Below are 57671 nucleotides of genomic sequence, written 5' to 3'. Positions count from 1 at the left end.
GAGTAATGTAGATACTAAGGTCATCATGATAGGACGCAAACGGATCACCGCAGCTTCTTCAACGGCTTGTCTTACTGACCGTCCTTTATCACGTAACTGATCTGCGAACTCAACTAATAAAATGGCATTTTTAGCAATTAAGCCAATCAACATCACTAAGCCAATTTGCGAATATATGTTTAGCGAAGTTCCAGTAAGATACAGCGCCAATATGGCGGAGGTGATCCCAAACGGAACTGTGATCATAACTACAACGGCACTATTTACACTTTCAAATTGTGCAGCAAGTACGAGCAACACAATCAAAAACGCCAGCACGTAGGTAAGTAACACTTCGTTGGCCGTTTCTTCAAAGGTTAACGCTTCCCCTTTAAACGCCAGCGTCACGCTGTCAGGTAAACTCTGATCTGCCAGCGTTCGTAATTTTTCAACCACTTCTGCCATAGGCATGTCTTCGGGCTGTTTCATATCCAGCTCGATACTACGACGCTGAGCATGGCGTTCAAGCTCAGCAGCTACGCCCTCTTCTACAATAACGGCAAGGCTACTTAGCGGAACCAATGCACCAGAGCGGCTGCCAACATAAAGGTTAGCCAAATCACTTGGATCTCTGATGGTATGGTTTTGAGCCTGCAGCATAATTGGTATGGATTGGTCGCCAACATTCAAATCAGCAACATCATCGCCATTAATGGCCGCCCTAAGTGTCGTTGAGATATCACTCAAACTAACGCCAAGCTCTTCTGCTCTTCGACGGTCAATGTTTACGCGGAGCTGAGGTTGCGAGGGTTGATAAGAGATTTGCACTGGAGCTACGTCTGGCATTTCTTTTTCAACCAAAGCCGCAAATTGTTGCGCTGCTTTAAAAATCTCTAAATAGTCGTTACCAAGTAGCGCAAGCTCGATACCACCACCTTGGCCTCTAAGATTTAAACTGTTTGCACCAAAGGCACGAGCAGGTGCACCGGGTATATTACCAAGCGGTCCTCTGATCTTATCGATAATTTCCTGTTGCGAGAAATGACGCTCATCCCAATGCTTTAGCGGCACAGTAATGAACACGATATTGGGATCCCACTGACCAACAACCGTATAGATAGACTCTATTTCTCCACTTTCCACAAAAGGTAATAAAATATCTTCCATTTGTTTGGCTTGTCTATCCATAAAGTTAAGACCAACACCGTCAGGCCCTCTTGCGAAAATGCGAATTTTACCTCTGTCTTCAGATGGCAAAAGCTCATTATCCAATTGCGAATAGAGCGCACCAGACAAGCTCGCAATAACCACAAATACACCAAAGGTTAGCCATGCATGGTCAAGTACCCAGTGGATCGTACCGCGATACATTTCTGCGAGCTTCACACCAACACTTGAAAACAGGTGCTTTTTGCTATCTTGCTTTACTTTTAACTTAGATGTTAATGCTGGCACCAATGACAGTGCCACAAATGAAGAAATAATCACGGCACCAGCTAACACGCCACCAAACTCCCTGAACAGTCGGCCCGCAGTCGAGGGTAAAAAGGCAATCGGTACGAATACCGCAGCAAGTACTGCGGTTGTCGCAACTACAGCAAAGAAGACTTCTCTTGTCCCAAGTACCGCCGCAGCGCGACGACCTATCCCTTCGCCACGACGACGCTGAATATTCTCACTAACAACAATCGCATCATCTACGATAAGTCCAGTGGCCAACACCAGTGCTAGCAAGGTTAAAATATTAACAGAGAAGCCAAGCGCCCAGATCAGCGCCAAAGAGCCGATAAGCGCGACTGGGATCGCAAAAGCAGGAATAAGTGTCGCACGCCACGAGCCAATAAATACCCACAGTGTGAATACCACCAGCAATATGGTTATCACCAAAGAGCTCAAGACTTCATCTACGGATGAGCGAATAAACTGTGCATCATCGGAGGTGACGAATAGCTCCAGATCTGGAAAGCGTACTTTTATCTTATCAACGAGTTGCAGCACTTCATCTGAGATTTCAATGGTATTGGACTGTGCTTGGCGAATGATCTCAAGCCCAATTACAGGCTCTCCATCAAGCCTCACCATAGAGCGAGGATCAGCCGGTCCAAAATACACAGAGGCAATATCCCCCACCCGAGTCTCACCACGAATGATGATATCACTCACCTGCTCAGCGGTTACAGAGGTGGCATCGGCACGGACAATCAGCTGTTGGTCGTCCGACTTTAAACTGCCTGCGGGTACATCAAACGGTGCTTGTCTAAGCGCCGCAGCAACATCCGGAACGGTTAGATTAAAGCTTGTCAGTTTTAAGGGATCAAGTCTTACTCGCAGCACTCGCTCTCTATCGCCGTTCAGGCGCACATCGGCAACGCCTGGAATAGTCAAAAACTGCGGCGCTAAGTCTTTTTCTACTCGCTCGGTCAATCCTTCTAGTGTTAAAGAGGCACTACTTACAGTTAAAGACACCACGGCTTCTGCGTCATTATCCGCTTTAATAATGGACACCCGCTCGACTTCTTCAGGTAGCTCTCTCTGTACTCGAGAAACAGATTCGCGTGTTTCGTTTGCTGCATCATCTAAGTTAATGCCCGGACGAAATTCAACAACAATCCTCGCATTATTTTCTTCACTTTGTGCACGAATGCTTTTTACACCACTGACACGCGCGACAGCCCCTTCTAACTTACTCGTTACTTCGGTGTCGACAGTCTCAGGCGAGCCGCCAGGAAACGATGCGGACACCGTTAAACGCGGCCTATCTACATCGGGCAGTTCACGAACTTCAACGCCGGCAAGAGCTGCAATACCTGCAATAATAATCAATAAATTTAATACAACGATTAATACCGGACGACGAATGGCCATCGACGGTAAATCTTGTAACTGTGGTAACTCCGGTTTAGTCACGATTTATTCCTTCGCCAGTGCATTCGTCACCGCAATTTCTTGCCCAGGACGAAGACGTTGCACCCCTTCTACAACTAATAACTCTCTTGCAGCCAAATCGCCTGATACCAGCAATTTACCCGGCAAACGCTGTTGGATTTTCACATCAATACGCTTAGCTTTGCCATCTACTTCTTTCCATACATAAGGACCTGTTGCGCCCCAAAGCAGTGCGGCTTCAGGAATAACGGCAAACTCTTCACCTAATACCGTTAGCGATACTCTAAAGCTCATTCCAGGTAAAAAACGGTCATTGCGGTTTTCAAAGATGGCTTTGATTTTTAATGTGCGGGCTGTTGGATCTATTCTAGAGTCCATTTGCGCTATCTTTGCGTCTATCCGTGTTGAATTATCATTCCAAGGTGTCAGCAGCACGCTATCGGTCGATTTAAGCATGCCATACGCCGATTCCGGTGCCGCAAATTGAACATACAACTTATCAAAATTATCGATACTCGCAATCGCGGTTTGGGTGGTAATGCGATCTCCAACCTCAACGTCGGTGAGTCCCATTACGCCAGAAAAAGGGGCGATCACTTGGCGGTCTTCTAATTCATTCTCAGCTTGGATCAAGGCGACCTTTGCTAAGTCTCTGTCCGTTACCGCTTTATCTAATTCATTAATTGGGACGGCACCGCGCTTTTGACTATCAGTTAGGCGGTCGACGGTGCGCTGCGCATCTGCAAGACGAATTTTAGCTTCTTCAAGCGCCGCTTTTTGGCGGCGTGAGTCTAGCTCCAATAGCAAAGTACCCGCTTTAACCTGATCGCCCGGTTTAAAATGTACCGCAGTCACCCTATCACCAATCGCGGGATACAAAATAACCGATTGAATAGCTTCAGCATTACCTACAGCCTGAATTTGCTGGCTACTGCTTTCAAATTGAATAGGCTCTGCAATCACTTGCGAAGGTTTCGCCAAAGCGGCATTGGTTATCAGCATAGTGGCCGTAAAAACCACCAAGCGCGTTACTTTACACATATTAACCTTAATAATTTCCATTGTTCTTAGCTATATTTGAGTGTAACAGTTAATCACTCACATCAAGATAAACTATTCGATAACACACAGTATAAGTGCGATGAGATGCAGTATGCCTTGCAGCGTTTCAAAGGCAAGATAAGCCCATGTAAAGTAAGGTAAAGTTATGTAAAGATTGAGGGGAAGTGAGGCGCGATAGACTACCGCGCCAAATCATGACTATTGTGCGGCCGCGCGCATTAGTCTGTCGTTAACATCGCGCCACTCGGGCGCCGTTGGTGGTGCTTCCAACAAAATCTCGGTTGCACTTGATTGGTCCAATTGATGTAACCCGTGATAAAGGCCCTGCGCATATTTGGCTTTGTCAGCACCAAGTTTAAGATCCACCAGCTCGTTGTTTGCTGAATTCTCAGAGATCATTCGCTCAATTTGTGATGAATAATACAACACACCGGTATTCGCTTCGCACTGGCCGCATAGGCGAGCAGCTAACTCTTCCGTTGACAACAGGGTAAGTGGCTTGCTTGGTTGGTAATGGGCTTTTACGTTACCAGGGACGGCTACAGTGTGTACATCAGGCTCATCCACTTCAATATTGAGCACCGCTTCAAGTGCAGCTTTAGTAATAGGGCCTGCTCGCAAGATCCTCGGTGTGGCTGAAGATATATCGACAATAGTAGACTCAAGTCCCACTTCACATGGGCCGCCGTCTAACACAGCTGCTATTTTTCCCGACAATCCAAACAATACTTGTTCGGCGGTGGTTGGACTAATTTTTTTATAAGGATTAGCAGAAGGCGCAGCAAGCCCGGAGTTAATGTGCTGTAATAATGCTAGCATTGCAGGGTGATTTGGCACACGTATACCCACGGTTGGGTGGCCGCCTGTGACTACATCGCTCACATGTGCTTGCTTTTTGGCAACGATCGTCAGTGGTCCTGGCCAAAAAGCATCTGCTAAAGCGTCAAAATAGTCTGGCAATGTTTCCACCCACTCAGTGACCAAAGACTTGTCTGCGAGATGTACGATTAGCGGGTGATCAGCTGGGCGTCCTTTTGCTGCAAAGATTTTTTTTACCGCATCGGGTTGCCTTGCATCTGCTGCTAAGCCGTAAACGGTTTCTGTAGGAACCGCAACAAGGTGACCATCACGTGCAAGTTCAGCCGCTTGCGCCACAGCGCTCGGATCAGTTGCCAATAAATGTAAGGTAGTTAAGCTTGCTTCGCCCACGTGTCTTTCTCGCTGTAAAAAATGGACGCGAATTATAACCAATTTAAAATGCAAAGAGCCAGTATTACTGGCTCCAGCGTAAAAGCTAACATCAGGAGCGGTTAGCGTTATTCAGCGCTTGCGACCATCACGGTTTTCACGTTAACAAACTCTTTGATCCCAAAGCCACCATGCTCTCTACCATAACCACTGTCTTTAACACCACCAAACGGCAAATTTGGTTGTGCCAACGAATAGCCATTAATATTCACCATGCCAGTATCAAACTCCTTAATAGCAAGCTCTGTTGCACGTTGTGTGTCTTCAGAAAAAATGCCACCACCTAAACCATAGCGTGAATCATTGGCTACCATCATCGCCTCAGCCTCATCATGCACACGAATTAGCGACGCCACAGGGCCAAATAGTTCATCATCATAAGCCGGCATACCGGGTTTAACGTCTTCCAAAATGGTGACTGGATAATAAAACCCCTGTTGCTTTGGAATTTCTCCTCCAAGTGGACAAGTCGCTCCCGCCTTAACGGACGCTTCAACTTGTTGGTGTAATTCATCACGTAAATCTTTACGCGCCATAGGACCTAAGTCGGTGTCTGCTGCGGTTGGGTCTCCCACCTTAAGCTGCTTAAAGCCAGCCACAAAAGCCTCTCTAAATTGATCATAAATCTCATCAACGATAATAAAGCGCTTTGCTGCAACGCAGGTTTCACCATTGTTGACAATACGACCTTGAATACACGCGGACACCGCTTTATTAATATCAGCGTCTGCCAGCACCACAAAGGCATCGTTACTGCCAAGTTCTAGGACGGTTTTCTTAGAAAGCTCAGCCGCCTGCTTTGCAACTTGTTTACCTACTTTATCGCTTCCGGTAAACGTAACACCGCGAATATATGGATTCTTTATCAACTCGCTTGCTGTCTCACCATCAATTAATAGTGATTGGTAGCAACCTTTTGGAAAACCCGCCTCTAAATATAATTCTTCAATTAATTTAGCCATGCCAAATACATTTGAGGCATGTTTCATTACCGTGGTATTACCCGCCATCACGTTCGAAACACTGTATCTGATAACCTGATAAAGCGGAAAGTTCCAAGGTTGTATTCCTAAGATCACGCCTATTGGTTGATAAGTAATAATGGCGTGTCCCTGCTCAAATACCCGATGTTCATCCTGTAATTCTTTTTCGCCATGCTCAGCGGTATATCGGCAAATTTCAGCACACAAGGAGACTTCCTGCTCGCCCTGCTCCGTCACTTTGCCCATTTCCTCGGTCATCAGTGAGACTAACTTGGATTTATTTTGCTCAATTAAGTCAGCAAGTCTGTTTAGCTTTTGTGCTCGTTGTGTAAATGTGGTTTTCTTCCAAAATGAATAACAGTCATTGGCTAAATCCACCGACTTTTGCGCCTCGTCCAAGCTCATTAACGTATATTCATTAACGGGTTGCTCTGTCGCAGGATTAATTGTGGTTACCGTATTTGACATCATAAAGCTCCTTCAAAAATTTAACGGCGAAAATCAATTTTTAGATTTACAGCGATAACCTTTGAATAAGCAAGGAAGACACCAATCTAAAAATAAAAAGATATCCCATTGATTATTATGAATTAATTTAATTTCAGGGTTAGATTTCGAAGATTTTGAAAACGGGAATTAGAAAAGGCTACACACCTAACATGAAAAGTTTGCAGAGCGAATGGCGCTTGCACAAATAGCTGGCAGTGAAAGGTTTAGCAGAGAAAAGGGACCAACTAGTCCCTTTGTTATGTATTCTTAGTACATTGCATCTTTAGCGCTTTTGACGTTGCGCTTCTTTTTGCGCTAGCTTTTCTTCTTTACGCTTACGAATAGCATCCTGTGCTTCATGGCCGATATGACCTTCGCCGCGTAGCTTCGCCAGTTCAATTTGCTTTTGACGCTCAGCAAATCGTGCAACTTGCTCTTCTGTTAAGTCTTTGTGGCAGTGGTGACAAGACACCCCTTCCATATATTCTTCGAGTTGTTTCTCTGCTTCCGTGATTGGCATACGACAAGCATGGCATTGATCATAAGACCCTTTGTTTAAATCATGATCGACCGCAACACGGTTATCAAACACAAAGCACTCGCCTTCCCACATGGTTTCTTCTTTTGGCACGTCTTCTAAGTATTTAAGAATACCGCCTTCCAAGTGATAAACTTCTTCGAAGCCTTGCTCTTTCATATACGCTGTCGATTTTTCACAGCGGATCCCGCCAGTACAGAACATCGCCACTTTTTTGTGTTTTTCTGGGTTTAAGTTATTTTGTGCCCACTCAGGGAATTCACGGAAAGTCTTGGTTTTAGGATCGATGGCATTTTTAAACGTACCGATCTCGATTTCATAGTCGTTACGCGTATCAACGAGCACAACGTCAGGATCTGAAATCAGTGCGTTCCAATCTTGTGGTTTTACGTACGTACCAACCACTTCTTTAGGGTTGATACCTTGCACACCCATGGTCACGATTTCTTTCTTAAGCTTTACTTTAGTGCGGTAGAAAGGGCACGTTTCATCGAACGACTCTTTATAAACGATGTTATCAAGGCCCGGTTGTTTGTCTAACCATGTAAGTAGCGCATCAATACCTTCACGTTTACCAGCAACGGTACCGTTAATGCCTTCTTCGGCAAGTAATAACGTACCGCGAACTTCATTCGCTTCCATCACATCGTGAAGTGGCTGCCTGATCTCTTGGTAGTTAGGTAAAGAGACAAACTTGTACATAGCACAAACAACGTATTGTTCTGACATTGTATTTTCCTAGATTTAAGCTTTGATTAGCTTACACATTAAGCATGACGATGTGTAAAGCACGAAAACCGAGTCGCAAACCCGGCGCTGAGGCGCGTATTTTACGGATTTTTGATTAAAATGCAAAAAACACAAATTCTATATCCGATAGCGTCTATGCTTTGGTATAATCGCGTGTTTTTAAAATTCAAGACTTGGAGAAATTGACTTGAGATTCACTGAACTTGGGATAGATACGCGCCTAGAACAACAACTGGCTCACCAAGGGATCACGGAACCGACCGAGATCCAAGCGCATGCCATCCCAACGGCTCTAGCTGGCCACGATGTTTTTGCGCAGTCTAAAACAGGCTCTGGCAAAACCCTAGCCTTCTTGCTGCCTGCCGTACAGCGTGTAATGAAACAAAAAGCGCTGAGCAAACGCGATCCTCGCGTTGTTATCGTAGCCCCAACTCGTGAACTCGCGACTCAAGTGTTCTCTGAGTGTCGTGCACTGTGTGCTGGCACTAATATTCAAGTCTGTAAGATTTTGGGTGGTGAAAACTACAATGATCAGGTAAAAGCGCTACGCCGCGACCCGCATTTTGTGGTGGGTACTCCTGGTCGTATTGCCGATCACGTTGAAAATCGCTCATTATTTTTAGGCGGTCTTGAACTGCTTATTTTTGATGAAGCAGATCGTATGTTTGACCTTGGCTTTGAAAAACAGTTAGACGTCATTAATGACTCTGCAGATCACCGCCAAAGACAAACGCTGCTATTTTCAGCCACACTAGACCATACCCAAGTTGAAGCATCGTCACGTCAATTACTTAAATCGCCAAAGCGTATTATGTTGAGCAATGCCCACCAGCAGCATGAAGACATAAAGCAAGCGCTCTACTTTGCCGATCATTTAGATCATAAAGAAGCACTGCTTAAGCACTTCATCACACAAGATGACGTAGGACAGTGCATTATCTTTACCGCAACCCGTGGCGACACAGACCGATTAAGCAAACTGCTAAATGAGATGTCGATTAAAGCGGTATCGTTGTCGGGCGATATGCCACAAAATAAGCGGTTAGACATCATGGAAAGCTTCAGCCGTGGGATCTATAAAGTGCTGGTTACCACAGACGTTGCCTCTCGTGGTCTCGATTTGCTCTCTGTTACTCATGTTATGAATTTTGACTTGCCTAAGCAGGCAGAAGAATATGTCCACCGTATCGGTCGTACAGGGCGTGCTGGGTTTAAAGGCACTGCTGTTTCATTTGTTGGTCCTAAAGATTGGGATAGCTATGTGGCAATCAAAAACTATCTTGATGAACCACTACGTTTTGAAGAAGTCCCTGGTCTTGTTGGTAAATTCAAAGGACTTAAGCAAAAACCGCAGCAGAGTAAAAATCGCTCTGCAGAGTCTGCGCCAAAGCAAACAAGTAAACCTAAGAAAAAGCCGGTGAAAAAGTCACAACCGAGAAAAGTGGTCCCGCCACCAATTGATATTGACGGTACTATGCCGATGCGTCGCAAACCAAAACCACAAACTGACGAGGAATAATCATGTTAGGTCAAATCAAAATGTTAACCATTGAAGAGCTTACCGCGGAAGGTGCTTATTTAAACGGTGGTGAGCTTGGCGATGTGTTTCTTCCTCGAGCAGAAGTGCCAAAGCACACCGAAGAGGGTGACTCTGTTGAAGTATTTATCTATTTAGATAACTTGGGACACGCAACGGCAACAACCAAAAAGCCACTTGCACAAGTCGGTGAGTTTGCCCTGCTTCGCGTAAAAGAGATCAATAAGGTTGGTGCTTTTATGGATTTGGGTATTGAAAAAGACGTGTTAGCGCCTTTCAATGAACAAAAGCCGAAAATGCGCGACGGCTATAGCTATTTGGTTAGGCTTTACCTAGACAACGCCAGTAAGCGTATTTGTGCGTCTAGTGCGCTGGGTAAGTTTTTAAGTAAATCAAAAGCCGAGTACGAGAAATTCGAAGAAGTAGATCTAATCGTCGCTGCAAAAACCGATCTTGGCTATAAAGTGATCGTCAATGAAAAACACTTTGGATTGGTCTTTTTCAATGATGTATTTAAGCGTATGTATATTGGTCAGCGCATGAAGGGCTTTGTAAAAGCGGTTCATGACGAAGATAAGATTGATATCGTGTTAGAAAAGCCAGGTATTGGTAAGGTTAAAGACCTTGCGGAAATTATTTATAGCAAGCTTGAGGAAAGTGGCGGTTATTTACCGCTGGGCGATAAGTCAGATCCTGACGCTATCAAGCGCACTTTCTCTACCTCTAAAGCTAACTTTAAAAAAGCCATCGGTGGTTTATTTAAAGATGGCCGAATTGATATCGAAGCGACTTCTATTTCAATTCGCAAGTCTTAAACGCACACAATACTTAGCAAGTCTCAACCTGAGGCTTGCTAGTTACATTACACTTACTTCAAGCATATCACGCCATTTATCTACCGCTTTTAATCCAAGTTCAAACCCCAGTTTATAATCAGACTTTAAGGTCTCAGGGCTTGAGCCTAAAATCATAGATTCCAGTGGTCTATTGGGCGCTATTTGAATGACGTTAACATCTTCTGGTGGTGAATTCATAAAGTTAACCGCATCGGCATAACGACTTTGATAGTGATGATACATTTCAAACATTCGAGGAGATTGATTAACCCGCCGCATGATTGGCTTTAAACGCTCAAGCACTGGCATTTTGCCATCGTCATGTGCCTCAATGGTTCTGATCACCCAAATCGTCTTTGCCCCTTGGCTGTGTGCCCAGCGCACGGGTAAAGGATCGGCCACGCCGCCATCCATCATGCCGTGACCCGCAACTTTAACGCCTGGTCGATATAAAAAAGGGATTGCACTAGAAGCCTTTAAATGGGTAAACATGTTATCGTGCCACGTATGCAAATAATGTGGCTCAAGCGAGTCTAAGTGACTTGCAACCGCATAAAAGTTACTTTCCGGCGTGAGGTGATTGGGCTCAGTTGGAAACCGTACTTTTCCGCTGTGCTCTACTTGTTGAAAATACCAATCCAAGTCAATGACATTACCACCGGTAAAAAATCGCGCGGGACGGAAAAACTGCTGCTCCGTTGTAAGTGATTCGATAGCGGTTTGCGCATATTGACTGGCGCGAGCGCAATAAGCTGCGAGGTTTTGTGCGCCCGCTGAGACACCCACTTTTAAATCAAAAGGCGTAAATTTTTTCTCAAGAAAAGCATCAAGCACGCCCGCTGTAAAAATGCCTTTTTGACCTCCGCCCTCAGCGATAATTGCAGAGCGTATGTTAGTTGTCATGTTGTGCTCTTTTTATTATATAAACCTGTACGCATCTTATTTTACTGTGGGCAAAAACCGTTAAATTCAAGCTTTCATAACACTTAACAATAAAAATGCCCTGCTGAACGGAAAAGTTCAAGCAAGGCATTCGTAATATACACAGCGTGATTAATATATGGTTAGAGTTTGCTTACGGAACTCTCTACCGGCCGTTTTAAAAAGCTGACTAATAGCGCGGGTAAAATGGTGAGTGTGACGATAGTTGCCATAGCAATACCACAAAGCACTATCATGCCAACGCCTCGATAAAGCTCAGATCCTTCTCCTGGAATAAACACCAATGGCGCAAGACCGCATAGGGTTGTCATCGTTGACATCACAATCGGTTTTAATCGCGTTTGTAACGCTGAGATCACCGCCTCGTAAACACTCATCGCGGTACTCTCAAGGTTTCTGCGGCTTTGATCGACAATCAGAATAGGATTATTCACCACAGTCCCTAACAAAATTAAAAAGCCAAGCATAGTGATCATGTCAAAAGGCTGGTGGAAAGTGCCTGTTATGCTACCAATGCCATTAATAGCAATTAGTCCAAGTAAGCCCCCTGCCATGCCAAGCGGCACTGTTGCCATAATAAATAGCGGATAGCCCCAATGCTTGAAGATTGCGACAAGTAGTAGATAACACAGCGCTAAAGCAACGATAAAATTACTGCCCAGCGCTTCTTTGGTTTTGTCTAGTTGATCGGCAGCACCACCGATACTCACATTGACACCAGGAAGCAGATCGCCCTGCCTCTGAAGCTGCGGTAATAATTCCGTTCTTACTAATTCCTGCGCTTCCTCTAGCGCAACATTTCTTGGCGGAATAATATATACAGTCACGGTTCTGCGACCATCAACTCGACGCAAACTATCACTGTCTGCTTTTTCTCGTAGATCGGCCAAAGCGCTCAGCGGGATCAGTCCTGCTTTGGTCACAACCGGAGATTGCGCTAATTGCGAAAGACTTTGCTGATTACCCGACTCAGAAAATAAAAAGACGTCTACTTTGTCATCGTCTAAGATCAACTCGTCAACATAGGCGCCGTCACTCAAGGCTGCGACCGTATAGCCGAGTTCGTCAGCACTCATACCCACTTCAGCTAACCGTTGCCATCTTGGTTGAATCTCTATTAGCGGTTGGTCGAGTGTCAGAGAAGATGGCGCAGAATCCACTTGTGGATTCTCAAAGACTTCCCCCGCTAACCGGTACACTGCATCTGCCGCCCGGTAGAGCGCCGTTTGATCTGTACCGCTAATATCCAAAGCCACCGCTCTTGAACCACCATCATTACTTGAGATAATCGAGCCTCTCGAAGAAAATGCGCGCATTCCTGGGTAGCTTCTAAACTTGGTCGTGATTGCCTCCATCATTTCATCGATGTATTCACGGTTGTATGGTTCACTCAATAGCCAAATGCTACCAACACCAACAGACATCGAATAATACTTTAAAGGTGGCAACGACGTTTTACCTGATACAAAATCGCTGTCATCGTTTTCCAAATGCTTGTTTAAATAAGGAAGTAGTTCATCACCAATTTTTTGCATATGGCTGAGGTTATAGCCCGGAGGCGCTATCATCATAGAGAACGCTTTTGGCTCCTCTCCCTCCGGCAAATATTCGGCTTTAGGCATAAATAACCACGCACCACCGAGTAACAACACACTACCGAATACAATACACACTATGCGAGCACGTGGACTTGATAACATCGCCGGAATAAACGTTGGCAGTTTAGGCGTAGACAACATGCCACTGGAGATCTCCTTACAGGCAAAATTTGCATTTGCCGCAGGCACCACAAACAAGGCCACCAACATAGAAGCGATGATTGCAGCAGAAATCGCAATTGCGACGTCGGAATAAAGCTGCCCGGCTTCTTGCTGAATAAACAAAATAGGTGCGAATACCAACACTGTGGTCAGGGTTGAAGCAAGCACCGCAGGCCATACCTCTTGAACACCGGTAATAGCAGCTTGAAGTTTGTCGAGACCTCGGCGTCTGGCTTGCTCTATGTTCTCAAGTACAACAATGGTGTTATCAACCGTCATGCCAATGGCGAACGCAACGCCGGCGAGGGAAATCACGTTGATCGTTCTGTCAAATAGCAACAGACCCAAAAATGCCGCGATGGTACAAATTGGCACGCCCATCACACCAATAAAGGTAGAGCGTGGGCTCTTTAAAAACCAAAACATCACCAGAGTCGCAAGCAACGCACCTAGCGCTAAATTCGTCCAAACATTTTCAACTGATCCTTTAACGTAACGAACATCATCGCTCAATAGCGTCAGTTGTAGTCCATTACCTGCGAGCATGTCACGGTTGATGCGAGCCACTACCTCCATCATTTCTTCTTTAATCGCCATCACGTTAGAACCGCTTTCCCGTCTCACCGAGAGCATTAAGGCTCGCTCGCCATTGTTATAGGCAATGTCGCGCACTTCATAATGATCAAGCTTTACCTGAGCGATGTCTTTGAGCTTAATTGTGGTGCCCTCACGGTGACTGACTACCAGCTCTTCTAGCGCTTTAGCTGACTCAAAGCGGCCGACCATACGCAGTAAATAACGGCGTTTACCACTGTCTATATCGCCGGCAGAGGCATCTTGGTTACGGCTGCGTATTGCATTTCTAACGTCAACTAAGCTAATTCCACGGCTCGCTAATTGTTCTTGATCTACCAAAATTTGTACTTGATAGAGTGCACCACCGCGCACACCAACCTGAGATACTCCACTGACTCTTTCCATTTCTGGACGAATAAAGTCTTCGGCATAATCGCGAAGCATATCAATATCAAGATTGAGTGGATTTCCCGGTTGCGGCTTTAGATTAAAAAACATAAAGGCATTGCTCGAAAACGCGCTGCTGTATAACACCGGCTGGTCAACGTTTTCAGGATAATTTGGCACCTGAGATAACGCATTACTCACGTTTATGAGCGCTTCGTTGACGTCGACACCAAATGGAAACTCAAGCTCTATCTCTGCCTCACCGGTATTGGCATAACTTGACATGCGAGTTAGATTCGCAAGTGAGCGAAGATACCTTTCTTGCTCTATAAGTATCTCTTTTTCAACATCTTGTGGCGTGGCACCGGGCCAATTGGTCACCACAGTGATGGTTCTTACTTCAAGATCTGGGATCATTTGCACTGGAATTTTAAACGCGGCAACAATACCCAATATCGAACAGATCAATACCGTTACTGCAACTAAAATGGCGTGATTTACACTGGCTCTTAACATCACCCGCTCCTATAAACCCGGTACAATGTTTAATGCCTGGCCTTCTTGCAATAACTCATTGCCTTCAACCACCACTTGTTGCCCTATCTCTAAGCCTGATAAAACTTCAATATGACCATTAATTCGCTCACCAATTTGAACGTTTAACCGCTTTGCTTGACCGTCAACGGCCACAAAGACACTGAACCCACCGTCGGGATGGCGCAAAATCGCATCGCTAGGAATAATCACGCTGTGGTCTTGTGTTCGGATTAGCGGCAGTTTTGCAGTAGCCGATGCGCCGACACGCAACTGCGCATCTGTTGGGATTGCCAATCTTAATAGAAACGAGCGACTGGTTTTGTCAACGACAGGAAGTTTTGCCAATACATGAGCTTGATGCTGCACGCTTGGCGCGCTTGCAACACTAAAATTAACGACGCGGCCAAGGTTAATAAGCTGAAAGTATTCTTGTGGCACTCGCAAATCGAGCCACAGAATATCGCTACTCACTAATTCAAACACCGTTTGTCCACGCGTCACCCACTCACCTAAATTAACCGTGCGCTTTGCTATCACCCCCGTAAAAGGCGCTTTTAATTGATGGCGGTTAACGAGCTCTCGCTGATAAGCTATCTTAGCTTGTGCTTCTAAAAGCGTGGCTTCTGATGCTTGTAACTTAGCCTCTCTGTCAGCAAGCTCAGTTTGCGCAAATAATTTTTGCTGCGACAGAGACTGTGCTTCTTTTACCAACCTTATCGCATTGTTGCGATCGACCTTGGCGCGCTCAAGTGCAGCTTCTACACTTTTCAGCTCAGCTTTTACTAAAGCGGCATCGAGACTCAGCAGTACAGTATTTGCTTCAACAATATCACCGGCTTCAGCTGAAATCTTAGTTATTACACCATCGGTTAAACTTGACACTTGTGCGTATTGTGCTGCACTAATTGAGCCCGTTAAAGACAATGTTCGTTCAAGCTGTTGTTGCTTTACATCAGTGACCACAACATTGACCGCTGCAGCATAAAGGTTAAAGGATAAAAGAGAGAGTATTAAGCAAACGCATTTCATGTAGTTTGTTCCAAAGTTAAAAACACTATTCCTTTCAGTAAACACTATGCAATAGCACCTACTGATCTCGACTAAGCATTGCAGCTGGCGAGTTTATGTCACTATAACGCCGACACACTAACACAAATAAAAATCATTACCATCCAAACTAGGTAAATGACCTCAAAAGTGTAGTTTGTGAAATAATGAATGAACAAAGAATATACAGGAATAACGCTTAGAATAAAGTAGACATAAACGTCGCTATGCCTACTTTAAGGAGGGTCAATTACACTGATTTAATTTAACAATACAAGTGAAGTAACATTACGAACACCGGGATGACTCATATAGTCATTTTTAATCCCTTCAACTCTCAGTGATTTACCAATCAAGCTCGGGTTAAGCTTGGGACTAAATGCATCGCGCTGAGCTGATTCCAACTTAATATATAGCTTGTTGCCAGCAACTGTTGGGTCGCTTAATTCAAGCGCATAGATATCGTTTACAGCAGCTGTGATTTTGCCACTGACTACCACTGCTGAGCCATTATTTAGCGCTAATACGTCAGCAACACTCATATCACTAGATGGCTCTGTCGTTGTACCAACGGTTTGTATCTCACTTACTTCTCGTATCCCCGGTGCACTCATATACAATGAGCGAACACCTTTGATAACTAAAGTAGAATCAAGAATGGATGGATTAAGCTGCGGACTAAATGCAGCACGCTGGTGACTTTCAAGTTTAACATTTATCGTATGAGTTGGATTTTGGCTGTCCTCAAGTACTAGAGCATAGATATCATTAAGGGCAGATTTAACACGCCCTATAAGCTCAATTTCATTGCCCTCGGCGGTTGCAAGCGCCTGCTCAACCGACAATGCCACTGGTGCAATCTGAATATCGCTTACATAACGAATACCAGCCTCACCCATATAACTGTCTCGAGTACCAGTCACTATGACTGATTGACCAAGGATCTCAGGATTGAGTTGCGGGTTAAAGTCACTGCGCTGAGCAGATTCAAGCTTTACGTTGATACTTAACGATGCGTTGGCAGTATCTGTGAGTAATAGGCCATAGATACCGTTTACTTCGGCTGTCACTTTACCTAACACAGTAAATTTAGACCCAGCTGAAGCAGCAAGTGCCTGTGCTACAGAAATCGCGCCATCAGGAGTTGGCTCTGGATCGGGATTAGGATCTGGGTTGGTTTGCCCTGAACCATAAGGCGCATTGAAAGAGTTATTTTTATAGCTATCTGTATTCCATGCATCAAAACCCGATGCAGGCGTCCCCCATGGTTGACCATTGTTTGGATCAGACATTTCTTGCGGCGCCATTGGCACTGGTGTTACTTCACCGCTTGCATGACCGTTAGTACCATCAAAGTACTGATACGACTCAGGCGTTGCTAGCCAATTGATGATGTTGACCGAAAGTACAGCCGCATTACCACTGTCTGTCCAGCCGGGGTACGTCTTTTTACTATTGCCATTATCCTGACGCTTGTACTTAGGCGTAGCGTCTTCAATTGGAGAAGAATCACCAATAAATGCGGCTTTGCCTAACCCTGCTTTTGAGATAGCAACATACGGGCCTTCATTTCTACCACCAAAGTAAAGTCCATCATCTTTAGCATGACGCCATTTAGCCGGTGTATCTGAAGGTGAAAAATAAACCAAGCCTTTCGCTTTTTGTTCATCTACAATCGCAAGTGTCGCGCCTGCGGCCATCAATACAGGAGTAACTCCAAGTGTGATCCCTTCTGTTTTGCTCGCAGACTCAATACCACTTACGCCTTGTTTGTAATCCGCGGCATTAAAGCGAAAGCGGATCCCAAAGTTTTCTGCAAGCCATCCCATGTCTGCTGATTTTGGATTACGCCAGTCACCGTACTCACCTCCTAGATTATACTTGGCCAGATCTGAGCGGTTGTAGCCGTTAAAGACTTCAGTGGCATCCCACGTATTTAGATTACGATCCGCGTCATAATGATCTGCAATAAAAAATATCCCTTTTCCATCCGCAACAAACTGCAATAACGCCGCTTGCTCTGATTGAGTGAAAGGACGGTTAGTTTCTGCCAATACAAAAACATCTGCATCTTTAATCGCATCGTAGCTGATAACCGCTTCATTTTGATTGCTTTGAGAGGTGCGGTCGTCAAAGAATCTAATCTTGCCGTCATTGTTTAAATCAACACCACGATATTCTTTTACGGTATATCCTTCATTAACTAATGCATCCGCAAAGTCTGAAAACGCACCATCAATAACCCAGTCGGCATTTCCCTCTACGCCACCGTGTGACACATCAAATAATACTGTCTTACCATTGTTGTTTGTACTTGGTGTTTTGACTGGAATGTGGTTATTCCAGTCATACGGCTGCGCTGCAAATACAGAGGTGGATATAGCTGCAGCCAAAACTACGCTGCAAAGCTTGAAGTTTACTTGTTTCATTCGTCAAATCCCGTTGAAAATTATAAAAAGAAGCAATAAAAAAGCCGCCAAAATATGGCGGCGTAGTGTATTAGTTCAGCGGTTGTGTTAAATCCAGCTGATAAAGTGCAAAACCTCTTTCGTCGGTTTTGCCGGTAGGTAGAATATGATTAAATTGCTGACTGTAAGTTTCAGCATCCGCACTGGTTGAGCTAAAGAATTCAATATTGGCGCCAACTACAGGTGCAAATGACCAGTTCATATCGGCGGACGGATCAAGTCCTGCAGCACCATTTTGGTCGCTAACAAAAGTAATATAGTCAGCAACGACCTGACGGTTCTCATTTGGCGAGTCGACAACGATTTTATCTCCCTTAATATTTGGGAAATTACCGCCACCAGATGCACGATAGTTATTCGTTGCAACCAAGAATACTTGGTCGTCCTTCACCACCTCACCTTGATACTTCAATGCCTTAATGCGGTTACCGTTTGATACCTTTTCACCGTTGGCCGCGTAGCGTGCAGGCTCAGTGACATCAATTTGATACGTCACACCATCTAGTACATCATAGTTATATGAAGGAAAGTCTGGATTGATCAGCGCTTGAACGCCTTCAGTATTTGGTGTGATTTGATTGAACTGTCCTGCAGACATTTCAAGCCATTCGCGCACTTCGCTGCCCTTGAGCTTCAACACCTTAAGTACGTTCGGGTAAATGTACATATCCGCAACGTTACGATAGGCGATATCACCTGCAGGTATTGCGGTAAAGTCATCTGGCCCGCCACGCCCTGCTCTAAAAGGCGCACCCGCAGACAGAATAGGTAATCCATCAAGCTCAGTACCTTGCACGATTTTTGCTGTATACCATGCTTGTGCGTCAGTCACGATTTGGATTGAGGGATCGTCATTCACTAACGCAAAATAGCTGTTCACTGTGTTGGTAATTTTAGCAAAAGGCTCATTCACCCATGCGCGAGTTTCAGCATGCTCACGATGTACCGCTGCTTCAATTGCCGCATCGCTTTCTACCAAAGATATGGTGTTACGATTTTCATCCGTTTCATAGATAGCTTTCAGCGTCGACTGTGAGTCAACCACCACCCATTTACCTGATTTAAATTGGATATCTAGGTCAATTACACCAAGATGATTGCCCCAAAAACCAGGCATTACAGCCGCAACGCCATTGATTGTGCCTTTATCATTATCAACACCATGTGCCGCTAAGTCTGCATAGCCCGAACCTGGGAAGTTTGCATGCGCGTGACCAAACATAATGGCGTCTATATCATCCACCTTGGACAAAGCATAAGATGCATTTTCAGCCATTGGCTTATCGGCTGACACGTCTAGGCCTGAGTGCGGAATAGCAACGACAATATCCGCGCCTTCAGCTTTCATCTTAGGTACGTAGTGTTTTGCCATTTTTACGATGTCTTTGGCGATCACTTTGCCTTCAAGATTGGCCTTATCCCATTGCATGATTTGCGGTGGAACAAACCCGATAAAGCCGACTTTAATCACCTGAAGCTTGTCATTCTCGTCAAAGAATTGTTTTTCTTGAATTAGGTAAGGCTTAAATAACGGCACATCATTTGTTTCATCTTCGTCACCATCAACCTTAAATACGTTTGCACTAATATAGGGAAAATTCGCATCGTCGATTGCTTCGTCTAAAAACGCTAAGCCAAAGTTAAACTCATGATTACCAATATTCGCGACATCGTACTCTAGTGTGTTCATGGCCTTATAAACAGGATGAACTTCTCCCTCTTTGAGGTTTTTGATTTTCGCCATATAGTCGCCAAGCGGACTACCTTGGATCAGATCGCCATTATCTACCAGCATGGAGTTTTTTACTTGGCTTCTCGCTTGATGGATTAACGCCGCAGTTTTCACTAGACCCACTTTGTCATCTTGCTTATCTGAAAAGTAGTTGTAGTTCAATACATTTGCATGCAAATCTGTGGTTTCTAGTAAACGCAAAGACACCGCAGTGCCCTCTTTTGGAATATCAGGTCCTTTCGGCACGTTTATATCAACATTGTTATCTGAATCTGAGCAACCAGTCATAATGCTTGTGGCACCGCACAGTAGTGCGATTGGAAGTAGTTTTGTTTTCATAAGTCCTTTCTTTACTTTGTTTGCATACCCGTGCGCATGCTTTTAGTTATTTCAGTAATACCAATTCACGTCTCTTCTTATTCCACTTCATAGAAGCTGAACCAAGAAGCACAGCGAGTCAGAATAAACCGTTGCGTTTTGCGTGGCGGGTGTCACTATACGAGGGAAAAAAGTCAAGAAAGCTAAGCTTTTATGGCAGTTAAGTGCTAGAAATATGACGGTACTAAGTCAGGAGAAGTGAATTAACTTTTAAGTGATAAATATACAAAAAATCCTCCATATTGGAGGCTTTAATTGCTTACTTAACATTTAGTAATACTTAGTCTTCGAGCTCTACTTTTTCTGCTTGAATATAAGTTTCACCATCCTCGGTTACTAAATAGCCCTCCACTTCAACGTTTTTACCCGTTGCAATATCAGACTGACTACCATCTTCAAACTGAGTTTGCTCAGACACTTTAATTTGCTGGTCAAGTACATAAAACATGGTTGCTGAATCAACTTGCGTGATTAACCCCTCAACTTCTACGTACTTTATTGCTTGAAACTTTAGCTCTTTAGCAACCACTTTCACGCCATCTGTGGTGTATCCTTCGACTTCCACTTCTAAACCATTATCTAGTTTTTCAAAATTACCATGCTTAAACTCTGTGTTTGCGGTAACTTGAACACGCTGCGCGCCGAGATTGAACTGATAATCAAACGGAGAGTCCTTAACTAAGTCTTCGATAACCCCCGCAATCTCTACTTCTTCGGCATCGTCATCATCAAATTCGACTTTCTTAGCCAATAGTACGTTATCTTGGGTTAACACCCCTTCGACTTCAACAGAGACGCCATTAGCTAAGTTTTCACTGCTTCCATCTTTAAACTCAGTATTGTTATCCGTGGTAATTGAAATGCCATTCACCATAAACTCAGACGCTGAGACGAAGTTGGTGACGTCACCTTCAACTTCAAGCTCAATGCCGTCTTCAGATTCGATTTCAATTTTAAGCGCAAAAACTGAGCCGTCGGCACGCTGAATCGCTTTGACTTCAACGAAGTCGTCATTAACAAATATGCCGTTTTTAAACTCGGTGTTTTCATCAAAAAACACGGTTTTACCATTGAGGCTAAAAGTTGCATCGACAGGGTTAAAGTCCGAAACTTTACCTGTTAATTCAAAAGTTAGGTCATCAAAGTCGTCGTCTTTGTCGTCAACCTCAACTTTCGTGGCGATAAGTGCATCACCTTGGATCACATAGTCAACTTCCGCGATATCACCTGCCGCCACTTGTTCAAAAAATACCGTTAGATCAACATCACTCTCAAGCTCAAGTTCGGTTGCTCCATTGATAGCAAAGACCAGTTTACCAACAGTGATTGTCTGCTCAGCTGCATTCACAGCAGTAACTTTTCCTTCAACTTCATGCTCTTGCTGATCATTAAAATCACTCGCAGAGATGCGCTCTAAGTCTCTCACGACATAAGCACCTTCAAAGCCAAAAGCTTCAATTTCAACGACATCGCCAATATTAAGCTTCTCGAGTTTTAACTCTTTGTCCTCAGCATCTGACTCATCTTCAAATTGGGTATAGTTATCTACAAAATAACTGCTACCAAATACCGTAAGTGTTTGTGCTTCAAGATCAATTGCGTCAATGACACCGGTTAATTCGATTTCAGAGTGCTTATCAAAGCGTACTTTTTTGGCGATTAAACCTTCTTCAGTTGCAACTGCAAGTACAAATACACGCATACCGACTTGTAAGTCGTCATCGTCACCTTTCTTAAAGTCAGTCTCATCGCTCAATGTAAAAGTATGGCCGCCAATTGCAAAAGCATCGTCACTGACTTGCGTTACTATTCCTTCGAATTTAGCCACCGCTCCCGAAGGCGCTGAATTGGCGCTTTCAACCTCGACGCTATCCGCAAGTAAAACGCCTTCTACAGGTAAGTTTGATGCTTCTACTTCTACTATTGCATCATTTTCTATTGTGCCTTCAACCGCTGTTGCTTGACTGTAGTCAACAATAAGCGCGCCTAATTTAAATGTCTTGGCATCAAGGTTTAGTTCAGAAACCTTGCCTTCAACCTCAAACTCGCCATTTTGTTCTTCAACATCAATACGGGTAGCGATGTATTGACCCTGCCCTTGATGCAGCGCACTGATCTCAACAAAGTCTCCCGTATTTAACTCAGTAAATGCGATAGTGAGCTTTGTGCGCTTATCGACACCAAATTCTTGACCTAAAACGGTAATTGTTTGATTTGCATAGTCTACTGCAGTCACTACACCTTTAGCGGTTGCGTCGTAGGTAATAGAGTCTGCAACCGCAAAGCCACCATCTGCTCCTTGTTTACCTTGTAAGTCAACCTGCATACCGACTTTAAGGTTTGCTTGTTGTTCCGGTGTCGTTTCATAGCGCACACCGTTCACATACACACTGCCAAATCCCGTTACTGTTCCCTCTGCATTGACTGATGTCCGGTAGGTGATGGTGATTGTTTCTTCTTCATTGCTGCTTAAATCAACGGTGATTGATTCTTCATTTGGTTGATACAGTGCCTGATTTACAGAACGAGACGTAGCGGTTAGCTTATATTCACCCGTAGCAAGCGCATTGAGTGTAGTGGTGGTAGAAATATCTTCGCTATAGCTTGAAGGACCTGTTAGCGTTAGGTCTGCCTCGGAACCTGCGGGTAAGCCCTGTACAATGACTTTTATTGAACCTTTGGCTCCGGTGTTATCGCCAGGTTGTGGATCGTCATCACTACCGCCCCCACATGCGACCAGAAGGCTACTTGATGCCAATAATGATGGTAATAACCATTTTCTATCCATTACATAATCTCCTAAATTTTTGGCTCATTTAGTACATGCAGCTGCTTTGCCACAAAAACTTAACATGCACTCTAGACGGCCAAAAATGAATACCCGCTTTATTACTGGTACCTTGGTATCCACCTAATTGGAGACTGATATTAAATTGGATTGCTTGTTGAAATAGCTATCATGCTGAGACCCGCGTATCTACAGATAAAAGTTTTTAGAATTCGTATCACCACACTTTCCAGCGGTTTACTTGGCAGTCATCAGCATCAAAGTACTTCTTCATCACCTCGGGAAATGGACCATTGCCGTGAGCATTTCTATTCTTCTTAAACGTATACTCCATAGCTTTATAGTAATATCGGTTGATTGGTTGAGTAATATCCATAAACCTATTCATTTGTGACCAATCGTGAGCATCGCCGCCCCCCGCGATGCCAATACGATTTCCAAACCAATAGTGCTCGGGGTATTTTCTACAACTTAAGTAACCCGTTTGCATCGATGCGCTACCTCGCATATTTTTTACTTCTGGACCGACTACATACTCTAAGTCTTCTATTGGGATATAAAATGGCTTTCTGAATAAGGTGTACGGTGTTCTTACCAATCCGGTATGGCGGTTAAATTCGATTGCATCCACAATACGAATTGCATTCCCTATTTTGTACATTATTAAAGGGAATGCAGTCAGTAAAAACAGCCCCAACCATGAATGCCAAGCTGGCATACTGTCGTCTGTCATACTTACCCCTAGCAGACAAATACCAATAATAGGGCCTAATACCAACCCATGTAGCCTAAGGGACCATAATCCCGGTGAGCGCGGTACGGAAACAACCCGACCATCGCATTGGCTAGGGTAACTCGAGCCGCTAAAGGCATCTCTCGGAGCAAAAGCATCTTTACAGGGTTTTGCGTCTTTAAACTTACAACCGTTTAGTTCTTCAGCCTTGGCTAAGCGTTCCTCATAGCTTAAGTTATGGAGATGATCTTTGGGTAGGTCTTCATAATAAGCTTCACTTAGGCAGTAACCTACTCGTCTATCACTGTATGCTTCTAGTTCTGCTTCCCGCTTCTCTTCTTCAGTAGCTCCTTTTTGGTAGAGCACTTGTCTTTCTTTAGCCCTCTTTGCTAAATAATTATGTATCTCCTCGTGAGTCATGTCCTTTATCTCTTTCACCATTAACTCCTTTTGATTAACTACTTAAAGCACTTGTAATGATTAACGCCCTACCACACCTTCCAACGGTTTATTTGGCAATCATCAGCATCAAAGTACTTTTTCATTACCTCTGGAAATGGGCCGTTAAAGTGGGCGTTCTTATCGAGCTTATAGTGATACTCCATAATTTCGTAGTAATATTCTTCTATCGGTTGGGTAGTATCCATAAACCGATTTATCTGAGCCCAATCGTTTAGGTTTCCACCATCTCCGAGTCCGATCGCGTGACCAAACCAAAATTTTTCAGGATATTTTCTGCAACTTAGATAACCCGTTTGGAACGAGCCGCCACCTCTTGCGCTTTTCACCTCAACACCCACCACATATTCAAGATCTTCTATTGGGATATAAAATGGTTTTCTAAACAGGGTGTAAGGTGTTCTCACCAACCCGGTGTGACGATTAAACTCTATGTTATCAATAAACCGTAAAGCGTCAGAAAATTTAAACAACAAGAAAGGTGTGACGAAAAGACCAGCCAAACTCAAGTATAAATAGTCTACCGGAAATGCATCAACCAGTGTCAGTACAATCAACATAAATCCAGCAATTGCGGACAATATGGTGATTACCATTCTAAAAAGTATTAGGCTTGGGTGACGAACTACCGCAACTTTTTCACCGTCACAATTCCAAGCGCCAAAAAGGCGTGTAGGGCCATCAAAATCGTCTCTCGGCGCAAACGCGTCTTTGCAGGGTTTTGCATCTTTAAACTTACAACCGTTTAATTCTTCAGCCTTGGCGAGTCGTTCCTTATAGCTTAGGTTATGGAGATAATCTTTCGTTTGTTCTTCATAAAAAACACCACTTCGACTATAACTTGCCTCTCTAGCCAAGTATGCCTCAATTTTTGCAAAGTCTTCTTTTTCTTCTTCAGTTGCTTCTTCTCGATAATACCGCTCTCTTTCCTTCGCTTTATTTGCCAAATAGCTATCTAGCTCTTCTTCAGTCATCTCATCAATCTTTTTCATCAACAACTCCTTTTAGTTGACTACCATAAAGCACTTGTAATGATTAATGCCCTACCACACTTCCATGCGATTTACTTGGCAGTCATCTGCATCAAAGTACTTTTTCATCACCTCGGGAAATGGGCCATTGCCATGAGCATTCCTATTCTTTTTAAACGTATACTCCATAGCTCTGTGATAGTACTCGTCAATTGGCTGAGTAATATCCATAAACCTATTCATTTGTGACCAATCGTGAGCATCGCCACCTCCCGCAATACCAATACGATTTCCAAACCAATAATGTTCTGGGTATTTTCTACAACTTAAGTAACCCGTTTGCATCGATGCGCTACCTCGCATATTTTTTACTTCTGGACCGACAACATACTCTAGGTCTTCTATGGGGATATAAAATGGCTTTCTGAATAAAGTGTACGGCGTTCTTACCAATCCGGTATGGCGGTTAAACTCGATTGCATCCACAATACGAATTGCATTCCCTATTTTGTACATTATTAAAGGGAATGCAGTCAGTAAAAACAGCCCCAACCATGAATGCCAAGCTGGCATACTGTCGTCTGTCATACTTACCCCTAGCAGACAAATCCCAATGATAGGGCCTAATACCAACCCATGTAGCCTAAGGGACCATAATCCCGGTGAGCGCGGTACCGAAACAACCCGACCATCGCATTGGCTAGGGTAACTTACACCACTAAAGTCGTCTCTCGGCGCAAATCTGTCTTTACAGGATTTTGCGTCTTTAAACTTACAACCATTTAGTTCTTCAGCCTTGGCTAAGCGTTCCTTATAGCTTAAGTTATGAAGATGATCTTTTGGTAGTTCCTCAAAATAAATACCACTAATAAGGTATTTGCTCTCTCTATCAACGTATTCACGTATTTCTTCTCTTACTTTTTTCTCTTCTTCTGTGGCTTCTTCTCGATAATACCGTTCTCTTTCCTTAGCTCTTTCCTTTAGATATTTATCTAACTCTGCTTGAGTCATATCTTCAATCTTTTTCATCAACAACTCCTTTTAGCTGACTACTATAAAGCACTTGTAATACTAACCCTCTACCACACTTTCCAGCGGTTTACTTGGCAGTCATCGGCATCAAAGTACTTTTTCATTACCTCTGGAAATGGGCCGTTAAAGTGAGCGTTCTTATCGAGCTTATAGTGATACTCCATGATTTCGTAGTAGTACCTATCTATCGGTTGGGTAGTGTCCATAAACCGATTTATCTGAGCCCAATCGTTTAGGTTCCCACCATCTCCAAGTCCAATCGCGTGACCAAACCAAAACTTTTCTGGATACTTTCTGCAACTTAGATAACCCGTTTGGAACGAGCCGCCTCCTCTTGCGCTTTTCACCTCAACGCCCACCACATATTCAAGGTCTTCTATTGGAATATAAAATGGTTTTCTAAACAGGGTGTAAGGTGTTCTCACTAACCCGGTATGACGATTAAACTCAATGTTATCAAGAAACCGTAAAGCGTCAGAAAATTTAAACAACAAGAAAGGCGTGATGAAAAGACCAGCCAAACACAAGTATAAATAGTCTATTAGAAATACATCAACCAGTGTCAGTACAATCAACATAAATCCCGCAATTGCGGACAATATGGTGATTACCATTCTAAAAAGTATTAGGCTTGGGTGACGAACTACCGCAACTTTTTCACCGTCACAATTCCAAGCACCAAAGAGGCGTTTAGGGCCATCAAAATCGTCTCTCGGCGCAAATGCGTCTTTACAGGGTTTTGCGTCTTTAAACTTACAACCGTTTAATTCTTCCGCCTTGGCAAGTCGTTCCTTATAGCTTAGGTTATGGAGATGGTCTTTTGTTTGTTCTTCATAAAAAATACCACTACGACGATAACTTGTCTCTCTAGCCAAGTATGCATCTCTTTGTGCTTTCCTTTCTTTTTCTTCTTCAGTTGCTTCCTCTCGGTAATATCGCTCTCTTTCCTTCGCTTTATTTGCCAAATAGCTATCTAACTCTTCCTGAGTCATATCTTCAATCTTTTTCATTCTTCGGTTCCTTCTATCTTATTGGCGGCCTTTCAGGAAATCTGAACTTTTGATTTAATCTGGATAGTTCTTTAATGTATCTAACCCCTTTAGTGATCAAATAACCATCGTCTTTTTTGGTCACCACCGTTGGCAAGGAGTACAACTCAGTAGCGCACTCGATCACTTTTTTACCTTTGCCATTGGGATAACTTTCTACTTCTATGATTAACTCAATAGAGCTACCAACTTCTAGGTTTAATAGTTCACAGAGTCTTCCTTCTGTGAACTCAAAGTAATAACCGGTTCGATTAGGGTATAGCTTCCAACCACTGCTAAGCTTGGCCAACTGATGATGATTTATCTCCTGTATTTTATCATCACCTTCCTTTGACCAATAGAAACGAGCAGAAAACCCTTCTAATTCATTGGTTAGTGGCGCGCTTACCTGCACTTTAAATACACTTAAAAATCTTTGAATATTTATCGAGGGAGAGTACAACATACTATAAAAATCGGTTAATGCATTTTCCATTTTTTGTTGCCATGTTGATGCCCTTACAGCAGAAGACTTATTGCTATCGTCTTTATATTTTTGTTGGCGCTTTTTACTCCAAGGACAGGCATTTAGCCAAGCCTCAATTTCAGATTCATGAAAAATAAGCAGTAAACCAGCACCGATTAAAATTATTAGTAGACCCAATAACCCTAATACACTCGCGATCGCTCCAAGAGTTGCAATTGTACTCGCAGCCATGCCGAGAGTTAAAAAGGAGGCTAGAATTATAGAAGAAGACGCTGCAAGTGAAATAAAACCCATCATTAACGTGATATTGCCAAAATATAGTTCTTTATCACCGCTTTCTTTTTCTGATAGTGCATCAGTAAAAGCGACATATGCACTTACTGAGCTTGCAATTAAGGTAAGAAAGGTACCCGCAACAACTAACCAAGCACGAGAAACTATTTTCGCACCCACCCCAGCAGCCTTTTGAGTGGTAATTGAGTTAATTTGAACTGCCGTTGGCAGACCATGTTTTTTTTCCACAATATTTAAGCCAATATTAAAAATTATGTCGGCAAGATCTAACACTGCTGATGCTTTTGACAACCCACTAGCCTCAACCTTAGCTAGCGTGCTAAAACAGTTATACACTTCAAGTACTGCAACAGTCCCTAGAGTGCCATGTAGCATAGTTTCAAACACTTTTGGGGGAACTTTAAATTTTGATAGTCTCTCCAAAGCATCCACTTCTTTTTTAATACTATCCAGTTCCCAGTTTTTTCCATCAATCTTACTGTCAAGTTCCGAAAACTCACTTTTCATTTCTTCAACTTGGAAATCAAGTTTTTCAATCCGACTCGCATCCAACACCAATACTTTTTGCTGTAAGCGTTTTTGTGCAAATTCGGCTTTTATTTTTTGTCGCTCCAGTGTTTTTTCAATTTCACCCAAGGTACCGTCTAGAGACAAAATATGATCTAACTGTTGCTGAACAATCTGTCCTCCACCTAACTCAGTTCTGACATAAGGGTGTGCTACAGGATTCTTCCGATGGCTACCAGTAAATGCCTCTGCGGCTTTCTCCAGCTCATTCAGGCGCTTAGATGCTCGTTCAGCTTTTGACTGAAAGTCCAGAGGTAAAAATCCATCAGGTAAATTGCCATCTAAATAGTCTGCAATTGATAGGTTAATCTCTTTTATCAAACCATTTGTCGAAACATCTACCAATTGCTTAAATCGACCAAAGAGATCCCCTCTGACACTGTTTTCAAATCTAGCTGATTTTGCATACTCTATAGAGCTTGACAATGCACTAAGCTCTCTCTTTGCATTCGTTAGTTGATATTGCACATTGGAAGCAGTTTTTTTCAAATCACGTAATGCTTGTTCTTGGCGTTTTATTTGTAAGTCTAGCTGTGCCACTACTGAGTCAGGATTCATCCCTCCTGCAACAGCTGCATTTAAAATTTGGTTACGCGCTTTAATGTAAGCATTAATTTCCGCTTGTTTAGCTTCAATAGAGCGCTCTAGTGCCACCTTTTCATCTTTTAGTGCATTTGTATCAAGCGCTAGCCTTTCTGCTTTGGCTTTACGGTCTCCGTATACCGATTTGATATCCTGCCCTTGCGCTGCATTTAATCCGGTTGGGACCTCGAGACCAATCACCAATAATCCCCACATCGCTTGTGATGCTCTTCGGAGTACTTGTATTACCGCATCTGTATATGATGCGTCTTTGTCATGTAAGGACTGCAAGTTATCTTGCATAAGCGTAAGATCAAAGCGCGTGTCAAATTCGTCGTTTGAACCTTTAAGACGGCACTCATACGCAGTCATCTCATCCTTTATCTTTTTAGGATAGAGCAGCTCAATTAATCTTAGCCTTTCAGTCGGATGCGTCCCCATCGCTTTTAGCCAACATTCTTGCCCTAAGTCATTCGCATCCAATTCATCTAACTTTTTGAAATCATCGTCTGACACCGCAAAATGACTGATCAGGGTAATGGTTAAGTCCTTTATTGGGCCGAGTACATCGGAGCATACTGCGTATAGTAAGCACCGGCGTATATCATCGTAGTAGGCATAGTCTTCAATAGAGTAATAAAAAGAATTGTTTTTCTGCTCGTCGCTAATAATCTCAAAGAGCTTCGCTTTTGATTGGTTAATTAATAGACCAAGTTCAAAGGCGCGGTCAGTGTGTAGATATTCTCTAAATTCAGTGGTGCTGAAGCTATCTTCTATATACTGCCGATACTGCTGTGCAAGATCTTCGGCGTCTTCATCAACTTCCACTCCGAGTGCTTTCTTCTTTTTGATTCCATTTGGATAGTGAAAGAAAGTGCTCTGAATTGCAGTTGCTAACGAATGCTTTGCCAATTGGTTTGGACTAGGTTCAAAACGTTCTGTGTTTGACTCTGATTTAAATTCAGGATCTTGTTGTATTGATTCTACGGGAAGGCTTAACAACTCCTTGCGGTATATCGCAACTCTGGCGCTGGTGTCACGGGCTAACCCTAAACTGTCGGCTAGTACCGGTACATGCACACCTGACATATCTGGAACAGGTAAAACTAGGTGTTCGGGTAATGTCGAATTATCGTAACCCTGCTTAAAACTTGCCAGTTTATCGAGTTTTTGCATTCTGTTGGCACGTCTGTTGGTCGCTTGGTCTCCGTTAAGACCGGGCTTTACACTTGGTCCATAATTTAAACGCGGATCCGTTTCAGCCATACCGCCAAATGCTTCAATTTGCTTCCAGCTCCATTGAGTTTCTGAATAAGCAATTTCTACACTACACTGTTGACCATACAACTTGTTTGGGACGATGATGGTACTTAATTCTTCTGTGGTGGCTTTTCGCTCACCTTTATCAACCATCTCAAGTGCTAATTCTGTATTGTCTACACTACACTCTTTACCATAGTTATCTTTTTTATACGAATATTCAGCAACACGAATAACTCTATGACCCTTTTGAAAGGCTAAATTGACATCTTTAAACGCGACACCTTCACCATTTTCCCTTGGAAGTACTTCCAGCTCTCGCCATAAGTGTCCGTCAACGTAAATATAGATAAATCCTTCTCTTAGCTGATCTTCTCCCTCTATCCCCATTCTCAATGGATAAATATGGACCAACTCCACTTCTGCATCTTGTGCAGTGTCATTCGCCGAAGAAGTACCAAGTGGTATTTTGTAGTATCCCGAGGTGCCAAGATCTGGGTTAGTATCAGCAACCATCAAAGACACTTTCTCTTGGTCGTTTGCTAGCCCTTCAAAAACTAGCTCTCTGTGAGCGGTTTCAAGATTCGTTAAGTCTGGTACTGTAAAATCACTCATCCTAGTTTCACTCCATCCTTGTAATACTCTTTACCTGATACGCTTACTTTTAACTTTTTACTTCCTGATTTATCGGGGGTTGCATCTCTTTTTGCCACTGACAGTGAGCTAGGGGCCGCACCGCCCGGTTGATTCAAGGGAGAAGGTGGCGTGTTTTTACTGTTAGAGATCATAAGATCTCCTTGGCGCACGGCGGGTTTTCCTTCGATATACACATCAAAAGAGCTGGTAATAAACTCTGCTTTGCCTTTGATTGTGCCACTGGCAATGCCTTTCTTTTTACCGGGTTGGTCACCTGTGCTTTTTGAAAAGTTACTTTTTATATTGGCTGCAGGGTTACCATTAATTTTTACTGAGCTTGCCGTGCTCGCTGCATCACCTGATTTGGCGAGATTGCTATAAGGAATTGGCACAACAACCTTACCAATTTTAGTCCAGCAAACATCTATGGTATTTAGCATGCCACCACTGTCTTTATGGACTGCGGTGCGACCATTAATTAATACGTTTTGGCCGCTTACGATACCGACTTGTTGTGCTTCGCTATCTACATCTTTTTCAATTTGTTCCTCAGTGCCAGCTTGCCATCCTATTTTGCGCTCAACCAAATCTAAAAATGCCCGAGCGTTGTCAATGGGCATGTGCATATCCATGCCAGTCTCTGGCTCTTGATGAGGTAGAATTGGCTCGTTTTTTCCATCGTTCCAGTTTGGCGGTGGGACAATATAGTCACTGGCAAACTTGGTTATCATTTCACCCAGCATCATATCGCCATATTTAGCCCGCGCAATCTCATCTATAAATGCGTTTTCACCGCTTGCTTTATCAGGAAATACGGCAATCCCATTTACACAGCCAATGGCGCCATTATTTTTCGCTGCGATAGTAAGCTTTAACAATGCAGGATTGTTATGTCGCCACGACACACTCCCGCCTACTCTCAGCATTGCAGACATGGCATCTTGATCGTACTGAATCGAATCTGGCTCTTTTCCCTTTACTGCTGCGATAAAGCTCATAACACACTCCTTGTTACTGAGATTAATTGTGGTTTTTCTTGCTCTGTGATCAGCCACACTCTGTCAATATGGCGATTTAACGGGTTATGTAAATAACTACTAGCAACCGCAAGTCCCATTGCATTATGGCCAGCGCCAATATACCCAATGGTATTTGCCGTGTTGTTGAGTTCAATTAACGCGTCGTGTTCTTGGTACAAGGCGCGGCTGGCATTGAGCCATTCTCTTTGCCACTGCTCACTGAGTAAGCGGGTCGAAATATAAGGCTCGCTTATCTCTGCGTGCAGCTCTTTTAATAGCTCACCTAAGCCGCCCTGATATGCTTTAATTTGGCATCCATCTTTACTCGCGTTTGTACCAAGCAGTACGCAACCGCCTTCACTTAATACAACACCTTCAGGGCCGTCAACAACTTGTAGCTTGCCTACCCAGTTTGGTTTTGACGCTTCATCATAACCAACGCAACTATCTACAAATACATAGAGACTATTTGGCGAGAGCGAATCAGTATCAAGCACTTGATACAACTGAATATCGTCAACGTTCAGATCAAGATGGTCACAAAGCGCCCTAACATCGGACAGTTCTATAAATGGCTCTTCTGCTTTTGCGTAGGCAGTAATTAGATTAATGGTGCCATCCCACGTGTTGGCACTGCCATCAAGCCGTTGCTTTGTCTGACTTAACAAAGATTCAAGAATGGCTAAACAGCGGTCTTTACGTCGTGTGACCGAGATTTCTTCAATTTGCGCGCGCAAGTATGGGGCATCGAGGCTTATATCATATCTAACAATGGCTTTGCTTGGTGTGCAAAAGCGCATGTTATTTGCGACGGCGGTATATATAGCACTGGGGTGGTTACCGGCGGGGGTTTCTAGCGCGATTAATTCAAACTGCATGTGCCACTCCTTGCGCTTGCGCCTCTTCTACTAAGAACACACTGTTACTGCCTGTTTGGCTCTTTTTTACCCTTCCTCGCCATATTAATGAAAACTGCTGTGTTTGCGAGTCAATTACCAGCGTATCACACTGCATATCAATAGGCGTGGCGTCTGGGCCATTAACCAAACGACAGCGAGGTACGATTCTGGGCAACGTTAGCTTTAGGCTTTGTCCATAAGGTAAATCTGGTGTCAAGCCCATCATTTCAATCCACCAGCCATCACTAAACGGGTTTGGAGTTTGTTGGTCTTGCGGCGCGACTTGATAATGCGCAGCGGGGACTACTTCTTTAAATGGAAACTTACCCGCGAGGGCTTTGGCTTCGTCAACCTCTGGGAGTTTGTCACCCCTTGGCGACCAAAATGGTGGGATCGCTGCAAAGCTTGCAACCGCAGTGTCGTGACTCGGTTTTTTTAATACCTGATTAGCATACTCCACTTGCGGCAATGGCTGGCCTTTCGCTTCTTTATTCTTGAGCTTATAACCACGACCAAGAGGGTTTTGGGTCGAAACTTGTTCTTCATCCGACAGACTCGTGCCGCCATAGGCAAGTTGATAATTTAATACACAGGACGATAATACTTGTGGATCGCTCGCCACGGGTCCAAATAGAGACCGCTTCCACACACGCTCACCAGTAACTCGAAGTAATTTATCAACAAAGACCTTATCGTTACAGCCGAGTTTGAGTCCTACTTCAATCACTCGCGCTTGTTTGTCGGTTGGTGGAAAGCAGGTCAATTCACCATATACTTCAAAACCGGTTTTATAAGGCTGAACTTCGCTAACGGCGGTTAAGCTGGCTTCAAGCCCTTCACCGTCAAAGTCATCAGCAAGTACAACAGGCGCTCCAGTTGGATCGGGATACACATTACCCTTTACGTCGTATTCAAAGTTCTGCTTCACAGCGATGACTACGATAGGATCTTTGTCCTCATCCCAAGCCTCAACCGTGCTACTTTGCCACTCGGATTCATTCACTAGCATGGTTCAACTCCTGTTTCACTGATTGCCACTGAAGATAAGCCATCGGCATGTAAAAAAGCGCAGCACCAAGTGCGTGCGAGGAAATCTTGGAAAGCTTGCGCTGAATAGCAAGGCCAGCCAACCCCTGTTGTAACCAAGCCGCTGGCTCAGAGACTTTACGCCCCGCGAGTTGATGTTGGGTATTTGCTGTTATTAAGGCTTGGCGCTCGTATTCTGCTTGCTTAAAACTGGGTAGTTTTTGCGATTTTTGAGATTTAATGCCAGTTTGCGCATCACTTATTGCGAATTCTTCAGGCAAGTCGAGATCGGTGATTTGTTTCCACGCCTCGTAAGCTGGACGAGCGGTACTGGGGACTTCGAGTAACTTAACTAGATTTTGTAACGAGCGGATATGAGAAAAGTACGGAAACACTTCTGCAATGTAGCTTGGATTATGCTGACAATAAAGTAAGCATGGTTCATCCCATTTTGGCTCATCGAGTAAACCTGCCAGCTGCAATAATTTTGCTTTTAGCGCGGCATCATCTGTCATCGCAAACCGCTTTACTAGGTGCTCTGAAAGTTGCTCTGTATTACACAACCACATATTTACCAATGCCGTGTAGGCAATTTCAGGGTTGCTATGGTCAAGTGCGGCCATGAGTTGGTGGCGCGACAAGTTAGCCGTACTAAATGCTAAATAGATAAGGCTCGTAGGCCAATTTTCATCTGTTGATAAAATTCGCTGCCTGAGTGCATCACCTAAATCAATGCGCCATGCTGACAAGTTATGAATGAGCAGCTCAGCAAGCGCAGGTTCGCTGTTAATCGCCGTGATGATTTCACTAGCTTGATTTTCAAGTGCTCTTGTCCCAAAGAGATGGTTAATGAGTAATAACAGCTGAGGTGAGTCAATCTCTTGGGTTAACGTAAATACATCGTCAATCGACCCGTGTGCGATACAATCAAGTTGTGAGTGGTTTATCCAGTGTTCTTCGTCCGTCGCAGCTAAGGTATACACATGATTTAATAGTTGTTTTTCAAGGGCATGCAAACGCCCAGTTTCAACTACTTGGCGTGCATTAAACTTTTGATAATGATGCCAAAGCGACTTGAGTTGTTGACGGTGAACGGCCAATTTGGTTGCAGCTAAAAACATAGTCACACCGTATCAGCTTAATTTAATCGAATTGGCCAGCCTTGGAGGCTGAGATCTTGCTCAATATCGGCGTTTAGCAGTTTACCTTCGAGCTGTATCTCACCATTACCGTTAATAGCAATGCTGCCATTTTTGGTTTTGACACAGACTTTTTGCTCGCCATTTAACACCACGGTACCGTTGTTATTTGTCACCGACGCTGCCGGAAAGTCATTCGGAGCCGATAAGCGACCAAGAACAATAGGCATTGCCACGCTATGTAGCAACACTTCATCGTCAATACTTACGCGTGTCACACTGTCTAGTTGACCTTTAACCTTCATTTCTAAATTAGATTCGTCACACTTCACTCGTAACACTTTGCCTAATTTATCAATGGCAGATACACGCCATACGATGTTACTCAACGATGGTGGAAATTGTATGACATTGGTTTTCATGACTTTGCTCCCTGCTTAGTTATGGCTAATTGCTGAGCCAGACACTGAAATGTTGCTGGCGCTTAAGTTCAAGTTGTTCGCATCAATGGTAATATTACCTGCCGCATCAATTTCTATTTTGCCGCCGCCTTGAGAAAGCTGAATTGAGCCGCTACCTTGGCCAACGATTGAAATGTTTCTATCGGCATTGATGGTGAAGTTACCATTTTGCGCCGCAAGCTCAACATTACCGTCAACACTGAAGTAACTGATGTCTTGCGCGGCCTCAAGATTAATGGATTGCTGCGCTTCAAATTGAATATTGCTGTCAGCAGACTGAATTTTAATGTCGGTGTCTGCAGTGAGTTGAATCGCTTCTTTGGCATTGATCTCAATATTGGACTCAATACTTTGGATATACACCGCATCTTCTGCGCGAATGCTTATTTCTTTGTCGGCTTGTGCCACAATATTCGCTTGTGATTGCAGCGTCATCGCTTCTTTCGATTTAATATCGATGTAACCTTTTTTGGTTTCAAGCTTGATAAATTCGCTGCCTTCGGTGGCATTAAATTCGAGTATGTTTTCTTGAGCTTTGGTGAACAATTGGATTTTCTCTTCGCCTTGTTTGTCATCCATCAACAAAGTGTTTGCCGCTCTTGTCACCAATTTGTTTTCGGTGGAATTCTCAATAGTTACTGGGCTTAGTGCCTCATCGTTAAATAGCGCACCGAGAATAATAGGCCTGTCTAAGTCACCATTTTCGCCCGCCACCATAACCTCGGTTCCTTTGTTTAAAGGAAAGTGCATGCCGTGCCCACCAGGCCCACCATAGTGCTGCATAAGCCGAGTCGGTTTACTCTCTTCCCCTTCACCATCTTGGTTAAATGGCAGCTTGACTTTATAGCGCCCTTTGTCATCCACTTCTTGTTCAATCGTGGCGTTAAAAGATGCAAAGACCTTTTTGCGCTTAATAACAGGCGCTTTAAACTGCACATCAATTGGGATAATCGTCGCTTGGTTTTTATAGGTTAAGCCTTTTACCTTGGAACCGTATTCAACGCTACCGCCTTGGCAACCTTTATGAGCAACAGACACCACTAAGTAACGACCGCTGTAATTAAGGTGATCGGTTATGGTTAAAGCGACACCCGGACGAAGCGCTCGACAGTCAGTATCGATTACAAAAAGATTCCGCTGACAATCAATGCTTTGCTGGTGCACTTTGGTAAGCGCGTCGCCATCTCCTTCAGTCATGAAGTTTTCCGCAAATATACTGTCTTCACCAAAGCCGCCAACCTCTGTTTGATTATTACTATTCACAGACAGTGCGCAGCCTTTTTCATAGTCTTCGTCATACAGCCTAAAGCCGCTATTTAGTAGGCTCGCTTTTTTAGAAAAGGCAAAGACAGACTCGCTCGGTCTTACCTGTCCGGTGGGTGATGCATAAGGCAAAGTGATCTCTTCCATCTCTGAAGAAAAATCACTGCTGCTGGCAAATACCGATAGGTTGGCTTGGCTACCCGTTGACTCTGTGCTGCCGTAAACAAAACCGTAGCGGCGCATTAGACGCGTTACAAAATCAAAGTCACTTTCGTCGTATTGCACTGTCATGGCAAGGGAAGGTGATGATCCCTTCAGTTGCAATTTTCCTGACGGGAACCCTGCCTTATCTAACACGCTTTTAACGATAGCGTCCGCAGACATGTCGGTAAAAACGCGATTAGATCGTTGATGCTTGAGCAACACCAAAAGTGATTGAAAGGATAAGGTATACACGTAGCCCTGATGACTGCGACCATGGCAGACATATTCGGTAATAATTCCCGAAACCGTTCTGTCAGACATCGCCCACGTAATGGAAAATGTAACATCTTTACCAATCACCAGATCAGGCTCAATTAGTTCCTCACTTAACACCTCAATATCGAAGCGATAGTCACTACATAAGCTGTCATTCTGTGATTCAAAACTCAATACTTTAAATAAACTCCCAGACAACCCCGCAATTTCGATTGCAAAGTGACTCTCGTTTGCCTTAGGCAGTTTATCGGCAAGTGATGCGAACATTTCCATTTTTGTCTCCTTACTCGTATCTACCGTTAACTTAAGTCGGCGAATACGGCTTCAATTTCACCATTTTCATCCAGTGTCAGCGTCAGCAGATCTGGCATATCTTCTTCGCTCATAAAGCCCAAAATGGAGCGAGCGACCCCAGGTAAAATTTGTTGTTCAATTGTTGCGTTAACCAATCGTGCGCCGCTATCAGACATAGCGCATTTATCGGCTAGATAATCTAGCGCTGTTTGATCTACGCGCAGTTGTATAGCGTGATTGTCACGAAGTCGCGCTGCGACCTTCTCTAACTTTAGTGCCACGATATGTTTTAACACATCAGTATCAAGCGGGAAGAAAGGCACAACCTGCATCCGTGCTAAAAGCGCTGGTGCAAAATGCGCGAGCAAGTTTGGCTTAATTAAGCTGACTAGCTGCTGAAAGCTCGGTCTCTCAAACGGTGTTTCTTCTTCGTTATTGTCTTGTGCTTCTTCGTCTTCAGGTACACCCTGCTGAATGATCCCATCCACCATTTGCTGCATGGCCTGCTGCTCGGTTTCTGGTGTACAAGCATTGATGATTTGCTCGGCCCCTAAATTAGAAGTCATGATGATAACCGTGTTTCTAAAATCGATTTCACGCCCTTCACCATCACGCATTACACCCATTTCAAACACTTGGTAGAACATATTCATGACATCTGCGTGGGCTTTTTCCACTTCGTCAAGTAACACCACAGAATATGGACGTTGGCGCACAGCTTCGGTTAACACCCCACCTTCACCATAACCCACATAACCCGGTGGTGAGCCTTTGAGTTGTGATACTGTGTGTGCTTCTTGATATTCACTCATGTTTATCGTGGTTAAGAACTTCTCGCCACCAAATAGTAGTTCGGCTATGTGTTTTGCAGTTTCGGTTTTACCAACCCCAGAAGGACCTGCTAATAAGAATACGCCCAGTGGCCCAGACGACGCCGATACACCCGCTTTTGCTACCCGTAAGGTTTGTGCAATCGCAGTCAATCCAGCATTTTGCCCCACAACACTTTGTGCCAGTGATTGCTCAAGCTTAAGTAAGTTCTCCAGCTCGTCTTTCACCATGTTACCTACAGGGATCCCAGTCCAACTTGCGATCACTTGCGCTACCGTATCACTGGTCACTTCGGAGAAAATCGCATTGTCATCTTGATTTAACGCAGCAAGCGCTTGTCTAATCGCAGGTTTCTCTTCGTCACTCGCACCGTGTAAGGCATTATAAGTATCAATTTGCAGCTCACGGCTTTGCTCAAGCTCAGCAAGCTGCTCTTGCGCTTGTGTAAGCGCATCGGTGAGACTTTGAATACAGGTTTGATCTGCAATCCCAAGCTTTGATTCGATCGCCAAGCGTTCAATTCTGCTTTGATAGTAACGGATCTGCTCTTTGGCTTTATCAATCACCACAGGCGATGTTGCCGGTCCCATTCTGACCATAGCAGCCGCAGTATCTAGTACATCAATGGCTTTGTCAGGTAATTGTCTACCTGTGATATATCGTGCAGACAAAGTAACCGCGGCTTCAATTGCACTGTCTGTGATTTGAATTTGGTGGTGCTTTTCGTATTTATCTTTCAGCCCCGTGAGCATGAGCTTTGCCGCTTGCTCGGTTGGCTCATCGACTTTAATTAATTGAAAACGGCGTTCAAGTGCAGCATCGCGCTCAAAATATTTTTTATATTCGCTCCATGTCGTTGCTGCAAGTGTTCTTACTTCTCCACGTGCAAGCGCAGGTTTTAGTAGGTTTGCGGCATCTCCCATGCCAGCGTCGCCACCAGCACCAATCAAGGTATGCGCTTCGTCAATAAATAAGATAACGGGCGTCGCTGAACTCTTTACTTCATCAATGACTTGTTTAAGACGACGCTCAAATTCACCTTTTACGCCGGCTCCGGCTTGTAGCAGCCCCATATCCAGTACGCAGATCTTAACTTCTTTGAGTTCTGGCGGAACTTGCCCTTCAACAACGCGCTGAGCAAGCCCTTCTACCACTGCCGTTTTACCAACACCGGGCTCACCGACAAAGATTGGATTATTTTTGCGGCGACGACACAACACATCAATTGCGAGACGGATTTCTTCGTTGCGCCCAAGAACCGGGTCAATTGCACCAGAACGTGCTTTTTCAGTGAGGTCTTCACAAAATGATTCCAGCGCGCTTTCACCTTGTGAACGGCTATTCGACACCGTGTTGTCAGCATTTGGCTTACTAAATACTTGACGCTCAGTCGAGCCTTTACAGATCTTATTTAAATTCTGCTTTAAGAAGTGCGTATCAATCTTGTCGAACTCGCGCGCCAGTCCAAATGCAGGGCTGTATATCGCCATGTCTTTGAACGAGTCAATCAGCGCAGCTCCTGTGATCCAATCATTTTGATGGCGCATGTTTGCGCTGAGCCATGCTTTTTCTAACCACTCATAGAGGCGACGGGAGAAAACCGGCTTGCTCGGGTTACCAGCATCTTGTTGATTGATAAATTCGAGCGCACTATTCCACAATGCGTCTTGATCAACTTCGAAGAAAGGTAAAATCTTCGCAACATCGCCGTCATTGTGCTCTTCCATTAACTTTAATAAGTAATGCTCTGGTAGCACTTCAAAATGCTTTCGACTCGCTGCGAATCCAGCCGCAGCTTCTAACGCTGTCGCGCTGTGATGATTGAGTTTGTCTATGAGATTCTTTATGCCTGTTGCGTCCATCTTTTAATCCTTGCTATTCCCGTTCGCATTAAAACTGTGATTGTGAATATATTTTCTTCTCTACGCGTGCGTTAACTTTACCTATCGCACAACTTATCCCAAGCTTGCCAGCTCCTAACCGAGTGCCCTCGCGCGCTTGGCGATTGATCTGCACTAACAGTTGCCAATTCATTTTGGTTGAGGTGTGCCAATTTAATAATTGTGATAAACGTTTCGCCTTTACACCACCTGGCTCATATAGCTGCGCCTCAGCCTCGTCCATTGGACCAAGCTCAATGCAAATACGATTGCCCGTAACCAATACGCGTTTGCCCAATACGCCATTGCCACCCAATGAAAATCCGCTTTGCTTTGAGCCTAACTTGCCCGCTTCGGTAATACCTTCCCATTCAACGATATTATCTTTAATCGTTAAGCTTTCGTCTTGTAGCGCTTGCTTTAATACTTGCTCAAGCCCAGCTGCACTGGTTTGTTTGGCACTAATGAGGTTTAGTTTGCTCTTATCCGACTGGTTATTTTCAAATACTGCAGCAACTATTTGATCAAATTGTTGCGCACCAATGCCCGCGAGATTAATCTGAGACTTCTTCCAACTTTGAAATAGCTGGCAATACAGTACATGATTAAAAAGATCTAAAAATGCGCGTGTTCTTGCACCTACCTCTTCGTCTCCTGCGGCTTGCTCTAACAAGTAGTGCGGCATCGCAGCGTCAACGCCATATAAACCGAGAAATGACGTTTCAAGCCTCAGCTTACCTCGTTGCCTTACTTGCAATTCACAGCGTCTAACGTCTGACGCTGGAAACCCAAGTTCTTTATACGGTGCAATTTCAACGCGATGACTGTGGCCACTTTGTAACTCGTTATTGCTGGCCCAATGCTGTTCAATAAGCGTTAGCGCCTTGTACAAACTAAAGCGCCAAGGTGTGGCCATCAAATTAGCTATCGGCTCTGGCAGTTTTGCCCAGATGGGTTGGTTTTGCTGCTCCATCATTTACACCTGATAACTGTCGCCGGCCGTCACGTCCCATTCCCACTCATGGTAACTTGGCAGCAGCGTCACTCTGGTTTTTAAACATTCGTTAATTGGCGCATATAATTTAAAGAACTGATGCAACACATCACAAAAATGATACGCATCGGCTGTGCAAACAAAGCTCTTTTCGTTTAGGGTTAAGTGGATCTCTATCCCTTTAACGAACACGCCCTTTTGTAGCAATGAGATAGGTTTAGATTCAGCGCCTTGAATACTCTCGATACGGTTTCGATTTTCAGAGCGCTCCGACCAATCAAACAGCGCCAATAGCTTTTTCAGCTGGGTTGGCTCTGCAAGCTGAGAAAAACGCATATTCAACAAGCTAATGAGCTGCCAATGTAAAGCCTGATCAGGAGAATTAAGTAACTTGCTCGGTCTTACGACATTTTTAACGCTAAGTACCGACGGCACATCAGCGCTTTGTGCATTGATATCACCCTCTTGCAGTGTTTGCCTTGGCCACGCCGCGTTATGTGCCAACAGATCAGTCGATAAAGTAGTAATATCACCCACTTCTTGCATTGAAAGCTGAATGTACGTCTGTGGCGATACCCCGCCAATATCACGGCTTATCAGTGAATACAAATGGGCGTTATCTTCATATACCGTGCTATACCGAGAAACAAAGTCGATGGCTTCTCCAGTGCTACTGCTTGCACCTTGTACCGACTTAACGCTATAACAAAAACTCTCTCCGAGTTTATTTTGCACTGGATGTAGTTGGTATTCGGTTTGGTTTTCGCTGACGCGGATAGGCTCGGCATCTACTGGGTAGATATTTACCGCAGGTACACAATTAAGCAGGATATTATCCGCATTTACTTTGTTACCGGGCGGTAATTTAATATCACTGGCTATTTTGATGCTGATGGTATTAGTGTCTGGATCAATATTTAGTGTATCCAGTCCCGTTAGTTCAACAAAATAGAACTTTTCACGAGAGTTAAAGTAATCAAGCAGCAACGCATATGCGGGATGACTCTGTTCGCTATTGGGCAACATTCCGGTGCTGTCTTTATGAAAAGCCGCATCAATTTTTGACTTGTTCAAGGTATATTGCGTCGTACTGCCAAGCTTTCCAGTCTCAACCTCTATCGCTGCGTTTGGATTCTTCATCATTTGATAAAGACTGGCGCAAAGCGGCGTGTCTCCACGTAAATACACCCGCAATTTAGAGAGATCGTAATCATCTAAACTGCCTTGGCCTAACCGCTTAAGGTGCAAGTTTAACGTCGCACCAGTGTGGATCTCATGATAGTCCACAGAGTAGATCTCAAACGGCAGCACTTTCGTTTCTGCGGTGGTAGTAAAGTGACAAGCCACAGGGGCGTTGTCACTTTTATGGGAAGAGATTTTCGCGCCTTTTGGCACACTCACCAGTCCTTGCATGGTGAGTTTTGGCGCAAACTCTAGCACCGTCGTAGACGGATAATAATTTAATAATATTGGGCAAATCTGTCTGAGTACCTGCTCAGACACTTCGGGTAGCGTCTCGTCCAATCGCTTTTGCGTAAATGCCGTTAAGTAAGCGACTCCTTCGAGCAAGCGCTCAACATGAGGATCTCTATCCTTTAACGCGTCAATATTTAAAAAGCCGGCATGTTCAGGATACTGCTGAGCAAATTGTTTACCTGCTTGTGTTAACAGCCTCATTTGCGCATCAAAATATTGCTGCATATCCATTAGTCTGCTCCTCCTGTATTGACGTTTGCTTTACCACCTGATGCAAACTTAGTATTCAATCTGATTATCTCGCCGGTTTTTAATTGCGCTCTTATCTCAAATCGAATCACACAGTTTTCCTCTTTTATGTCGATGGGTCGAACGATGAGGTTAGTAATTCTTGGTTCGTACTTTTCTATGGTTCTTTTTACTTCATTGGCAAGTGTTTGCTGCGAATAAGGTAGCCCTTCATATAGATCTTCCACATCCGGTAAACCGTAATCACCTAAGTGCTCAAGCACTCCCCTACGCGCATTCAATAATTGCGTTAGGTGTTTACATACGCTGTCGCTTAAATGCGATAAATTGTTATCGCTATAGGCTTGGCGTGATGGCTGAGCTAGCAAATCAAATAAGGCCATAGAAAAATACGCTCTCTATTCATTGCGCGAACTAGTGTAAGCTTGAAAAGGAGGCCAATAGGCCTCCAACACTCGAAATTAACGACCTTCAGTCCATGAGTCAGAGAACTCAATGTTACCGTCTAGGTACGTCCAAGTGATGCGCTTGTAACGCATGTGCACTGTTTCAAGGTGAGGATAACGCTCTTTATCCAAATCTTTAACGTTGTGCATTGTTGGCGTGATTGAAGTGATTTTCACGTCTTCAAGCGTATGGCGGAAGTACTCACGCTCAGTACCAGTGTCATCAATACGGTACCATTTAAGCTCAAGTTGCTTTAATGTTTGACCGTTTGAACACGCTTTGTACATGTACGGAGTAGCAGCATCCACAGCTTTTGTGATAACAAAAGGCTCGTGCTTACGAGTACCTGTTAGCTCGCCCGTGTCGTTATCAGTTGGGATACGCAATTCGTGATCGAAATGCAAAATCTCAATTGAACCTTCACGCTCAGCTACAGTTACTGAACCTTTAACGTCGTTACCTTGGTCGTCCTTTAACCACATATACGCTGGAATTGCCATTTTTAATTTCTCCTTTTAAGATAAGATGTTTCCTAATTATTAAAGGCATTGATCAAACGCGTGTTTTTCACGTTTGATCCCCAAACAAAGCGCCACGCTTTATGCCAATTTGGGAACATGTCCCAAGTTGGTGGCAGCCAACTTGGGGCAATCTTTCACTACATGTTATAAGTCACCACGTAATTCCATCACTAACGTCGCCACATCAAATGGCATTTTTAGTATATCCAGCTGCAAAAAGTGCAGCTGAACCGCTTTGGGCAACTGTTTAAATTCGAATTCAGCTCTAAGCTCTTCATTCCATCTAAGCGTCACAAAACTGTCTACTGTGATCACTTCATCCTTTGGCGCCGTCTGATTGTAGTGCTCAACTGCTTTTAAAAAATTGACATCATGGTCTTGCATACAATCATTAAGCGCCACGTAATGCAGGTGATTTACTGCCTCTACGACTAATTCTATCTCTAGTTTGTCTATCTCTAGCTCGCTTGGGCGAACGCGTGGAGTATACTCAAAACACGTTTCCATCGCTGCGGTGTAAGAGATAGTTGCTTCTTGCAATTTCTTTTTTGCGAAAAAGAGCTCTGGTGTCATCTCCTGGCTATATGACAAGTTAGTCACCAAGACTGTACTTAGTACCATCAACCAGTTACATACTTTTCGTTTAAACATGACAATCCATTGCCTCATCGCTTCTTGTCTAAAGCTACCATTTCAGCTTTAGATAGGTTTATTCACTTATATCGGCGGCCTTTATCTATCGCTAGGTTGTTGACTAACGAGCTCAAGGCGCACGTCACTTCCACCGTTTAACGCATGCACTAAAGTGCGTCATGGAAGTATATATCGTTTTAACTTTACTCAGCTTTAATCGGTTCTCCTATAAAGCTTCTGTACTTAACTACAGGCAAGGAAAATAAAATTAAAATCCAGATTACATTTCCAAAAAACAACATTTCAGACGAGGTATAACCGCCCAAGTAAAATTCGTTTAACAACGAGTATATATTTGCAAACCACCACACCCAAACTATCAAACCCCATGCTCTTCGACTTAACACACGAACTTGTAATATGAGCAATAAGTTTGCTGCCAAAACCAAACTATCTAAAATATAAACAACAACTTCTACAAACGTAACTCTAATTTCATACAAGATTAAAAGCTGACTATCGTATATTGAAAACACTGTTAAAGAAAACTGCACTAAAAATATAAATTTCCAAATAATATGGTCTGCTTCTATATTCATAAATATACCATTTAATACCAGCAACCATATTAAACTTGGTCTTTTTATTGGTAACCGTTTTCCATCATTGCGCTTATCAACCTAACCCTGTTTGAAACTTCTTACTTTTGCACTTTTAGATGCAAGCTCAACTAACATCTCAAAAGCGCTTGCCAATACTTCTGAACCTCTACAATTTAGGTTCAATGTCATGCTTAATAATGGGCAGCATTCACTGCCCTAAATACGCTTCATAGGTTCTTCAGGTGGCCTTCATTTTTCACCAGGCATTTGCCCAACGAGTGCGAGGCGTACGTCGATACCTTCCACTTGGAAATGTGGAACCACATATGTATTCACACGGTAATAACCTGGGTTACCTGGGATCTCCGACACAGTCACGTTGGCATCTTTTAACGGGTGCGTAGCAATTAGAGACTCGTCTGGATTATTCATCTTAGTAACTAATGCACCTAACCAATCATTCAGTTGCTGCTCTAGCTCATGGCGAGGTTTGCTTGAACCGATATTTTCACGTTGGATCACCTTCATATAGTGCGCAATACGTGATACCAAGTAGATGTAAGGTAATCTTGCATTGATCCGGGAGTTAGAGGTGGCTTCCGGCGTTTCAAAAATTTGTGGCTTTTGCGCACTATTTGCAGAAAAGAAACACGCAAAGTCACTGTTTTTGTAATAGCTCAGAGGGATAAATCCTTGGTTTGCAAACTCAAGCTCTTTGGTTTCAGAAATAAGTACTTCCGTTGGGATCTTAGTTTCTTGACCACGGCCTGCCTCAAAAGAATGCAGGGGGAGATTTTCAACGCGACCACCAGATTGTGGACCACGAATATTTACTGCCCAACCATTTTGGTGGAAGCTACGGACGATATTTGCCGCGAACGCAAATGTCGCGTTACCCCAAAGATAACGTTCGTGATGCTCGCTGCTAACGTCTTCTTGATAGTTAAAATGGCGAATTGGATTTAAGTCACCGTATGGTAAACGCAGTAAGAAGCGTGGGAACGCTAAGCCAATGTAACGTGCATCTTCTGATTCACGGAAGTTCTTCCAACGTAAAAATTCCGCACGCTCCATGTAAGAGCCCAAATCCTGAATTTTTGATACTTCTTCAAGCGAATCTTTTAAGAAGAACTTGGCACCAACACTGCCTAAGAAAGGACAATGTGCTGCTGCAGACACCCTTGAAATTTCTTGCAATAACGACACATCCGGCGCTGAACAATCAAATTCAAAGTTTGACACCATAGTTGAAATTGGCTCGCCCCCTGGTGTGTCATACTCAGCCGTATACACTTGCTTATAGAGCGCAGACTGCGTGGTATCTGGTGCTTCTTCGAAGTCATCGCGTAGCGTTTCTTTATCAACATCAAGTAGCTCAAGCTTTACGTTTGAGTTATTTGGACAACGATTCACCAAATAACGCAGTGAACGCCACGCCGACTCTACTTTTTGAAACTGCGGGTGATGTAAAATTTCGTCCAGCTGTTCAGAAATAATTTTGTCGACTTTAGCGATGTAGTCATCAAGTAATAACTTGTCGATACGCGACACTTCTTTGCTGTCATTAGTGGCCATGTCTAAAAAGACATTGATAGCGGCTGTTAGGCGCTCATTGGTGTCGGTCTCCGCAAGGTTATTAGCATCACGGAAGTTATCAATGCTGATTTCGCTTGAAACCGGCTCGATAGACACAAGATTACAGATTGTTTCGTAAGCTGAAGCTGTCAAAGTCTCTTCTTTGCGCGCTTCAACGTTTAACGTTTCTTGCATATTCATCGGTTTGTGTCCTTACTCTTGCGGTTGTTTTTCTTGCTCAGACAAAAGCGGCGCTAACTCGTTTAGGCGTGCTTTTAACTCATCAAGCTCTGGTTTGTTCTGCAAAATGCGCTCAAGCTCTTTTCTCAGCGTTGAGTTATCAAGCAAGTTAGATTTCAGATCACGCAATAGGTTACGCATCGACATCATCTTGTTAAGCTCTGGCACTTGCGCTGCGACTTGCTCAGGATCGAATGACTTAAAATCATCGAACGTTAGGTTAATACCGATTTCACCATCACCTGCGATTTTGTTCGATACTTGAAACTTTGCCTTTGGTGACATGTCTTTTAGCACTTGCTCTAAATTATTTTTATTAATAGCAATGCGCTCTCGCTCAGCGAGGTCACTGTCGTTTTGGCCGTTGGAATAATCACCCACAACCAAAACTTTCATCGGTAGTTCACTCTTTTGCGTTGCACCTTCGGTTTCCAGCTCAAGCGCTATATTAATCCGCGCTCTTGGGATCTCTTTTTGAAACGTATCAGACATAGTCTTTCCTTATTTAATCAGTCGTTGCGCCTGCCGTTACAAGCCCAGCGGTTAACAATCAAACCCAGTCAATCGCTGAGCTTACTTTGGTTACGAGCATCTGCTGCTTTATCGCGGTTGCTCGTAGGTCAAATTCATCCCCTTGCTCCAAGGATACTGCTTCATTGCATTGCTTAGCATAACGCCAAACCTCTAGAGCAAACGACTCGTGCCATAAATCCAGCCGGTACTGTTCAATGTCTTTAAGTAGCTGCTCAAACATTGGATAGGCAAGATCAGCGCGTTCACTGCGCATCAATAAACGTGCTTGATATAATTTTTGCTTTGCAAAATCGAACTTATCTTGTGCAAACCCTTCCATTAGCTGCAGTGCTTGCGAAAGTTTATTTTGGTCAACAAGCGCCTGCGCTTCTTTAAATTTATCTAACCAAATCTTCTGATTATCGTCTGTGCTCGCACCGTCACCTTGGCTTAGTAATTTATGTTCGCCAATTCGCTCGCGATTTGCTGCTGAGCAAAACTCACTTCCGTCTTCATATTTAAGGCTGAGCAGCGTTGGGTATTGATCAGCGATTGCGGCGAGTTCTAAATCGATCCACTGTGCTTCTTTAAATAACTTGAGCCCTTCAAGTGCAGCGATGGTTAGCCTTTGTAAATTAAGGTTAAAATGCATCGCCCCTTCCATAAATAAGGCTTCTGCCTTTTCTAACGCCTGAGCAAAGTTTTGTGCGGCTAAGGCGTTTTCAATAGGCACAAAAGCTGCTTGCCTTGGGGCTGGTAAGCGCGTTTTTAATTCATTATCGTGCGGTGGTAATGCAAGCGCCCCCCACCTCACTGCACGTGCCAACCGAATTGCCCGCATCCAGTTTTGGCACTCTTTATCATACGCCAATAGTTTGCGAACTTGCTCTGTATAAGCCGAGTCTGACTGCGGTGCTTCCACGGTAATAGCGAGTGTAGAAACTGGCTTTGAAGCAACAGCTGTAGGCTGTGAAGTCGCCGCTACAGCTTGCTGTACTTGAGGCTGCTCAGCTGTGACCACCTCATGCTTTTCGACAGCCTCTTGTACCGTCGCAACAGGTTGTACAGGAACTGGTTGCGAAATCAAACCTTGCTCACACCAGTGTTTTAAATCAGCAAGCGGACCTGAGTCTGCATCAAGTATTGCCACGGATTCTGTTGCATACTGTTCAAGTACGCGCTTTAACTCTGGCCACTGCTCCGGCATTGTCGCACTGTGCGCTGTCGCAACACCAAGTAAGCGCTGTTGTTGTTGTAAGAACCAAGTATGAACCGATGCTCTCGCACGTTCTTTCACTGGGTGGATCTGCGCCTGATATTGTTGCAAAAGCTGATTAAACAAATCTAACGAGTGGATCAAACCTTCGAGCCCAAACTCATTCGTAGCGGCCAACGCTAGATACGACGCAATGCGAATATCTTTGGTCTGCTTTTCTAACAGCTCTGATGCCAAAATAAAGTTAGCTTTGAAATCTGGCTCAGCAACACCTGACGAAGAGGCTTTTAGTAATTTAAATGACTCTTCGTATTTTAAATCGTCACCGCACGGCATGCCGCCTAGAGGCGCTAATAAATTTTCACGCCACTGCTGCCAGCTCTGATACTTATGTGGTTGACTCATAACTTACTCCAACTTCTTAGCGCATCGAAAACACTCATATTTGATGCTTTTGCCAATTCATACATATGCGGTGTCACCGGATGTTGTGGCAAAGTCCCTGTTAGATTAATGGTCGTCGACAAGCTATTGTGCTCAAGCCAAACTGACGCAAAATACGAGGCCGGCATAGGTCTGCAATACACCACCAGCGAAGCTTTCTGGCTCAATTGACCATAGTTATAAAAACACCAAGGCTGCCAGTGATGATCGGCCACCATATTGGTGATTAGATGCAGCCAAAATGCACCTAACAACTGGGTATCTTCACCCACTTGTGGCATCGGTAACTTCAACCCGAACTGACAACGCAAACAGCCTTGGGTTTTTATCATTTTAAGCGCCGACATCACTTGGCTGATTAATTGTGCTCGCTGGTCAAGATCTTCTAGTTCAAGCGCATCCCATACACGCTGTATCGGTGAAGCTCGTAGTGAAGACATTGCCTTATCAAAATCAATCGGTTGCGAAACCAGCTCACTTACCTGCTTAAGCTCCTGTGCGCTATGGCGCATTTGCTCAACACTACTGCAGTTTCTGATCAGCTCATGGTTTAAACCTAATGATTTAAACGCACTACCACATTCGCTAAATAGAAATGCAGGGTTTTGTTTGTAGTCCGCATTACTCGATAATACAAATGAGCAAAATGGGTATTGTCTTCCACTTTTATCTTCGCTTGGCTGTAGTGTGCCTAGTAAACAGTTTTCGTCTTGACCTGAGGCGATAAAAAATAGCGTTGACTGCTCTTTTTGAGAAGCGGCATCTTTTATCAACGCCTGTCGGCTCATGTCTGCGTAACCTTCTTGAAGCCAGCGTTCAAGCGCTATCGCTTCTCTTGAGTCAACGTTAAACTTAATAAAGTCCGCTTGAATTGGGTTCTTACCCATAAATCCAAATGGTTGAGTCGTTGGCACCTTGGCGACTTTCTTATTATTAAAAAAACCGAACATGCCTGTGCTACCTCAACGCCAAGTTTTCATTGGAAGCCACACTTACTTTGGTATCAAACAAAGACTCTGGTAGCGCAAATGATGTCATAAAATATTTGCTGAATATGCCACTGTTTCTGCTCGACTTAAGTGCAACTTGAACTTGGATTGGTTCAACACTAGCCTCTGCTTCTCTTTGTAATTGCCACGTTGCCATAAATTCAGTACCACGAACCCACTGTACATTCGCTTCATTCAATACTTTTAGGAATGCCCAAGGCCCTGACTTTTCGATTTCGATTCTGCGGCCTTCACTGTCTAAACCATATACCACTGCTTTTTCAGTACCCGCACGTGCAGGCCAGTTAAAACGACGCCACTCTTCAGGTTCGTTTCTATAACGGTAATTTTGGTCACTAAAGCCGATATAAGTTTCTTTTAATCCCTTTTGTGCCACAGGCATCATTTGGAAGCTAATCCCTACTTCAGAACCATCTCTAGGAAATAGCGAACGCGTAACCTTTCTCGCCTTAGTTAGCTTGTCTAGTACCCCAGGCTTAAAGCCGATGCCAATACCATTCCACGTTTTCTCTACCCACTCACCACGTTTTAAACGAAGGTAGGGAGATAGATTCTCAGCCATAAATTGCCAGAACACACCTGACTCTTGGTTCAGTAGTTCACTAATATCCTCAACTGCAGCATCTGGCCCGTCGATATTGAACGGATATTTACCACGGATATTTTCTTTGTATGTTAAGAATACTTGATTAGACCAACGCTCATTAAGCTGTACTTTCGCTTCGTTCATTACCGTTTGTACACTCGCTAAAAGTGGTGCTTTTAGTAGTTTTTCAAGTGCTTGCTTAGTATCTGGGTCAAGCGCTCTTACTTGGCTTTCTACCACCACCCATGCACTTTGCAGCGCATGGTTTTTGCTATCACCGTTTAACAACGTTTGAGTAAATGACATCGCCATATAGTCATCATTGTTACTCGCCGCGATCGTTTTGATGTCTGAATGAAATGCACTCAAAGCACCGAGATATTGCTCTAGGTAATCAGAGCGAGCGTTCTCTTCTCCTTTTGCCGTATAGCGACGAAGATCTGCAAAGCGGCTCGACAGTTCAGGTACACGCTTTCTCGCAGCGGCTTCTATCTTTGCACCTTTAACCTTGCTGTTTTTAGACTTTGCAAGTAATGCATTTGCCTGCTCGGTTAACTTCTCTGTTTCTACCGTTTTGTTTGGCGAATCAATTAGATTCACGTTGTCGTCGATTGACGCCATTAAATCGACCAACGGACCTTCTGGTGATGACAACTGAGCCAGCGTTAAACTTGCCGCGTTGCTCGTATTAAATGGGCTTATTTCCACCGAGTTTAAAAACTCAAACCACACATTGGCATAGTCTCTGAAATACAGCGCGCGGATTGATTTGACCAAAGCGCTTGCTTTTGCTTCATCAACAGAGCCTTGGCTTTCTGCGTTGTCTGTGCCCATCACCCAGTCGCCAGAGAATGCTTTGCTCGCAATGACCTTGATGGCGTCGTACACTTCGTTTTCCCATGCTTCTTTGGTGTAAACGTATGGAATGCTGATCTTAGACTGCAAAAAGGTTTTGTTGTTTTGCTGCATCATTTGATCAAGCGTTAGTGCTGCTTTTGATACCGTTACTTTTGCTTTGATCTGCTCATATAACGCGGTCGGTTCTGGTGCACTCATTAAGTCTGAACGCGCCTGACTCACCAAGAAATCATTATTCTGCCAAATTGCAAGCTGCTGTGGTGCAGGCTCAACCGCTAATTGGGCTAAGTAAAAATCGATTAGTCCTGACAGTTGCTCTGTTAATGCTTGCGTGTCTTCGTTTAGCGTTAGCTCTAAGCGATCCGCCGTGTAGTCTAATAATTCGGACTTGGCATAGTCTTTATTTAAACGTTCAAACTCGTTACTCATCATAAGCTGCAGCTTTAGTGCCTGATAGTACTTATCACGTAGTTTTGGCTCGATACGTTTAGCAACCTGCTCTTCTGTACTTAGCAGCGCAATCCAGTTTTGGTGGCTTTCAAAAAGCGCTTGTTGCACAAGCTCCGAACTTGGTTCACCAATGAGCGCTTGTACACGCTGACGTAATACCTGCTCTATTGGCTTTATGGTGTTGTCAGCACTGTAAACACCAAGTAAGAAATACCAAGGCAGCTTTTTCTCATATCCGATCAGCTCTTGATAGTGTGCAAAAAGAGACAAAGTTGAGTTAAATTGCTCCGCCAATGGCTGGTTTTCAACTCGTGTATTAACAACAGCAGTCGTTAATTTATCACTGGTTGTTAAAAGCTGCTGATTGTGGGTATAAGAGTTAACCAGCAAGCCCGCAAGTGCAAATACCGACGTCACACACAAGCATACTGCAAAGCCTTTGAGCCATTTTTGTACGCGGCGCTTTTTACGGTTACCCCGAGTGAGATCTTGCAATTTAAACAATACATCTTTGAATACTTGGTTGATAAAGAATGCTGACGTTATACTTTCTTGGCGATACTCAAACAATACTGATCTAAACGTAGATAGTTTGCTCGTTGCGCTGCGCTCAATAGGCGTACCTTCTTGTGTACCAGAGGTAAAATACACACCAGCAAACCACGGTACTTCCTGGTACGGGTTTTCTTTAAATAATGTGTCAATAAACTCTTCAACTTTAGCTGACGCCGCTTTGAACTGATTAGGAAAATCATAAATAAGTTGTTTCCGTTGAGCATTACGCTCACGCGTCATTTTAACTAGGCGCTGATCACACAAGCGCTCATACAGGCCGGTTAGATGTTTTGAAAAGTTCTCGCTCGCCACTTCACCGGTATTAGTGCCATCTTCCTCAAGTAAATACGCCCCCCAAGGTTGCTTACGCTCATCTTCACTTAATTCATTAAAGAAAGGCTCAAAGCCGCTGATCAAATCACATTTGGTAAACACCACGTATACTGGAAAGATAAGTCCAAGTTGGTTAATTAACTCATCAATACGAGCGCGGATCTGTTTAACATGGTCGCGGATCTGTTCGCTGTCTGAGGTCAAGATGTCGGCAACACTAATCGCAACCATCACCCCATTGATTGGCTGTTTAGAGCGGTATTTACGTAACAGCTTTAAGAATGACAACCATTGATCATTATCTGACTCTTCAGTGGTATAACGACCTGCAGTATCAATCAAAACAGCTTGATCTGAAAACCACCAGTCACAATTACGTGTGCCACCAAAACCTTGAATATGCAGTTGATTAGATTTTGAATAAGGGAAATGCAGCCCAGAGTTTGCAAATAACGTACTTTTACCCGCAGCCGACGGACCAATGATCATATACCAAGGCAATGCATACAACGCAGCATTACCACGATAGCCAGCGCCTAAATGAGAAGCTTTTAATGCAGACAGCGCTTCTTCCATTTTGGCTTTAATTTCTTCGACTTCGGCTTCTGTCCCCGCATGATTATTGGCAATTTCTTTCGCTAACTTGTCACCAGAGCGCTTCACCCACAACCATCGAACTAATAAAGTAAGACAAAACAGACCAAATACCGCACCCATCACCATTAAACGATGATTTTGATCTTCAAGGCCAATAAACCGACCAGCAAACCAAATTAGCGTCAAAATTGCGAATATGCCGACCCAATGAGCCGTCGCACGAGATGACAAAAATCCTAAGACTAGATGCACTAGTCCACTACGATTTACTCCTGACATGATGTTACCTCGCTTTCCCTGTTTTCTCTAACTGCGTTAGTACTTCAATATGCTTATCAATTTGCACGACTTGCTGGTTCGCGCGATTCTCAATGAAATACGTTGAACCAACATACATACTGGCGAGTAAAGCAAGCGTTACTGATAAAATAACCCAATAAGGTAGGTTTCTTCCTACTTTAGTGACCATACTTTCTTGCGGTTTTGCATTATCAGAAAGCTGTAATTTTGCAGGTCCAGCAAGCTCTTCTAATTGCGCTCTAACATCCAACATCAACGCTTTGAGTTGCTCTACCCCTTTGATCTTATAGATCCCCTCGAAACCCAGTTGTAAACATACAAAATAGACTTCCAAAACCGTGCGTTGCTGCGCTGCTGCACGACGGATATTCTCAAGCTTTTCAAAAAAAGCTTCTCCCGCACGCATGTTGCCAAATAATTCTAATTGTAAAGGTCGCGCCATCCACTCCATACTGTACGGCTTCTGTGCCGTCATGATTTGCTCGTCGACCAAAGCGGTTAATGCAAATTTGGCTTCCTGCATTTCCGACGCACTGATCCGTGCGTCATAACAGCTCTTTTCATATTCATCAAAAGCATCCATGACTTTACTGCGTAGACCATCAACTCCTTGATGATCTGCCCCGCCCTGGCGAATTGAAGTAAGCACTTCAAGTACCGGAGAAATGCAGGCGACTAGTTCAGATTTATTTTTTGACGCTTCCATGACCTTTACCTACTAACTATTTACTCGCCACTGAAACCACTTCAAGTTTCACGCCTTGAAGGCTAAATGGCACAAAGATTCTTAACGCTAATTCCTGTACAACTTGTTCCCAAGCAGCACTATGAGGTTCAACTTTAAAATACTCATATCCACCTTTAACAGACACTCTATTCGGTGGACGCTGGCAATGTGTTAACTTCACACCACCAAGCGCTGAAGCGATTAATATTTCTAGCTGACTTGGCGCTGCCAGCTTAACCTGCTCTGCAAACAACTCGATCCATTGCGTAGATTCGTTTTCATAGAAAGCCGCAATGTATAGTTCACCCCGTGTCAAGGTACTGCTTTCTATGTCTTTAACCTCAAAGATAGACTGAGAGATTGCACTGAGTACTAGATCAGACGAGCGTGCTGCGCTTATCGAACCAATAAGGGTTTGAATATGAGATTCGATTAAACCAAAGCTGCGCGTTAAGTCTTGATGGTCATAAACTGGTAACTCAAATTTACTCGCTTCTGGTTCGAAATTTATCAGTTGGCAGATCAGTTTATTTAGTGCCATGAACAGCGCATCAGGACTAGTTTTGGCTGTGGTACTTAACTGCTTAATCTCAGGAAAAACAGAGCTAAATGTTTGTAATAACAAAAAGTGTTTGAGTTCTGTTGGACCAAAATCCTCCACGATCCCCATACTCGCACGATTGGTAAACATCGCGGTGTACTTAGCTTCAACCATATTGACGAGTTTATTTACACGCTCGGCTAAATAGCCATGGGCTTTGATATTTAGCAATGGAGGAATATAGCTTGAGTCAATTTCGAACTGCCCATGCTCACCACGTATAACTTTTATGCAAGGCAATTGCTCGATAAAACTGTTACTTGCGCTGAACTCAACCAGCATAAGTTTAGGCTTAGCAACCATCACTTCTGCTTTTCGGTTTGGATCATGTGCATCTTGAAGCTCAACAAAATCACAGTCATAAGCACTAAGTTGCCCAGTTTGTGGGTAACCTTGGATATTACTTACTGAATGATTGTTAGCGAGCGCCACACTAATGATGTATTCGCTTTTGTTATCTTCAAGCTCAAACATAGGAGCTTCGTTGTCAGCAAAAACATGATGTATATGACGACCACTTTTGAAGATTGCTGCAATACTTTGCAGTTTGACTACACCTTTGGCTAATGCCGATTCGTCGAATACAATGCGGTCTAAACCATATGCATTGTCTCTAAGACTTTGCTGTACACCAGCTAGTTGAGATTGCTGGTATTGATCGAACAGTTGTAAGTGCTGCTGACTGAGCATTAAACCTTCAGCCCAAACAGGTTTGTATACGTTGTTGTGCTGCATTACTTGTCCTCCTCTACTTCAGGTAAGCGAAGCGAGTTACTTGTAATTTCAATATCTAGAGAAGTAGATAAAGGCACAGGCCAATCATTTAAGTCATAAAATGCGCGCCAGTTACCACCCGTTCTATCTCTAAATAGCGCAACAAAAGCTACGTACTTTGCAGATTCAGCTTGTTCAAACTCGATTTTTATACGATCTGAGGGGTTTACGGTGCGTTCTTCCACCGTAACTAAGGTGTTAGCCAGAATTGATTTATCTGACTTCCAAAGCTGTTCAAATGTAGAATTTTTAAACGCTTGAATATCAGTAAGTTGATATACTTTTAATACCACAGGTAGTGGCTCGTTAAACTGGTTTAAATTTATGTTATCAGTAGCAGTTACGTCTAACTTAACGTAAGTAGACATACAACCAGTCAAAAACAAAACCATTATAAATAAAGCATTCCTAGCCATATCCGCCTCAATTATAAGACATCCAAATTAGATTATTGGAAACAATTAATCTTTTTAATTTCCAGTACAATAGTAAAAATACATTTGATTTAACTATTTAACAAGAAATTACAGAACACAAGTATGCAGTTTGTAACTGAATACTAAGTTAACATTCGGAAATCTTCTTAAAAAATATTTAAGTCATTGTTTTTTGTAGGTTTTACCTTTTTTTAGGCATTCAGAGAGGAAGTCATGAAGCTTAGTGAGCAATTCAGTTTGCATTAAGCTTTCTTACAACTTGTTGAGATAGACACTTCCCTGAAAACAAAAACCACACTAAACATCTGGACTTTTGATGTACATTCTCGAACGGCGCATACGATACACAAACGAATTTTCTAGATCAACCTTAATATCAAATTAATATTATCAAGTTATAAAAAACACACTTGCATTTAACTCAACCCATGTAATAACCTCTATTATTATATGAATTAATTTAATAACAGATAATTACATCAAAAGTTCATGTTTACACTACATTAACCAAGCTTTGTGGATTGTTGTGTGAGTTTTTAAATCAACTAAGGTTAAATATCATGCACACAAGGATGACCATTTACGGCATAAGCCAAAGTACTAAGGTCGTTAGTTTTGAACTAAGCACTTGTATAAATGAAGCTTTTGTTCACCATAGCACTTTAGGATCAGGTTCCTATTTTTCTTACAAACTTTTGGCTGGGAATAATGTGACTTTTGAAACAATCAACCCAGTTCAAATAAGCACTTTTTTCAAGGATCCCCTTTTTGAAATTCGTACGAGGATGACCTCTGAGCACAGTTATTCTTATCAATTCACCTCAAAGCCAAGGACTGAACTACGTAAACAAACAGAGAAAAGCCAAGTTTTTGTAAAAACCAATGTACAATCTTTGATCAGTTCCCTTATTTTAAAAGTTAGCTATTCACAAGACCGTATAAAATGGCGATTTACCCACGCGAGCGCGGTGCTTACAAGCGCCAGGAAGCAAGCACCAGGAACGACGGCACTTTTGTTCACCCGACTCTTGGCAAAGTACGGGTTAATTTATTAGTTTGAATGCCATGATTTTATTGAGTCAATAGTGATTCCGGAGGGTAATTGAGCCGGACACTTTATGAAATGTTTCTTTAAAGCGACACGCGAATTCAACTCCGAAGTGCACCACTCGCTAAATTAAGCTGCTTTACGTAATTCATTGAATACTACAGCAGGCTGTTTATATCCTAAACACTTTCTCGGTCTGGCATTTAATGTCCGCTCAATAT

General features: G+C 43.6%; 39 protein-coding genes (1 of these 39 running past the window's edge). 2 read left to right on the top strand and 37 right to left on the bottom strand.

All coding sequences use genetic code 11. From position 1 onward, the window contains the following. The 5 genes from MHN30_RS09235 to MHN30_RS09215 form a co-directional block, all read right to left on the bottom strand. On the bottom strand, positions 1–2844 hold the 5' portion of the coding sequence (locus MHN30_RS09235) for an efflux RND transporter permease subunit (RefSeq protein ID WP_171039521.1). The gene continues 207 nt to the left of window position 1, outside the view; only the first 2844 of its 3051 coding nucleotides appear in the window; its start codon is at positions 2842–2844; the stop codon falls past the left edge of the window. A 45-nt stretch (positions 2845–2889) separates the two neighbouring features. After that, positions 2890–3927, bottom strand: a complete 1038-nt coding sequence (locus MHN30_RS09230) for an efflux RND transporter periplasmic adaptor subunit (RefSeq protein WP_239359316.1) — start codon at positions 3925–3927, stop codon at positions 2890–2892. 198 nt (positions 3928–4125) lie between these two features. Continuing rightward, the gene (locus MHN30_RS09225; protein WP_239359314.1) at positions 4126–5136 is read right to left on the bottom strand and encodes an L-threonylcarbamoyladenylate synthase; all 1011 of its coding nucleotides are present in this window, start codon (positions 5134–5136) and stop codon (positions 4126–4128) included. A 107-nt stretch (positions 5137–5243) separates the two neighbouring features. Next, entirely contained in the window at positions 5244–6626 is a 1383-nt protein-coding gene (locus MHN30_RS09220) for an NAD-dependent succinate-semialdehyde dehydrogenase (protein ID WP_010604801.1), read from the bottom strand. Positions 6627–6930: 304 nt separating this feature from the next. Further along, positions 6931–7914 (bottom strand): rhodanese-related sulfurtransferase, encoded by a 984-nt coding sequence (locus tag MHN30_RS09215; RefSeq protein WP_010379088.1) that lies wholly within the window; start codon positions 7912–7914, stop codon positions 6931–6933. A gap of 208 nt (positions 7915–8122) precedes the next feature. Between MHN30_RS09215 and MHN30_RS09210 the strand changes: the two genes are divergently transcribed. After that, a complete protein-coding gene (locus tag MHN30_RS09210) occupies positions 8123–9454 on the top strand; it encodes a DEAD/DEAH box helicase (RefSeq protein WP_045988801.1) in 1332 nt (443 codons plus the stop codon). A gap of 2 nt (positions 9455–9456) precedes the next feature. Continuing rightward, positions 9457–10287, top strand: coding sequence for a S1-like domain-containing RNA-binding protein (locus MHN30_RS09205; RefSeq protein WP_010379092.1), 831 nt, complete (start codon positions 9457–9459; stop codon positions 10285–10287). A 42-nt stretch (positions 10288–10329) separates the two neighbouring features. Here MHN30_RS09205 and MHN30_RS09200 read toward each other — a convergent pair whose 3' ends face one another. The 32 genes from MHN30_RS09200 to tssJ form a co-directional block, all read right to left on the bottom strand. After that, on the bottom strand, positions 10330–11211 hold the full coding sequence (locus tag MHN30_RS09200) for a patatin family protein (RefSeq protein ID WP_095729389.1): 882 nt from the start codon (positions 11209–11211) through the stop codon (positions 10330–10332). 161 nt (positions 11212–11372) lie between these two features. Further along, on the bottom strand, positions 11373–14489 hold the full coding sequence (locus tag MHN30_RS09195; RefSeq protein WP_239359312.1) for an efflux RND transporter permease subunit: 3117 nt from the start codon (positions 14487–14489) through the stop codon (positions 11373–11375). A 9-nt stretch (positions 14490–14498) separates the two neighbouring features. Then, positions 14499–15539: an efflux RND transporter periplasmic adaptor subunit gene (locus MHN30_RS09190; RefSeq protein WP_130164050.1), complete on the bottom strand. Its 1041-nt coding sequence runs from the start codon at positions 15537–15539 to the stop codon at positions 14499–14501. A gap of 278 nt (positions 15540–15817) precedes the next feature. Then, positions 15818–17986, bottom strand: coding sequence for a DUF6359 domain-containing protein (locus tag MHN30_RS09185; protein ID WP_130164049.1), 2169 nt, complete (start codon positions 17984–17986; stop codon positions 15818–15820). Between the two features lie 70 nt (positions 17987–18056). After that, positions 18057–20096 (bottom strand): bifunctional 2',3'-cyclic-nucleotide 2'-phosphodiesterase/3'-nucleotidase, encoded by a 2040-nt coding sequence (locus MHN30_RS09180; protein ID WP_130164048.1) that lies wholly within the window; start codon positions 20094–20096, stop codon positions 18057–18059. Positions 20097–20415: 319 nt separating this feature from the next. After that, complete coding sequence (locus MHN30_RS09175; RefSeq protein ID WP_130164047.1) at positions 20416–22923, bottom strand: DUF5666 domain-containing protein; 2508 nt, start codon at positions 22921–22923, stop codon at positions 20416–20418. Positions 22924–23140: 217 nt separating this feature from the next. Next, entirely contained in the window at positions 23141–24094 is a 954-nt protein-coding gene (locus tag MHN30_RS09170) for a hypothetical protein (protein ID WP_343224338.1), read from the bottom strand. A 50-nt stretch (positions 24095–24144) separates the two neighbouring features. Next, positions 24145–25107 carry a hypothetical protein gene (locus MHN30_RS09165; RefSeq protein WP_130164046.1) on the bottom strand — a complete coding sequence of 321 codons (963 nt, stop codon included), beginning with the start codon at positions 25105–25107 and terminating at the stop codon, positions 24145–24147. Between the two features lie 51 nt (positions 25108–25158). Further along, positions 25159–26115 (bottom strand): hypothetical protein, encoded by a 957-nt coding sequence (locus tag MHN30_RS09160; RefSeq protein WP_130164045.1) that lies wholly within the window; start codon positions 26113–26115, stop codon positions 25159–25161. A 50-nt stretch (positions 26116–26165) separates the two neighbouring features. Next, positions 26166–27128, bottom strand: coding sequence for a hypothetical protein (locus tag MHN30_RS09155; RefSeq protein ID WP_130164044.1), 963 nt, complete (start codon positions 27126–27128; stop codon positions 26166–26168). 13 nt (positions 27129–27141) lie between these two features. After that, positions 27142–30951, bottom strand: a complete 3810-nt coding sequence (locus MHN30_RS09150) for a toxin VasX (RefSeq protein ID WP_130164043.1) — start codon at positions 30949–30951, stop codon at positions 27142–27144. Then, positions 30948–31970 (bottom strand): DUF4150 domain-containing protein, encoded by a 1023-nt coding sequence (locus tag MHN30_RS09145; protein WP_130164042.1) that lies wholly within the window; start codon positions 31968–31970, stop codon positions 30948–30950. The genes MHN30_RS09150 and MHN30_RS09145 overlap by 4 nt, the downstream gene beginning before the upstream one ends. Further along, complete coding sequence (locus MHN30_RS09140; RefSeq protein WP_130164041.1) at positions 31967–32869, bottom strand: hypothetical protein; 903 nt, start codon at positions 32867–32869, stop codon at positions 31967–31969. The genes MHN30_RS09145 and MHN30_RS09140 overlap by 4 nt, the downstream gene beginning before the upstream one ends. Further along, positions 32859–33899, bottom strand: a complete 1041-nt coding sequence (locus tag MHN30_RS09135; protein WP_239359310.1) for a DUF2169 domain-containing protein — start codon at positions 33897–33899, stop codon at positions 32859–32861. The genes MHN30_RS09140 and MHN30_RS09135 overlap by 11 nt, the downstream gene beginning before the upstream one ends. Next, positions 33886–35037: a hypothetical protein gene (locus tag MHN30_RS09130; RefSeq protein ID WP_130164040.1), complete on the bottom strand. Its 1152-nt coding sequence runs from the start codon at positions 35035–35037 to the stop codon at positions 33886–33888. The genes MHN30_RS09135 and MHN30_RS09130 overlap by 14 nt, the downstream gene beginning before the upstream one ends. Before the next feature lie 17 nt (positions 35038–35054). Continuing rightward, entirely contained in the window at positions 35055–35477 is a 423-nt protein-coding gene (locus MHN30_RS09125) for a hypothetical protein (RefSeq protein WP_130164039.1), read from the bottom strand. A gap of 15 nt (positions 35478–35492) precedes the next feature. Further along, entirely contained in the window at positions 35493–37532 is a 2040-nt protein-coding gene (gene tssI, locus MHN30_RS09120) for a type VI secretion system tip protein TssI/VgrG (protein WP_130164038.1), read from the bottom strand. Positions 37533–37558: 26 nt separating this feature from the next. Then, positions 37559–40246, bottom strand: a complete 2688-nt coding sequence (tssH, locus tag MHN30_RS09115; RefSeq protein ID WP_130164037.1) for a type VI secretion system ATPase TssH — start codon at positions 40244–40246, stop codon at positions 37559–37561. Between the two features lie 28 nt (positions 40247–40274). Continuing rightward, complete coding sequence (tssG, locus tag MHN30_RS09110; RefSeq protein ID WP_239359309.1) at positions 40275–41240, bottom strand: type VI secretion system baseplate subunit TssG; 966 nt, start codon at positions 41238–41240, stop codon at positions 40275–40277. Then, positions 41241–42965, bottom strand: a complete 1725-nt coding sequence (tssF, locus tag MHN30_RS09105) for a type VI secretion system baseplate subunit TssF (RefSeq protein WP_039495808.1) — start codon at positions 42963–42965, stop codon at positions 41241–41243. It lies immediately after the preceding gene. Beyond that, positions 42965–43366, bottom strand: coding sequence for a type VI secretion system baseplate subunit TssE (gene tssE, locus MHN30_RS09100; RefSeq protein WP_130164036.1), 402 nt, complete (start codon positions 43364–43366; stop codon positions 42965–42967). The genes tssF and tssE overlap by 1 nt, the downstream gene beginning before the upstream one ends. Positions 43367–43444: 78 nt before the next feature. Next, positions 43445–43930, bottom strand: a complete 486-nt coding sequence (locus MHN30_RS09095; RefSeq protein ID WP_010377064.1) for an Hcp family type VI secretion system effector — start codon at positions 43928–43930, stop codon at positions 43445–43447. 165 nt (positions 43931–44095) lie between these two features. Next, entirely contained in the window at positions 44096–44602 is a 507-nt protein-coding gene (locus MHN30_RS09090) for a hypothetical protein (protein WP_239359308.1), read from the bottom strand. A 185-nt stretch (positions 44603–44787) separates the two neighbouring features. Next, positions 44788–45183 (bottom strand): hypothetical protein, encoded by a 396-nt coding sequence (locus MHN30_RS09085; RefSeq protein ID WP_130164035.1) that lies wholly within the window; start codon positions 45181–45183, stop codon positions 44788–44790. Between the two features lie 252 nt (positions 45184–45435). Further along, positions 45436–46962: a type VI secretion system contractile sheath large subunit gene (gene tssC, locus MHN30_RS09080; protein WP_010377056.1), complete on the bottom strand. Its 1527-nt coding sequence runs from the start codon at positions 46960–46962 to the stop codon at positions 45436–45438. 12 nt (positions 46963–46974) lie between these two features. Further along, the gene (gene tssB / locus MHN30_RS09075; RefSeq protein WP_039495804.1) at positions 46975–47493 is read right to left on the bottom strand and encodes a type VI secretion system contractile sheath small subunit; all 519 of its coding nucleotides are present in this window, start codon (positions 47491–47493) and stop codon (positions 46975–46977) included. Between the two features lie 58 nt (positions 47494–47551). Then, positions 47552–49135 carry a TssA family type VI secretion system protein gene (locus MHN30_RS09070; RefSeq protein ID WP_239359306.1) on the bottom strand — a complete coding sequence of 528 codons (1584 nt, stop codon included), beginning with the start codon at positions 49133–49135 and terminating at the stop codon, positions 47552–47554. Beyond that, a complete protein-coding gene (gene tagF / locus MHN30_RS09065) occupies positions 49132–50124 on the bottom strand; it encodes a type VI secretion system-associated protein TagF (RefSeq protein ID WP_239359304.1) in 993 nt (330 codons plus the stop codon). Before tagF ends, MHN30_RS09070 begins: the two co-directional genes overlap by 4 nt. Positions 50125–50131: 7 nt before the next feature. Beyond that, positions 50132–53842, bottom strand: a complete 3711-nt coding sequence (tssM, locus tag MHN30_RS09060) for a type VI secretion system membrane subunit TssM (RefSeq protein WP_045963367.1) — start codon at positions 53840–53842, stop codon at positions 50132–50134. Positions 53843–53846: 4 nt separating this feature from the next. Further along, positions 53847–54569 carry a type IVB secretion system protein IcmH/DotU gene (icmH, locus tag MHN30_RS09055; RefSeq protein ID WP_010377048.1) on the bottom strand — a complete coding sequence of 241 codons (723 nt, stop codon included), beginning with the start codon at positions 54567–54569 and terminating at the stop codon, positions 53847–53849. Between the two features lie 16 nt (positions 54570–54585). Continuing rightward, positions 54586–55926 (bottom strand): type VI secretion system baseplate subunit TssK, encoded by a 1341-nt coding sequence (gene tssK / locus MHN30_RS09050; protein WP_239359301.1) that lies wholly within the window; start codon positions 55924–55926, stop codon positions 54586–54588. Further along, a complete protein-coding gene (gene tssJ, locus MHN30_RS09045) occupies positions 55926–56357 on the bottom strand; it encodes a type VI secretion system lipoprotein TssJ (protein WP_010377046.1) in 432 nt (143 codons plus the stop codon). Before tssJ ends, tssK begins: the two co-directional genes overlap by 1 nt. Positions 56358–57671 lie beyond the last annotated feature (1314 nt).

The sequence above is a fragment of the Pseudoalteromonas sp. OF7H-1 genome (assembly GCF_022347825.1).
GTDB classification, from domain to species: Bacteria; Pseudomonadota; Gammaproteobacteria; order Enterobacterales; family Alteromonadaceae; genus Pseudoalteromonas; species Pseudoalteromonas maricaloris.
The sequence above is the reverse complement of the archived record's forward strand: the minus strand, read 5'-3'. Positions and strand labels throughout refer to the sequence as shown.

What these genes read in the sequence shown, in the direction of transcription:
- MHN30_RS09175 (WP_130164047.1), bottom strand. Translation starts at nt 22,923, where the DNA reads ATGGATAGAAAATGGTTATTACCATCATTATTGGCATCAAGTAGCCTT.
- tssF (WP_039495808.1), bottom strand. Translation starts at nt 42,965, where the DNA reads ATGGATATGCAGCAATATTTTGATGCGCAAATGAGGCTGTTAACACAA.
- tssC (WP_010377056.1), bottom strand. Translation starts at nt 46,962, where the DNA reads ATGAATATGCAAGAAACGTTAAACGTTGAAGCGCGCAAAGAAGAGACT.
- tssG (WP_239359309.1), bottom strand. Translation starts at nt 41,240, where the DNA reads ATGATGGAGCAGCAAAACCAACCCATCTGGGCAAAACTGCCAGAGCCG.
- MHN30_RS09160 (WP_130164045.1), bottom strand. Translation starts at nt 26,115, where the DNA reads ATGAAAAAGATTGAAGATATGACTCAAGCAGAGTTAGATAAATATCTA.
- MHN30_RS09215 (WP_010379088.1), bottom strand. Translation starts at nt 7,914, where the DNA reads ATGTCAGAACAATACGTTGTTTGTGCTATGTACAAGTTTGTCTCTTTA.
- tssI (WP_130164038.1), bottom strand. Translation starts at nt 37,532, where the DNA reads ATGGAAATGTTCGCATCACTTGCCGATAAACTGCCTAAGGCAAACGAG.
- MHN30_RS09200 (WP_095729389.1), bottom strand. Translation starts at nt 11,211, where the DNA reads ATGACAACTAACATACGCTCTGCAATTATCGCTGAGGGCGGAGGTCAA.
- MHN30_RS09190 (WP_130164050.1), bottom strand. Translation starts at nt 15,539, where the DNA reads ATGAAATGCGTTTGCTTAATACTCTCTCTTTTATCCTTTAACCTTTAT.
- MHN30_RS09130 (WP_130164040.1), bottom strand. Translation starts at nt 35,037, where the DNA reads ATGTTTTTAGCTGCAACCAAATTGGCCGTTCACCGTCAACAACTCAAG.
- MHN30_RS09230 (WP_239359316.1), bottom strand. Translation starts at nt 3,927, where the DNA reads ATGGAAATTATTAAGGTTAATATGTGTAAAGTAACGCGCTTGGTGGTT.
- tagF (WP_239359304.1), bottom strand. Translation starts at nt 50,124, where the DNA reads ATGTTCGGTTTTTTTAATAATAAGAAAGTCGCCAAGGTGCCAACGACT.
- tssM (WP_045963367.1), bottom strand. Translation starts at nt 53,842, where the DNA reads ATGTCAGGAGTAAATCGTAGTGGACTAGTGCATCTAGTCTTAGGATTT.
- MHN30_RS09145 (WP_130164042.1), bottom strand. Translation starts at nt 31,970, where the DNA reads ATGAGCTTTATCGCAGCAGTAAAGGGAAAAGAGCCAGATTCGATTCAG.
- MHN30_RS09135 (WP_239359310.1), bottom strand. Translation starts at nt 33,899, where the DNA reads ATGCTAGTGAATGAATCCGAGTGGCAAAGTAGCACGGTTGAGGCTTGG.
- tssH (WP_130164037.1), bottom strand. Translation starts at nt 40,246, where the DNA reads ATGGACGCAACAGGCATAAAGAATCTCATAGACAAACTCAATCATCAC.
- MHN30_RS09165 (WP_130164046.1), bottom strand. Translation starts at nt 25,107, where the DNA reads ATGAAAAAGATTGATGAGATGACTGAAGAAGAGCTAGATAGCTATTTG.
- MHN30_RS09070 (WP_239359306.1), bottom strand. Translation starts at nt 49,135, where the DNA reads ATGAGTCAACCACATAAGTATCAGAGCTGGCAGCAGTGGCGTGAAAAT.
- MHN30_RS09090 (WP_239359308.1), bottom strand. Translation starts at nt 44,602, where the DNA reads ATGTTTAAACGAAAAGTATGTAACTGGTTGATGGTACTAAGTACAGTC.
- MHN30_RS09185 (WP_130164049.1), bottom strand. Translation starts at nt 17,986, where the DNA reads ATGAAACAAGTAAACTTCAAGCTTTGCAGCGTAGTTTTGGCTGCAGCT.
- MHN30_RS09085 (WP_130164035.1), bottom strand. Translation starts at nt 45,183, where the DNA reads ATGAATATAGAAGCAGACCATATTATTTGGAAATTTATATTTTTAGTG.
- MHN30_RS09220 (WP_010604801.1), bottom strand. Translation starts at nt 6,626, where the DNA reads ATGTCAAATACGGTAACCACAATTAATCCTGCGACAGAGCAACCCGTT.
- tssB (WP_039495804.1), bottom strand. Translation starts at nt 47,493, where the DNA reads ATGTCTGATACGTTTCAAAAAGAGATCCCAAGAGCGCGGATTAATATA.
- icmH (WP_010377048.1), bottom strand. Translation starts at nt 54,569, where the DNA reads ATGGAAGCGTCAAAAAATAAATCTGAACTAGTCGCCTGCATTTCTCCG.
- tssE (WP_130164036.1), bottom strand. Translation starts at nt 43,366, where the DNA reads ATGGCCTTATTTGATTTGCTAGCTCAGCCATCACGCCAAGCCTATAGC.
- MHN30_RS09180 (WP_130164048.1), bottom strand. Translation starts at nt 20,096, where the DNA reads ATGAAAACAAAACTACTTCCAATCGCACTACTGTGCGGTGCCACAAGC.
- MHN30_RS09205 (WP_010379092.1), top strand. Translation starts at nt 9,457, where the DNA reads ATGTTAGGTCAAATCAAAATGTTAACCATTGAAGAGCTTACCGCGGAA.
- tssK (WP_239359301.1), bottom strand. Translation starts at nt 55,926, where the DNA reads ATGCAGCACAACAACGTATACAAACCTGTTTGGGCTGAAGGTTTAATG.
- tssJ (WP_010377046.1), bottom strand. Translation starts at nt 56,357, where the DNA reads ATGGTTTTGTTTTTGACTGGTTGTATGTCTACTTACGTTAAGTTAGAC.
- MHN30_RS09095 (WP_010377064.1), bottom strand. Translation starts at nt 43,930, where the DNA reads ATGGCAATTCCAGCGTATATGTGGTTAAAGGACGACCAAGGTAACGAC.
- MHN30_RS09155 (WP_130164044.1), bottom strand. Translation starts at nt 27,128, where the DNA reads ATGAAAAAGATTGAAGATATGACTCAGGAAGAGTTAGATAGCTATTTG.
- MHN30_RS09125 (WP_130164039.1), bottom strand. Translation starts at nt 35,477, where the DNA reads ATGAAAACCAATGTCATACAATTTCCACCATCGTTGAGTAACATCGTA.
- MHN30_RS09150 (WP_130164043.1), bottom strand. Translation starts at nt 30,951, where the DNA reads ATGAGTGATTTTACAGTACCAGACTTAACGAATCTTGAAACCGCTCAC.
- MHN30_RS09140 (WP_130164041.1), bottom strand. Translation starts at nt 32,869, where the DNA reads ATGCAGTTTGAATTAATCGCGCTAGAAACCCCCGCCGGTAACCACCCC.
- MHN30_RS09195 (WP_239359312.1), bottom strand. Translation starts at nt 14,489, where the DNA reads ATGTTAAGAGCCAGTGTAAATCACGCCATTTTAGTTGCAGTAACGGTA.